Origin of the sequence: Amycolatopsis sp. NPDC051128, assembly GCF_040682715.1 — a bacterium.
Taxonomy (GTDB): domain Bacteria; phylum Actinomycetota; class Actinomycetes; order Mycobacteriales; family Pseudonocardiaceae; genus Amycolatopsis.
Window position 1 is genome coordinate 1 of record NZ_JBFBBN010000029.1, and the last position, 55,627, is coordinate 55,627.

Sequence of the window (55,627 nt, forward strand, 5' to 3'; positions counted from 1 at the left end):
CTGGTGGTCGTCGGATCGCACGGCCGGGGCGGCGCGACCGCGCTCGGCGAGGGACTCTATGTCCCTCAATGGGCCATTCACGGCTGTGGGCGAGCACCTGAAACCGGGCCAATCGGGCAGCTTGGCAGCTCGCTGCCGCAGCTAACTGCCCGGCCTTGCCCCTCGCAGCGGAAACGCTCGGGAAACGCGGGTCCCGGTTGGGTGGCGGCATGATCACCGCCGTTCACCGGAAGACCCGCTCCTGGGCGCTTCCCCTCATCTGCCTCGGCGCCGCCGTCCTCTACGCGTGGAAGATCGGCGACGGCCAGCTCGGCAACACCTACTACTCGGCCGCCGTCAAGTCGATGACCGGTGGCTTCACGAACTTCCTCTTCGGCTCGTTCGACCCCTACGGCGTCGTCACGGTCGACAAACCGCCGATGGCCCTGTGGCCCCAGGCGCTCTCGGCGCTGATCTTCGGCTACCACGGCTGGGCATTGCTCCTGCCCCAGGTCATCGAGGGCGTCGCGGCGGTCTTCCTGCTCCACCGCACGGTGCGACGGTGGGCCGGGGAGAACGTCGCCCTGCTGGCCGCGGTGATCCTGGCGCTCACGCCCATCACGGTGGTCATCAACCGTGGCAACAACCCGGACACGCTGCTCGTGCTGTTCCTGGTCGCCGCCGCGTACGCCCTCACCCGCGCGATCGAAGGACAGCGGACGTGGCTGTGGTGGTGCGCCTTCTTCGTCGGCTGCGGCTTCCTGACCAAGATGCTGCAGGCGTGGATCATCGTGCCCGCACTGGTGCTCGCGTACCTGGCCGGGACGACCGGGCCATGGAAACGCCGTCTGCTGGACGTCCTCGGCGCCGGCGTCGTGCTGGTCGTCTCGTCGTTCTGGTGGATCGCCCTGCACGACTGGTGGCCCGGTGCCAAGCCGTACATGGGCGGCGGCAAGGACGGCACCGCCTGGGACCTCGTCTTCGGCTACAACGGCTTCGGCCGCATCTCCGGCGGCAGCGGGGGCGGCGGCATGATCACCGTGCAGAACGGCGTGACGAGGTCGGGGTCGTTCGGCGGCGACCCCGGGCCGGGCCGGATGTTCAACGACCTCGTCGGCGGGCAGATCTCGTGGCTGCTGCCGCTGTCGCTGCTCGTCCTGGTCGTGGTCGTCGTGTCGAGATCGTGGGGCGACCCGCGGCACCGCGCCGGCTGGGTGCTGTGGGGTGGCTGGCTGCTGGTGACCGCGCTGGTCTTCAGCTTCGCCGGCGGCATCTGGCACCCGTACTACACGACGGCGATGGCGCCCGCCGTCGCCGCGGTCTCCGCCGCGGGTCTCGCGCTGCTGTGGCGGCGCTCTCCGCGCGTCGGGCTACCGGTCGCGATCGCGCTCACCGCGGCCTGGGCGTTCGTGCTGGCTTCACGGGACACCTCGTTCCACGGCTGGACCCGGTGGGCAGTAATCGGCACGGCCGTCGCCGCCATCGCCGGCCTGGTGGCCGGCCGGAGCCGGTCGACGCTCGTGGCCGGGCTCGTGCCGCTGCTGCTCACGCCCGCCGTGTGGTCGTCCGCCGCCGCGCAGAGCACGTCGACGGGCACGCTGCCCGCCGCGGGGCCCGCCCCGGCCGGCCCCGGGCCGACGCCAGGACCGGCGCCGTCACCAGGCGGCCCCCGGCCCCAGCTGGTGCTCGGCGGGGGCGGCGGCGGCGCCAAGCTGTCCGACGAGCAGCGGCGCATCCTCGACTACGCCCGCGAGAACGGGACCGAGATCACGTTGGCGGTGAACAGCGAAGCGGGTTCGGTCGCGCCGTTCATCATCGGCTCGGACGCGACGGTGATCGGCATGGGCGGCTTCAGCGGCCGCGACGACGCGCCCTCGATCGCGCAGCTCGAACGCTGGCTCGCCGAAGGCAAGCTGCGGTTCGTGCTGAGCGGACGGGCCGCTCCGGGCGAGCCCCCGCGGAGCCCCGTCCAGGAGGACCGCCGGCGCTGGATCGAACAGCACTGCGCGATCGTCGACCCCGCCGCGTACGGCGGGCGGTCCGCCCCGGGTGCCGGGCCTGGAGGCGGCCCGGTGCGCCTCGGTACGGCGGACACCCTCTACCGGTGCTAACGCCGAAGAAACACCGGCGCGGCGATCATGGCGGCATGCGGGTCCTGGTGGTGGAGGACGAGCCGATGCTCGCGGACGCGATCGCGGAGTGGCTGCGCGACGAGTCCCATGCCGTCGACCTCGCCCACGACGGCGCCGCGGCGCTGGAGCGGATCGCCGTGCACGACTACGACGTCGTCGTGCTCGACCGGGACCTGCCGGTCGTGCACGGCGACGACGTCTGCCGCGAGCTGGTGGCGTCCGGGGCGGCCACGCGAGTGCTGATGCTGACGGCGGCCGCGGAGGTCATCGACCGCGTCGCCGGGCTGTCCCTCGGCGCCGACGACTACCTGACGAAGCCGTTCGCGTTTCCCGAACTGGCGGCCCGCATCCAGTCGCTGGGGCGGCGCTGCCGCCCGGCCGCGCCGCCGGTGCTGCGGCGCTCCGGGATCACGCTCGACCCGGCGCGGCACGAGGTGTTCCGCGACGGACGATACCTTCCACTGTCCAAAAAGGAGTTCGCCGTGCTCGCCGAGCTGCTGCGGGCCGACGGCGCCACCGTCTCCGCGGAACACCTGCTGGAAAAGGCGTGGGACGAGCACGCGGACCCGTTCACCGGCGCGGTCCGGCTCACCATCCTCAAGCTGCGCCGCAAGCTCGGTGACCCACCGCTGGTGGAGACGGTCACCGGGGTCGGCTACCGGCTCCAGTGAGCCTCCGGCTGCGGCTGACCGTGCTTTACGGCGGCCTGTTCCTGCTGGCGGGCGTGGTACTGCTGGGTGTCACCTACCTGCTGTTCACGCAGCAGGTGGGGCGGCGGGTCACGTTCATCACGGGCACCGTGCCGCCCAGCCTGTTCCCGCTGCCTTCCCCGGAGTCGCTCGACGAGCAGGCGCGGCAGGTGCGCGCGGCGGCCGCGACGTCGCTGCTGACGCAGGGGGCGATCGCGCTCGGCGCCGTGGCCGTGCTGGCGGCCGGGGTCGGCTGGCTGGTCGCGGGCCGCGCGCTCGCGCCGTTGCGCCGGGTCACCGACACCGCGCGCCGGATCGCGGCGGCGGCCGACCCGGGCGGGCACGAGCGCATCGCGCTGCGCGGGCCGGACGACGAGGTGAAGAACCTCGCCGACGCGTTCGACGTGATGGTCGAGCGGCTCGACCGGTCCTTCGACGCGCAGCGCCGTTTCGTCGCGAACGCCTCCCACGAACTGCGCACTCCGCTGACGCTCAACCGGTCCCTGGTCGAGGTGGCGATGCACCGCCGGACGGCGTCCGAGGACGTCCAGCAGCTCGGCGCCAAGCTGCTGCGGATCAACTCGCGGCACGAAAAGCTGATCACCGGGTTGCTGCTGCTGGCCCGGTCGGAGAGCGCGCTGACCGAACGGTGCCCGGTGGACCTGGCGGCGATCGCCGCGCACGTGGTGCCACCGGGCGTACAGGAAGACCTGGGCGAAGCGACGGCACTGGGCGACGCGCTCATGCTGGAGCGGCTGGTGCACAACCTCGTGGAGAACGGCCTCCGCCACAACATCGAGGGCGGCTGGGTCCGGGTGACGACCCGGACGCGGCGTGGCGGAGCCGAGCTGGAGGTGGCCAACAGCGGCCCGGTGATCCCGCCGGCGGAGGTGCCGGCGTTGTTCGACCCGTTCCACCGCCGGGCCCGGGTGGCCGCGGAGGGCGCCGGGCTGGGGTTGTCGATCGTCCGCTCGGTCGCCCACGCGCACGGCGGGGAGGTGACGGCCACGGCCCGGCCCGAAGGCGGTTTGGTGGTGGTCGTGACGCTGCCCGCGGGCTGAGCGTGCGTCATGCCCGGACACCTGGGCAGCGCGACCGCGTCTCGACGGCTTCGGTCAGAACTTCAGATGGGTGTTCTCGCGCTGGACCTCCGGAGTCAGCGCGGGCACCTCGACGACGTGCCGTCCGGCCTGCCGCAGCAGTTCGGTGCCCTGGGCGTCGACGAAGACCGGCGGTTCGCGCCACGCGAACACGACCCGGGGGATCCCCGCGTCGAGGATGAGCTGGGTGCAGGAGCGCGGGTGGGAATGCCGGTGGCTGCACGGTTCCAGCGAGCTGTACATGGTCGCGCCGGCCAGGCGCGGGTCGGCGGCGCACTTGGCGAGCGCGGCTTCTTCGGCGTGGTTCGCCGGGTCGCCCTCGCCGGAATGCCCGGTGGCGACGACCTCGCCGTCGGCGTCGACGATCACGGCCCCGACCCGGAAGGTGTGACTGGGCGGGCATTCGGCGGCGAGCGCGATGGCTTCCTTGAGCCGCTGCACGTCGCGGCCGGTCGGCTCGTCGGCGGCGCGGTATTCGAGGATCGCCATTCCCTGCAGTGCGCGGGCGCCGGTGAGCACCAGCGGGCGCGGGTAAAGCGCGGGCCCGACGAACCGCGGCGCGTCCGGCTGCCCGACGAAGAACGGCGCGATCGCGAGCCGCAGCTCATCGGCGAGACCTTCGGCCAGGAACCGGGTGTGGATCCCGCCGCCGCCCTCGACCAGCAGTTTCCCGATGCCGCGGGCACCTAGGTCGTCGAGGACGTGCCCGAAGCCGGGCGGATCCCCGGCGTCGACGACGGTGGCGACGTGCTTGAGCGCGTCAGCCGCTCCCGGCGGCGCGTAGACGATCTTTTCGGTGTCCCCGACGGTGAAGAACTGCGCGTCCGGATCGAGACCGCGGGTGGTCACGGTGACCTTGACGGGTTGTTCGGGCTTCCCCCGAGCGAGCCGTTGCCGCCGCAGCTCCGGCGACCGGACGAGCAGCCGCGGGTTGTCGGCCCGCACGGTCCCGGCCCCGACGAGGATGGCGTCCGCCTCGGCCCGCAACCGGTCGACGACGGCGAAATCGTCCTCAGTGGACAGCACGAGCCGCTCGGGCGAGGTGTCGTCGAGGTAGCCGTCGAGCGACTGCGCGGCGGAGAGCAGAACGTGCGGCCGGGAGATCACGCGGCACAGTATGCCGTAACGCCGTCGGCGATCCCGGCGTCCTACGACGTATCCCTGTCAAGTCCCACCCCCGGGAGCTGCGGAACATGACCACGCGAGGCTGGTACAAGGAACGGACGCTCACCACGGTCGACACCGTCGGCCGGGAGGTGCCGGTGACGACCGGCCTCACCCGCGACCCGGAAGGCCGCCTGGTCGCGGCGATCGCGATCAGCGACGGGCCGACCGCGATCTACCGCCACTCCGGCGACACCGGCGACCGGACCGAGCTGGTCGCCAATCTCACGGCCACCGCGAAGGAGCTCCGCGGGCTCGCGGACGCCCCGCCCCGGTAGCCGCCGGCTCAGGCAGGCAGGACGGCGTACTGGCGGACGTAGAGGTCCGTGTACGTCACCGGACCCCGGGGGCCGGGCACCTTGTCGAGGTTGATGCCGGTTTCCGGCACCGCCAGGAGCTTGAAGCCGTCGAGGAGCCGGGTCGGGGCGTTCCAGAAGACGCCCGTGCCGGTGTAGCCGTCGAAGAAGGCGTCGGCGGCCGCCTCGTCCTCGGTGGCGATACCCGCCGCCAGGCCCGACGTCCGCTCGTTGGCGATCTCGACGGCGTCGGCGAGCGCGCCGACCTTGGCGACCGTGACGGTCGCTTCCCGGTCGGAGTCCAGCGCCCACTCGTAGCCGATGGGGTGCTCGTGCGGCGCCAGCGACGGCGTGACCCCCCGCTCGGCGAGCGCGTCCTCGATCGCGGGCCAGACCTCGTCGTGGATGCCCTCGTGGATGAGCAGCAGGTTCAGCCGGTTGCAGACGCCCAGCCGGTCGAGGCTGGCGTAGACCAGGTCACGCGCCTTCGTGACGTCCGCCCCGCGATCGACGTACAGGACGCCGCCACCGTCGGCGTGGGCCAGCGTGCGCACGCCGTGCACGGCCGCCTCGGTCGCGAGGGCCCGGGTGCTGTCGCCGCTGCCGCGCAGGATCACCAGCGGCACCAGGTCCGGCAGCCGCACCAGCGCGGACGCCGCCTCGCGCTCCACCCGCGGCACGAGCTGGACGCAGTCCGCGTCGATGCCCGCCTCCGCCAGCGCCGGGGCGACGACGACCTCCCGCAGCCGCTGGGCCGAGCCGAGCGCGGCCGAACCCGTACGCAGCACCCCGCCGTTGCGCGACTTGACCAGCTGCGACGCCACGTCGACGGTCACGTTCGGCCGCGCCTCGTAGTTCGCGCCGATCACGCCGACCGGACGCCGCCGCTCGACCAGCCGCAGCCCACCGTCCAGGGTGGACACCTCGACCGAGCGCTCCTGGTGCGGGGCGCCGGCGAGCAGCCGCAGCTGCTCGGCCATGCCGGCGAGACGTTCGGGGGTGATGGTGAGCCGGTCGAGCAGGCCGGCGCTCATCCCGTCGGCCTTCGCGCGCTCGACGTCGGCCTGGTTCGCCTCCAGGATCTCGTCGCGGTGCGCGAGCAGCCGCTCCGCCATCCCGGTCAGCGCGGCGTCGACCGCCTCCGCACTCGCGGCGGCGAGCGACGGCGCGGCCAGCTTCGCCGCCCGTGCGCACTCCTCGACGGCCTTGGCGACCTCGTCCATCGTTCGGCTCCCTCCGCGCGGACCAGCGAGAGACCCAGTTTGCCGCATGCGCGCGACCGGGTGGCCAGGGGCTCCACCGGCGTCGGCGCCCGGCTCGCCTTCATACGGCGATCGGCTCCAGCAGCCACAGCCCACCGGCGATCAGGCAGCTGACCGTCGCGACGACGAACACCAGCACCCACAGCACCGGCGGCACCGCGGTGAGCCGGCCCAGCTGGTCGGCGTCGGAGTCCCGGGCCTGCCCGCGCCGCCGCTTGACCTGCAGCTCGACCACCGGCCGTACGCCGCCGAACAGCAGGAACCACGTCACGAGGTAGCTGAACGGAGCCTGGACCTCCACCGGCGCGACGAACGCGACCAGCGCGAGCACCGCCGCACTGGCGACGACGGTGAACACCCCGTAGGCGTTGCGCACCATCACCAGCACGCCGAGCAGCAGCAGCGCGATCAGGACGAGGACCGTGCCGACCAGGTCGGCGCCCAGCAGACTGGCGAACAGCAGCCCCAGCACCGACGGCGCCAGGTACCCGGCCATCGCGGTGAACGCCATCCCCGGCCCCTCGGGCTTGCCGCGCGAGACGGTGACGCCCGAGGTGTCCGAGTGCAGCTTGATGCCCTGCAGACGCCGTCCGACCAGCACCGCGGCCAGCGCGTGGCCGGCCTCGTGCACGATCGTCACGACGTTGCGCGCACGCCGCCACGGCGTGCCGCCGATCAGCACGACCAGCAGGGCCACACCGCCGGCGACCAGCGTGATCACCGCGGGGGTCTGGGCCTGTTCGAGCAGCGAACCGGCCGGCGAGGTGTCGGCGGCGGCCGCGTGGAAAGCCGACAGGGTGTCACCGGAACGGCCACCGAGCGCGAGTTGAACGGGCGAGCTCACCCGGACACCTCACCACAGGCGACATCTGGCTACCGTGAGTCCCCACCGCTCGCCGTTGCACGGCTTCCGGTATTGGGTCGTCGCGTTCTCCTTTCCTGGTGTCGTGGGTCTGCGCCGAGTCTCACGGTCGATGAAGCCGCCGCATCGACCACGAGTTCCGATCGCGCGACCTGAGCAGCCGCGACTCGGGGGTCAGTTCATCGCGACTCCCGCATCCGCGCCTCGCCTTCGACGCGGAACAGGAACGACACCCAGCTCCGGAACGGCGCCCACGCTTCCGCGATCTCCGCCAGCTCCGCGACTCCCGCGTCCGGGAGGTGATACGCGTCGCGCATGATCTCGTGGAGGCGGCTTTCGCCGCGGGGGAAGACGTCCGGGTGGCCGGCGCCGCGGATCAGGATCAGCTCCGCGCTGAACCGCCCGATTCCCGGGAGCAGCCGCAGCTGGTTCAGCGCCTCCTCCGCCGGCATCGCCCGCAACGCGGCCGCGTCCAGCATTCCGGCGGCCGCCGCCTCGCCGATGGCCCGCAGGCGTGGCACCTTCGGCCCCGGCAGCCCTGGCAGGTACTCCAGCTTCGCCAGCACCGCGGGTGGCGGGAAGGACGCCAGCACGCTGCCACCGACGTCGACCTCCGTGCCGTGGCGCTCGGTCAGCCGGCGGCGCAGCCGGACCGCCTGGGTCATCCAGATCCGGTGGCTCAGCACCGCCCAGCAAGCCGCCTCGTACGGCGACGCGAACAGCACCGGCCGCAGGCCCGGATGCAGACCCCGCAGCAGCGAAACGACCGGGTCGCGGTCACCGACGCCCGGGAACGCGGTGCCGTCGACGTCCAGCGAGCACATCCGCCGCACCTGCGCCACCACCGCGTCGGCGTGCCCGGCCGGGCCGTGGACCTCGACCGTCACCTCGCCGGGCGATCTCTGTCTCAGCACCGCCCCCACGGGTGTCCACTCGCCGTCGAGCGGGAACGCCACCCGGAGCGCGCCGGGCTCCGCTTCCGGCTGCCCGGCGGGGGCGAAGCCGGTCAGGAACCGGGCCGCCGCGGCCAGGTCGAACTCGCCGCGGACCGCGATCGTGCTGCCTGCCATGGCCATCGTCATCTCGTCCTCCTCGGATCGGGAACCTTGGCCGCGACGCTAGGAAGGAGCACCGACAATTTCGGGACTCGAACGCCCGGACCCGGGTTTGTTCACTCGATCGAGTGGCGGTGCCGCAGGGCGACGGATTGGGCATACTGCCGGTATCCGAACCTCGGGAGGGCCCGTGCCGACCAGCCGAACCACCGCCCTCGCCCGCCTCGGCGCCCTGCTGGAGACGCCCGCGGAGACCGGCGACGGCTTCCTCGACCTGCTGGGCGCCGCGAACCAGGCCGGCCCGCCGACCGGGCTCACCCAGCGCCTGATGCGCACGACCCTGCTCCCGCAGATCTACGAGCGGTACTGGCGCCCCGCGCTCGGCCGCGCGCTCAAGGGCCCGTTCGGCCCCAGCATGGCGGGCGAAGTCCGGCTCGCGACCGAGTTCCTGCGGCCGCGCCCCGGAGACACGGTGCTCGACGTCGCCTGCGGCACCGGCCGGTTCACCCGCGCGTTCGGCGCGGCGGTCGGCCCGGACGGGCTCGCGATCGGCCTCGACGGCGCGCGCACGATGCTGACCAAGGCCGTCGCCGAAGGCGGCCCGGACACCCTCGCCTACCTGCGCGCGGACGCGGTGCGCCTTCCGCTGAAGGAGTCCACTGTGGACGGCGTCTGCTGCTTCGCCGCGCTCCACATGTTCGCCGAGCCGGAAACGGCGCTGGACTCCTTCGCGCGCGTCCTGAAACCCGAGGGCCGGATCGTGCTGCTGACGACCGCCCGCCGCGGCCGGCAGCCCGCGCGGCTGCTCGAGTCGGCCGGCGGGATCGTGAGCGGGCAACGGATGTTCGACCGGGGCGAGATCGCGGCGAGCCTGCGCGCCCGCGGCTTCACGGGGATCACCGAACGGTACGCCGGGGTCACGCAGATCGTGGCGGGCCGGCTGGGCTGAGCGGCGCGGATTGTCGGGGGTGGCGGTTAGCATCGCCCCCATGACCACCGCCGATCCCGTCCCGCCCGACGACAGCTACCTGCATTCCCTGGTCGAGGCCACCGCCGACGCCGTCGCGGCCGCCGAACCGCTGTCCTCCCCGCACCCCGGCGCGGACGAGGCGACCCGGGCCGAAGTGACCGCCGCCGTCGAGCGCGCCTCGCCCGATCTGGTGGCGTTGAGCCAAGATCTGCACGCCCACCCGGAGGAGGGGTTCGCCGAGCACCGCTCGGTCCGCGCCCTCGCGGACCTCCTAAAGCGCCACGGCCACGAAGCGACCGTCGGCGTCGGCGGGCTCGACACAGCGCTGCGCGTGAGCACCCCCGGCACGACGGGCCCGCACATCGCCGTCCTCGCCGAGTACGACGCGCTGCCCGGCCTCGGCCACGCGTGCGGCCACAACATCATCTGCACCACCGCGGCGGGCGGTTTCCTCGGCGCCGCGAAGGTCGCCGAGCGGCTCGGCGGCCGCGTCAGCCTCATCGGCACCCCGGCCGAGGAAGGCGGAGGCGGCAAGGAGATCCTCGCCCGGGCCGGCGTGTTCGACGACGTCGACGCGGCGATCATGCTGCACCCGTTCAGCCACGACATCGCGCTGCACCCGTTCCTCGGCCGCCGTCAGCTGGAGATGGTCTTCCACGGCGTCGGCGCGCACGCGTCGGCCCAGCCGTTCATGGGCCGCAACGCGCTCGACGCCGCCGTCGCCGCCTACCAGGGCGTCTCGGCATTGCGCCAGCAACTCCCGCAGAGCGACCGAGTCCACGGCGTGTTCACCGACGGCGGCGCCCGGCCGAACGTCATCCCGGCCCGCGCCGCGCTGCTGTTCTACCTCCGCTCCCAAAACCCGGAGACACTGCGCGACCTCGCCGCCCGGATGACGTCGATCGCGGAAGGCGCGGCGGCGATGACCGGCTGCGGTGTCGAGCTGATCTGGGATGCTCAGGCCGCCTACCTGCCGATCCGGTTCAACACCGCGCTCGCCGGGCGCTGGTCGGTCAACCAGGCGGGCACCGGCCGCAAGCCGCTCCCGCCGGGCATCGTGCCGGAGTCGCTCACCGGGTCCACCGACCTCGGAAACATCTCGTACCGCGTTCCCGCATTGCATCCGATGCTGGCCGTCTCGGGTCCGACGGTCGCGTTGCACACCAAGGAGTTCGCGGCCGCGGCCGGATCGTCCACCGGGGACGCGGCGGTCCGCGACGGAGCGCTGGGACTGGCCCTGACCGCCGCGGACTACCTCGGCGACGCCGAACTGCGGCAGGCGGTGCACGACGAGTTCGAAGCGGCGGGAGGCGCGCTGGACGTACCTTCCTTCTTCGCCTGATGCCTGAGGAACTCCTGAGATTTCTCAGGAGATTCTTCTCAGCAAAGCCTGAGGTATTTCCACAGGCTGCTCACAAGCACGGGCGCGAATCTTGTCCCATGACCGAGAACGAGAGTCGGCCCGGCCCCGCCTCACCCGGTGGGCACCAGCCGCACCAGAGCACCCAGCAGTACGGGCCGTACGCGCAGTACGGCTACCAGCAGCAGCCGGCGCCGAATCCGCTCTTCGCCCCGCAGCCGCAAGGCCCTCAGATCCCCACGGCGCTGAAGGCCAAGCCGCGCAAGGGCGGCCGCGTCGCGATGATCGTCAGTGCGACCGCACTCGGCGCCGCGCTGGTCGGCGGCGTCGGCGGCGCCGCGATCGTCGGGCTCACCACGACCTCGGCGGACGGCACGACGTCGGTGAGCACGCCGGCCGCGAACGGGCAGCCGGTCTCGAATTCGAACTCGAACCCGGGTGACGTGAGCGCCGTCGCGGCGAAGGTGACGCCGAGCGTCGTCCAGATCAACGTCACCACCGACCAAGGTGAGGCCATCGGCTCCGGCGTCATCCTCACTTCGGACGGCCGGATCCTGACGAACGCGCACGTCGTCGACGGCGCCCAGAACGTCGTGATCACCACGTCCGACGGCAAGAAGTACCAGGCCAGTGTGGTCGGCGCGGACACGAAGGCGGACATCGCGGTGGTGCAGGCGAAGAACGCCGGCGGCTTGACGGCCGCGACCCTGGGCGACTCGAGCAAGCTGGTCGTCGGCCAGGAGGTCGTCGCCATCGGCTCGCCGGGCGGGCTGCAGAACACCGTCACCACCGGCATCGTCAGCGCGCTCAACCGGAACCTGTCCGACATCGGCCAAGGCCGGCAGCAACAGCAGTCGCCCTTCAGCCGCACCTCGAACGAGTCCGAGGATTCGCCCAGCTACACCGCGATCCAGACCGACGCTTCGATCAACCAGGGCAACTCCGGGGGCGCGCTGGTCGACGCCCAGGGCAACGTGATCGGCATCAACTCGGCGCTCTACAGCCCGGCCGCGTCGGCCAACGGCTCGGCGGGCAGCGTCGGGATCGGCTTCGCCATCCCGATCGACGACGCCAAGAAGATCGTCGACCAGATCGTGAACAACTAGGCCCCGGACGGGCCGCTGTCGGGACGGTCCGTCCATTCCCCCCGCTTCCGGGAGCGGGGGCGCACCGCGAAGGCCGTTTCGAGAGTCAATCGGGGGCTCTCGAAACGGCCTTTGTGCTCTCTACAGCTCAGTGCCGGCTACAGCTCGTACGTGAGGGTCAAGGTGTGGTCCTCGCCGTCGATTTCGATGTTCGCCGTGCCGGAGATCCCGGTCAGCTCGCCGGAGCCGGAGCCGGTGAGGATCTTCAGCGTCTGGCCCGTGTCGTCGGCGGAGTGGTGCAGGACGAAGGCGCCCTTGCGCCCGTCGACCGAGACGTCGAAGCGTTCGAAAGCGACGTACGCGCGCGACGTCGCGTTGGACGCCGTCAGCAACTCGACGGTGCTGGTCCCCTCGACCGCCCCGGTGAACGTCTTCGCGATCGCCACCCGGGTGAACTCGGTGCCCGCGGCCTCGTCGGTCGCCTGCGTCTCCCACTTGTCGAGGACGAACGACGCGGTGGCGATGCTGGTCATGGCTGGTTTCCCCTGTCTTCGAAGTACCGTCCGCGCCAGCTTGACAGTCAAACCTGACAGATTACGTCAGGTATTTCTCACCGCGTCACCAGATCCTGTGTCCTGCACCACAGCCGAACCCTGGCGTGGCGCGTGTAACGCGCCGTACGCGCAGGTAACGCCACTCATTTCGCCGTGCCGGGTTAGGGTCACCAGGTGACCGACCGCCTAGTCTGGATCGACTGCGAAATGACGGGGCTCGACCTCGGCAAGGAAGCGTTGATCGAAATCGCCGCCCTCGTCACCGACGCGGAGCTGAACGTGCTCGGCGAAGGAGTCGACATCGTCATCCACGCCGACGAGGAAAAACTCGCCGGGATGCCCGAAGTCGTCCGCGAGATGCACGCCCACTCCGGCCTCACCGAAGAGGTCCGCCGCTCCACCGTGACCCTCGAAGAAGCCGAACAACGCGTCCTCGAGTACATCCGCGAGCACGTCCCCGAATCGGGCACCGCACCGCTCGCCGGCAACTCCATCGCCACCGATCGCGGCTTCATCTCCCGCGACATGCCGGCCCTCGACGCCCACCTGCACTACCGCATGGTCGACGTCTCCTCCGTCAAGGAACTCGTCCGCCGCTGGTACCCCCGCATCTACTACGCCAAGCCGGAGAAAGGCCTCGCCCACCGGGCGCTGGCCGACATCAAGGAATCCATCGGCGAACTCGACTACTACCGGCGCGTCGCCTTCGTCCCCCAACCCGGCCCCACCAGCGACGAAGCCAAAGCCGCCGCCGCTGAAGTGCAGGAACGGCACCAGAGGTAACCCCCTGCGAACCCCGCGAGGGCACCCGCTACGATTACTGCCAACGAGGTGATCGCAAGCGGTTCCCTCGCTGATGGTGGGCGTAGCTCAGCTGGTAGAGCACCTGGTTGTGGTCCAGGAGGTCGCGGGTTCGAAACCCGTCGCTCACCCCATCACCCCGGTTTGGTCGGAGCCTGGCGGCTCCTCCCCAAGCTGGGGTTTCGCCTTTCTGTGGGGCCGAGCCCCCACACCCCCGCCGGGGGCACGCCCCCGGACCCCCATCCGTGTAGTTACGTTTGTTCTCCGGGTGCGGTTTTACCGCCGCCACGGGGATGCCGGCCGGGCCCGGGACGTCGGCGATGCCCGGAGACATCGCGTCGTTGTCGCCCGTGATGCGGGACGGGTCGGCCAGGTTCGCCGCCCAGAACGCCCGCGAGTCGCCGGGGGCCTGCCCGGTGGCCACATAGGACTTGAAGTCCTCGAGGCAGACACCCGTCGACGTCCAGACGTTGACATCGGGTCAATCCCTCGGGGCCACGTCGTGGCAACCCTCACGACCGGACGGCCCAGCCTGCGAGATCTTCGAACCGGATGCACCGTGGTCTGGTGGAACGTTCACGAACCAAGCTCCGGAAGAAACTGCGCTACGAGGACATCACCGTCGTCGACCAGTCCCTGCTCAAGCGCGCGGTGGGGGCAGCCGCGCTGGGCAATGCCATGGAGTGGTTCGACTTCGGCGTCTACGCCTACATCGCCGACACGATCGCCGAGGTGTTCTTCCCCGCCAGCGTGTCGCCCGGGGTACGGCTGATCGGCACGTTCGGCGCGTTCACCGCCGCGTTCCTCATGCGCCCGCTCGGCGGCCTCGTCTTCGGCCCGCTCGGCGACCGCATCGGACGGCAGAAAGTCCTCGCCGTCACCATGATCATGATGGCGATCGGCACGCTCTGCATCGGCCTGATCCCCTCCTACGCCACCATCGGCGTCTGGTCACCGATCCTGCTCGTGGTGGCCCGGATGGTGCAGGGCTTCTCCACCGGCGGCGAGTACGGCGGCGCGACGACGTTCATCGCCGAGTACTCCCCCGACAAACGCCGCGGGTTCATGGGCTCGTGGCTCGAGTTCGGCACGCTGTCCGGGTACGTGCTCGGCGCGTCCGTCGTCACCGGCATGAAGGCCTGGGTGCCCCACGCAACCCTGCTCGACTGGGGCTGGCGGATCCCGTTCCTGGTCGCGGGCCCGCTCGGCGTCATCGGCCTCTACCTGCGGCTCAAGCTCGAAGAGACGCCGGCGTTCCGCAAGCACGCCGAGGAGGCCGAGAAGCGCGGGCGCACCGGCGAGCCGTTCTGGAAGATGTTCACCGAGTACTGGCCCGCGCTGCTCGTCTGCGTCGGCCTGGTGCTCGTGTTCAACGTCACCGACTACATGCTGCTGTCGTACATGCCGACGTACCTGTCCGAGCAGCTGCACCTCGACGCGACCCACGGGCTGTTGCTGATCATCGTCGTCATGGCCGTGATGATGCTCATCATCACAGTCGGCGGCCGGATCACCGACCACGTCGGGCGCAAACCGGTGATGCTGGCCGGCTGCCTCGGGTTCCTCGTGCTGTCCTGGCCGCTGATGCTGCTCGTGCACGACGGCGGCGTCGTCCTCACGTTCCTCGGGCTGATGGGGCTCGGCCTGCTGCTGCTCTGCTTCGAGGTGTCGATGCCCTCGGCGCTGCCCGCGCTGTTCCCCACCGCCATCCGGTACGGCGCGCTGTCCATCGCGTTCAACATCTCGGTGTCGCTCTTCGGCGGCACGACCCCGCTGGTGATGCAGTCGCTGATCTCCGCGACCGGCCACGACTTCTGGCCGGCGTGGTACCTGATGGCGGCCGGCGCGATCGGCGCCGTCGCGGTGTTCTTCAGCCGCGAGACGGCGAACCAGCCACTCTGGGGCTCTGGCCCGTCGGTGTCGACGGAGGCGGAGGCGCGCGAGCTGGTCCGCGACTCCGCGAAGGGCTAGTTGCCGGCCGCGCGCCACTCGTCCCAGGACAGCTGCCAGACGCTCCAGCCGTCGGTGGGCTCGAGCTTCGGGCCACCACTGTTCTGCACGGTGACGATGTCGCCCTTCTTGGACGTGTCCATCAGCCACTTCGAGTTCTCGACGGACAGGTTCAGGCAGCCGTGGCTGACGTTGCGGTGCCCCTGCTGCCGTACCGACCACGGCGCGGAGTGGTAGAAGATGCCGCTGTAGGACAGGCGCACCGCGTAGTCGACGAAGGTGCGATAACCGCCGGGCGCGTCTTCGGGAACGCCGTAGGTGCCCGAGTCCATGGTGTAGCCGGTGTGCTCGCTCATGACGGTGTAGGTCCCGGCGGGCGTGTTGTGGCCGGGCTTGCCCATGGAGGTCGGCATCGTCTTGACCTCCTTGTCGTTGATCGTGACCGTCATCTGGTGGGTGCCGCCGTCGGCGACCGCGACGAGCTTGTCGCCGACGGTGCCGCTGGCACTCTTGTCCTCCCGGCCGTAACTGCCGTTGCCGAGCGGCTTGCCGTAGACGACGGCGTCGACCTTGATCTTGGTGCCGCTCTTCCAGTAGTCCTTCGGCCGCCACGTCACCTGCTTGTCGCCGGACCAGCGGAACGCGCCCTCGGTGGCCGGCTCCGCGGTGACCTTCAGCGCCTTCTCGGCCGCGGCCTTGTCGGCGACGTTGCCGGTGAAGGTGAAGACCAGCGGCATCCCGACCCCGACGGTCTCGCCCTCGGCGAGGTTCACCGACACGCCCAGCTGCCGGGCGGGCTTGACGGTGCTGAAGGTCGACTCCGACGTGACCGGCTTGCCGTCGGTCCCGGTCGCGGTCGCCGACAGCCGGTAGGTCTTGCCGTACCCGAGCGGCTCGGCGGAATCCCACCCGGAGCCATCGGCCCGCGGTTTGCCGGCGACGACCTTGCCATCGGCACCGGTCAGCTTCACCTCACCGACCTTCCCATCGGCAACGGCCACACTCACCGGCTCACCAGGAGCGACGCCGGTGGCGTCCTTCGCCGGGGTGAGCGTGAGCACGGCCGGCTTCGCCGCGGGCCGCTGCGCGACCGACGACGTCGCCGAGGGCGCCGGTTCCTCCGAAGGACTGCCATTGCAGCCGGCCACGGTGAGGCCGATCACCCCCGCGACCACCACCAGCCGCGCCCTCATGCCGGTCGAACGCCTCATGCCACCCGCCTGTTTCGCCGTCGATGTCCGACTACAGTGTGCCCGACCAGCCGGGACGCCGGGGCGACATTGCCGGAACCCGGGTAGGGGACCCCCCTGAAACGGGCCCCGCGAGGCCGTGTTAATGTTTTCCACGTCGCCGAGGGAAACCCCGGCAGACACCAGCGCCATTAGCTCAATTGGCAGAGCAGCTGGCTCTTAACCAGCGGGTTCGGGGTTCGAGTCCCTGATGGCGCACTTCGAAAGTCAAAGCCCACCAACGATTTTACCCGGATTCGCGGGTTTCGCTGGTGGGCTTTGCTCGTGTGTGCAGCCCGGGTGCAGCCGACGTGTCACCCCGGTTCAGTGTCTGACCGTCACCAGCCGTGCTCGTGGTGACCCGCTGCGCTGCCGGGGCACCACCACTTTGTGGATCTTGGCTCCGCGCTGGTACCCGGCGCGCCGGACGAGCGCCGCCGTCGCATCCGCCGCCCGCTGCGCCAGGCAGGGCAGAACGCTGGTGTCGGTGTCCGCGGTGAGCACGATGCTGGAATGCCCGAGCAGGGCCTGCACCACCCGCAGCTCATTACCGGCGGCCAGCGACAGGGTCGCCGCACCATGCCGCAGATCGTGGAACCGGATCGGCGGCAAACCGGCCTCGGCCACCAGGGCCCGGAAGACGCGCGAAACGTAGCTCGGGCTCCACGACCGGCCACCGTCATGGGAGAACACCCAATCCCCGGCCGGATCCTCCCGGGCGAGCCGGCGCAGCAGGGCGGTCGTCCCCCGATCCAACGCGACGGTCCGGCAGCTGGCGTCGGTCTTCGGCAGGCAGACACCGCGGCCATCACGTTCGACCAGCTGCCGCACCACCGACAGCGTCCGGTTCGCCAGGTCGACATCGCACCAGCGCAGACCGACTGCCTCCCCGCGCCGCAACCCCAGCAGGGCGGCCACGTGATAGAGCGGGTACAGCTGGTGATCGCGGACCTGATCGAGGAACGTCGCTGTCTGCTCGGCCGTCCACAGCGCGACCGCAGGACGTTCCCCGGTCCGGTGCCACAGCTCGACCCGGGCCTCGGTCCACACGACCGCCCGTGGGCGACGCCGGATCGCGCCGTTCAGCGCGGCCCGCAGCACCTCGCGAATCCGCTGCACCGTGGTCGGCGACAACGGCCGCGGCCGTACCGCGTTCGCTCGCAACAACGCCGTGAATGCCGCCTGTACCCTCCCGATCCCCGCGCGAACGCTTCCGCCGCGCAAACCCAATACTTGCTGTGACTATGACGCGGCAATCAACTCCGGCAAGCGGTGATGATCGGCCTGACCTGCGCCGCGGTGATCTCGAGGAGTCTTTCCGGCGTCTGTTCGACGAGCACGCCGCGGTCCTACACCGCTATCTGGTCGGGAGGATCGGTGTCGACATTGCCGGTGACCTGCTCAGCGAGACGTTCCTGATCGCATTGCAGCAGCGCGACCGCTACGACGCTGAGCGAGGAAGCGCCCGGTCCTGGCTGTTCGGTATCGCGACGAACCTACTGCGCACGGAGGTCCGCAACGAGGTCGCTGCCCAACGCAGGCAGTTGCGCCTGGCCGCGCACGAGCACAGCAGGCGGGTTGTGCACGGGCATGCCGATCGGGTGGCCGAACGGATCGACGCGCAGACCCGGGTGCAGCACCTTGCCGGGGCGTTGGCGGAACTCTCGCCGAACGATCTGGACGTGCTGCTGCTGACCAGTTGGGCGGAACTGGCGCCCACCGAGATCGGCGAGGCGCTCGGTGTTCCCGCCGGCACCGTGCGCTCCCGCTTGCACCGGATCCGGCGCTTGCTGAAGGCGTCCGCGGCATCCAGCCCCGCGCGCGATGAGGAAGGGGTACAGGCCGATGACTGAGGACAACGTCCACCGCTTGTGGACCGACGAAGAGCTGGACGAAGGGCTGATCTTGATGCGCCCCGGCGAACTCGCCAACCGGCAGCCCTTGGCCGAGGCACGAAACACACTGTTGAACGCAGTGCGCTCACTCGAAGGCAGGGACACCCTGGTGGCCGACACCGACCCAGTGACCGAGCCGACACGAAAGCCAGGGCTCCCCGCCGGACGGCGCTGGTGGCTCAGCGCGGCGGCCGCCGCGGTAGTGGTCGTTGCCGTCGGCGCCACCGTGGCGAGCACCGGCGGAGACCACGGTGCCCCCTCGGCCCAGGCGACGTCGTCGGTGCCGGCGGTGAAATTCGCGTCGGTGCAGCAGGCCCTGGACAAAGCGGCCGACATGATCCATGTCACGGGCGAGGCGCCCATTCCCGCAGGGAAATTCCGGTACACCGAGACCCGCGGCTGGTACATGGTCGCCAGCAAAGAGCGCCAGTTCGCTTTCCTCGCCGAAGAGCTGAAGCAGACCTGGCAGCCGAGCGACTTCGACAGTGAATGGCTGCTCAAGGTCAGTCAGACGGGGAACAAGCAGTGGCTGCTGGGCAACGAGCAAACCCCCACCACCGAGGGCCAGAACATCAACGAAATCCGTAAGTCCGGTGAGTGGCGCGCGCGGGGTGGCCAGTTCCCCGAGATGGCGTTGCTCACCGCCGGCCGGGGCGCCGGCGAATGGGGCGCGCCCACCGAACAGCAGCTGGCCCACTTGCCCCGCGACCCGCAACAGCTCTACGACCTCATGCTCAAAGATCCCTATCTGGTGAACAAGCCCCGCGGCGGAGGTGTGCTGAGACTCGCGGCCGATCTGCTGAAGACCGGTGTCGTACCCGCCGATCTCAAGGAAGCGGTGTACCGCGCGGTAGCCAAGATCCCCGGGCTGAAGATCACCGCGCAGGTGGCGAACCTGGACGGCCGCAAGGGCGTCGCCCTGGGTGTCACACCCCCGGACGGTGGCTATCTCTACGAGATCATCGTCGATTGCGACACCGGCGAGTTCATCGGGGAACGGACGACCCTGCTCATGCCCGGAGGCGAAGGAGGGATCGAAGGCATCAAAGCCAACACCGTGGCCGCCTACAGTTCGGTCCGCACCGCCATCACCGACCAGGCGGGGACCGTTCCAGCGGGAAACTGACCGGCCCAGGAGGCCGGCCAGAGTGGGCTCGGCACTCGCTCGGGGCGGGTGCCGGGCCCACTTTCCGCTCGGTTGCGAACCGGCATCTGCGAGCCCGCACCTCCGATTAAACAGTCAAACTGTCGCAGTTGCGTCGGTGTCGCAGTTGTCGGCGTACTGAGTTGTTGGCTGCTTGGCGTCCTCGTTCGAACATCGCTTGCGGGACGCCCGGTGAGCCGGACGTGGCTAACGTCCCTCATGCCGATGGGCGGCATCCACAGACGCGTACGTCGCGGGCGGTTCCTCGAGAACAGATCCGGCCGCGAGATGTCTGCTGTCCCATCCTGAGCGTGGGTTCCCGCACCATTGGGCTCCCACCGATGTTCCGCCAGGAACTACGGCTACCCCCGCCAACCTCACCCCTGGGAGCTGCGGGAGGACCGAGCCGACAAGCGATAGCCCCCGGGTGTCTGACCGACCAGCCCGGTGAAGGCGTCGATGAAGCTGCTGGGGTTCGACCAGCCCAGCCGGATCGCCGTGTCGGTGACCGAGGCGCCGTCGCCGAGCTCGATCAGCGCCCGTTGGATGCGCAGCAGGGTGCGCCACTGGTGGAAGCTCATCGACAGCTCGCTGCCGAACAGTCGGCTCAGGGTGCGTTCGCTGGCGCCGGTCCGGTGGCCCAGCTCGGCCAGGGTCGCCGGGCTCGCTGGGTCCACGTGAAGCAGGTCGGTGACCGCCTTGAGACGCCGGTCGCTCGGCTCCGGGAGGCTCAGCGGCTCCTGTTCGGCGCGGGCGAGCTCGGCGAGTACGACGTCGATCAGCAGCCGCGCACGGGGGCTCTCCAGCGGCTCGCCCTCGCTCATCAGCGCCAGATAGGCCTCGCGCAGCAACGCGCTCGCCACGAAGACCGACGGCTCGGCCGGCAGCTGTCCGGTCAGTGTCACGGGCAGCGACAGCACCCGGATGTCCGTCTCGCCGTACGCCTTGCTGCTGTGCACCGCGAAGGGCGGCACCCACATGATCCGGCTGGCCGGCGCCACCCAAGTGCCCACCTGGGTCGCTGTGACCAGGGCCCCACGCGCGGCGTAGCGGAGCTGGCCGTGGTCGTGGAAGTGCGCGGCCACGTCGGCGCCATGCGCGAGCGGCGCCGACAACGGCGCATCGTCGGTGCAGAAGCTCGGCTCGCCGCTGGGGTCGGGCACGTGATCGAGGTTACCCGACACTGGCGGGTTATCGGGAGAACCTGGCGCGATACCGGTGGTGAGCCTGGCGCCACAGACGCATCGTGGAGACATGTCACGACAGATCAAGCTCGAGGACGCCGCGCCCGCGTCGTCCTCCCCCACCGCCACACAGACGACCGGCACGATCGCAGTCTTCGGCGCGACGGGGCGACAGGGCGGGGCGGTGGTCGACGCGCTGCTGGACCACAAGGCCACCGTGCGGGCCCTGGTCCGCAACCCGCAATCCGACCGGGCTCAGGCCCTGGCCGCCCGCGGCGTCGAGCTGGCGGCCATCCGGACCGACGACCCGGCGTCGTTGGCCGCCGCGCTGACGGCGGTCGAGGCGTTCTACTTCATGACCCCGGAGGCGAACAACCTCGAAGAGGTCGAGACGGAGATCCGCATCGGCGCCGCGCTCGTCGACGCCGCGGTCGCGGCACGCGTCCCGCACGTCGTGTTCAACTCGGTCTTCGGCGCGGACCGGGAGCGGGGTGTGCCGCACCATGACTCGAAGCACTCGATCGAGGAGCACCTGAGGAAGTCCGGCCTCAGGGCCGCGATGGTTCGCCCGACCCCCTTCATGGAGGAGATGGCACCGCGCCTGGAGCACGGAGAGATCGTGCTGAGGCTGCCGCTGCCGGAGGACGCCGCCCTGAAGATGATCTCGGTCAGGGACGTCGGCCGGGTCGCCGCCGCGCTCCTGCTCGGCACCGCGGAGGCACCCGGCGGAGCCGTCGAGCTCGTCGGCGACGAGCTGACGGGCCCTCAGATCGCCGCGGCGTTCGGCGCGCGCGCCGGGCTCCCGGCACGTTACGAGGCCCTCCCGTTGAGCGTGCTTCCCAGCGACCTCGACAGGGCGATGTTCGGCCAGTTCGCGAAGGCGGCGGAACACCCGTCGGATCTTGCGGTGGTGCGGGCGATCGAGCCGGCCACTCTCGACCTGGCCGAGTGGATCCGATCCACCGGCTGGACCGCGCCCACGAACGTGGCTGGTTCCTGAGCCTGGCGAGCCGGAACCAGTCGAAGTGCCGGTGCGGCCACCGCCGGTCCCGGCCAAGTTGATCTTTCACCTAGAGCGACGAGCACTGGAGCAGAACATGAAGGCGATCACCTACACCGAGTTCGGCGGCCCGGAAGTCCTCCGCCTCGAAGAGGTCGACGAGCCGCACGCCGGACGCGGGCAGGTGCGGCTGAAGGTCGTGGCGGCAGGGGTCAACCCGCTCGACTCCAAGATCCGCAACGGGTGGAGGCCGCAGATCGCGCCGCCGTTCCCGGTGATCCCCGGCGTGGAGGCGGCCGGCGTCGTCGACGAGGTCGGCGAAGGCGTGACCGGCGTCGCGGTGGGTGACGAGGTCCTGGGCTGGACCGTCACCGGCGCGTATGCCGAGCACGCGCTGGCCGTCGACTTCGGCCCGAAGCCCGCAGACCTCGACTGGGACCTCGCCGCGGCACTGCCCGTCGCCGTCGAGACCTCGGTCCGCGTGCTCGACGCCCTCGGCGTCGGGGAAGGCGACACGCTCCTGCTGCACGGAGCCGCAGGTGTGACCGGCGCCGTCGGTGTTCAGCTCGCGGTCGCCCGCGGCGCCACGGTCATCGGCACCGCCTCCCCCGGCAACCACGACTACCTGCGCTCGCTGGGCGCGATCCCGGTCGCCTACGGCGCCGGCCTCGCCGACCGGGTCCGCGAGGCCGCACCGCAGCGCATCGACGCCGTGTACGACGCCGCGGGGGCAGGCGACCTGGAGGTGTCGATCGACCTGCTCGGCGGCACCGACCGGCTCATCACCATCGCAGATACGAAGGCCGCCGAGCTGGGCGTCACCTTCTCCGGCCCCGGCGCCCCGTTCGGTTCCCGCCTCGGCGAGTACGTCCGCCTCGCAGCCGACGGCAAGCTCACGGTGCGCATCGCGCAGAGCCTTCCGCTGGAGGACGCCGCGAAGGCGCAGGAGCTGAGCGCGAGCGGTCACGCCGCCGGGAAGCTCGTCCTGCGGCCGTAGCTCAGCGCCCGGCCGGCTGGGGAGGCACGACGGCAGCCGACGGCTACGGCAAGTGCCTTGAGGATGACCTGGCCCGCGTCATCGCGATCGGCCAGGGTCAGTCCAGGGCGGCGCGGAGCCGGCCTCCCATGGCGGCGATCGCGTCCATGTCACCCGGGATTCCCGGTTCCCATGGCAGCACCAGCCGGTCCTTGGCCTTGTCGATGTACCGCGGAATGACGTGCAGGTGGAAGTGGAACACCGTCTGCCATGCGTCGGCGCCGCAGCAGTTGAGCAGGTTCACCCCGTCGGCACCGAACTCCCCGGCCGCCGCCTTGGCGATCCGCTGCGCGGTCAGGGTGACGGCGGTCAGGTCATCGGCCGGGATCTCGAACAGGTCCTTGCTGTGCCGCTTGGGAACGACCAGCAGGTGACCGTCCGAGGCTGGGTTGATGTCCATGAATGCGTACGTCATGTCGTCCTCGGCCACTTTCGCGCTCGGGATGTCGCCGGCCACGATGCCGCAAAACAGGCACTGATCGCTCATGGCTCCTGATGCTAGCCAAAAGCGCTGAAGTGGCGGTGCATCCGGGCGGGACAGGTTGGCCTGCGGGCGGACCGCATTTCGGTGCTGGTCAGCGGGATCAGGGTCAGTGGTGTCCATAGGGGATGCTCCGTTGTTCACCACACCCCGGCGTCCATTCCGGACGAGTCGTAGCGAACGAGACGAATACCCGACATTCGTGTCGCCGGATCTCGAATCGACATGCAGAGGGTCGGCAGTGTCGGCACCGAGGTGCAGCCCGGACGCCGCCGTCGCGAGCCGACGCCTCCATCCGCGGCAGCTGGACACAGCCAGGCCCCTCGACGCCCCGAGCGGGGCACGATGACCCGTTGCCACCCAAAGCCAACAGGACGGCCGGTCCGGTAGCCGCACTTTCCCCTTCTGTCCAGGCGGTGTTCAGGTGAACTTGACGCGCGACGAGAACACTCAGAGACAATATCTCCGTCCGACTATCGCCCCGATAGGGGTAGCGCCCTCAGAACCTTCTGATTAATCTGATCAACAGCCACATATGGCGCCACCGATGGAGGCGCCAGGGCGGGCTGCACGCACGAACGAACGGTGAATGACAGAACCATGGTCGGAGCAAGTGTGTCGATGGCCACTTTGTCACTCTATGAACACACCGGCAGGCAACTCGACAGACTGTGCGAGGCCATCGGATTCGATAAAATCGACAAGCGGCCACGCGAACTCCTTCGCCAGTTACTCGGCCCCGGCGGCGCGCGCAGTCTCGCCGACCCGCCACTGTTCCCTTCGAATGTGGCCGACGACACAACTCCGGTCGAATTCTCCCTGGCATTTGACACGACCGGCGAATGTGCGATACGCGTGCTCGGAGAGAGCATCGGGACGCCGACACAGCGAGACTTCCTCGACACGGTCGCCGACGAGTACCACCTCGACACCACCCGGCTGGACACCCTGGGCGACCTCTTCCTTCCAGACGGAGAGCGCCAAGGGCCGTTCAGCCTGTGGTACTCGCTGATCTTCCGCGCCGGCCGCGACCCGAAGATCAAGCTCTACCTCAACCCGCAGATCAGTGGACCGGCCATGGCCGCTCCCCTGGTCAGCGAAGGATTCCGCCGACTGCGCATCCCGGGCGCGTTCGCGCCGGTGATCGAGCACGCCCTCCCCCGTCGTGAGCAGGACAGCTTCGCCTTCTTCGCGCTCGACCTCGACCGAGGGCCGCGGTCACGCGTGAAGGTGTACGTGGCGCACGAAGCCGCGGAGTGCTCCGACGTCGAGCGTGCCGCCGAGCTCGTGCCGGGCATCGACCCGCTGCAGATCCGCGAATTCTGCGCGTTCCTCGGCGGCGGAAAAGGGCCCTTTCGTGATCGACCGCTGATCTCGAGCTACTCCTTCATCGAAGGCGACCGAGATCATCCAAGCAATTACAGCCTTTATTTTCCGATTCGCAGTTATGTCCCCGACGATGGCGTCGCACTGGCGCGAGTGCACGCCATTCTGGCTCAATACGACTTCGACGGAGCAAAGCTCGACGAAGCGATCGCCGCGATTTCCGGCCGAAGACTGCGAGACGGCGTCGGCCTGATTCCGCATGTTTCGCTGCGGTTGGGGGAGTTCGGCTCGGGAATCACGGTGTACCTGTCCTCGGAGGCCTATCGGGTCATGCCCGCCCGCCGCCGTCCGGTGCTCGGCATTCCGCTTTGACATACGAGTACCCCGTCCCGGTCGACAAAAGCAGAGGAAAACAGTCATGCGGAATTTTCCGCCCTACCGAGCGCAGGTCGTCGCCGAAATCCCGATCACCACGCGACCGCAGCGGGAGCGAGCGCTCGCCGCAGCGGGCTACAACGCCTTCAACCTGCCCGCGAACATGGTCACCATCGACCTGCTCACCGACTCCGGCACCGGTGCGGTCTCCACCGCCCAGGAGGCGGCCGCGGTCGCGGCGGACCGCTCCTACGCCGGTTCCGACTCGTTCTTCCGCTTCCGGAGCGCCCTTTCCGAGCTGACGCACTACCCGCACATCCTGCCCGTGCATCAGGGCCGCGCAGCTGAACGTGTGCTGTTTTCCAGCGTGCTCTCCCCTGGCAAGCTGTCGCTGAGCAACACCCATTTCGACACCACGCGAGCGAACGTCGAACTGCTCGGCGCCGAGGCGCGTGACCTGCCCTGCGCCGAGTTCGGCGATCTGGACAGCCACGAACCGTTCAAGGGCAACATCGACCTGGCCGCCGTCGAGCAATCGCTGACCGGCCCGGAAGCGGACCGGATCGGCATGGTGCTGATCACCATCACCAACAACGGCGGCGGCGGGCAACCGGTGTCGATGGCCAACCTCACCGCGGCCAGCCGGCTGTGCCGTGCGCACGGAGTGCCGATCTTCCTCGACGCCGCCCGGTTCGCCGAGAACGCCTGGCTGGTGATCCAGCGAGAAAGCGGTTACCAGGACAAGACCCCCCGCGAGGTCGCCGAGGAGGCGTTCGGGCTCGTCGACGGCTGCGTCGCCAGCCTGAAGAAGGACGGCATCTCCCCCATGGGGGCGTTCATCGGACTGAACGACGCCGAGCTCGCGCAGCGGTGCGAGACGAACCTGATCGCGACCGAAGGGTTCCGTACCTACGGCGGCCTCGCCGCGCACGATCTCGACCGCGTCGCCAAGGGCCTTCAGGAAGTCCTCGACCCGAACTACCTCGGCGCCCGGGCCGCCGAGGCCGCGCGCCTGGCCCAGCAGGCCAACGACGCCGGGGTCGACATCGTGCAGCCGCCAGGCATCCACGCGCTCTACCTCAACGCCGGCCGGTTGCTACCGCACCTGCCGGCCGGCAGGTTCCCCGGGCACGCGCTGGCCTGCGAGCTCTACCTGGCGGGCGGGATCCGCTGTGTCGAACTCGGCTCGCTCTACCTCGGGACGCTGGATGAGCACAACGAGCTCGTGACGGCCGCGCCGTTCGAGCTGGTCCGGATCGCGTTGCCCCGCCGCGTCTACACGCAGGGACACTACGACTACGTGGCGGAGGTGCTCGCCGACATCGCGAAGGACCCGGGACGCGTGCCCGGCTACCGGATCGTCGACGCGCCCGCGACGCTGCGGCACTTCAACCTCCGGATGGCACCGGCCTGAGTCCGGCGTGTCCCGCCACACAGGACACGCCGGAATCCGGCGTCAGACCCGCGCGGGCACCGCCATCATCGCGTGCTTGACCAACCGGATCAGCGCGAGCTTGCTCGAGTCGCGGTCACGGGCGTCGCACATGACGATGGGCACCCGGTCCGGGACGACCAGGGCCTCCCGGATCTCGTCGGCGGTGTAGCGCGGCGCATTGTCGAAGCAGTTCACCGCGACGACGAACGGGATTTTGCGCCGCTCGAAGAAATCGATGGCGGCGAAGCTGGTCTCCAGGCGCCGGGTGTCGACCAGCACGATCGTCCCGATCGCGCCTCGCGCCAGGTCGTCCCACATGAACCAGAAGCGCGCCTGGCCCGGCGTGCCGAACAGGTACAGCACGTGCCGCGGCGAGATGGTGATCCGGCCGAAGTCCAGCGCGACCGTGGTCGTCGTCTTCCGCTCCACCCCGGACAGGTCGTCGATCCCGGCGCTGGCCTCGGTGAGCACCTCTTCGGTGGTCAGCGGCGGGATCTCGCTGACCGACCCGACCATGGTGGTCTTCCCGGCGCCGAAGCCGCCCGCGACGATGATCTTGACCGGCGTGGGGACCATGTCCACCCCGGTGTCGTCAGTACTTGATGAGGCCATCGAGAACCGCCTGGAGTGTTTCGAGGTCCGGCGACTGCGCCGGGTGGTGGGCAGGGGAGCGCGTGATGACGAGGCCGCGTTCGATCAGGTCGCCGACGAGCACGCGCACGACCCCCAGCGGGATCTTCACGTAGACCGCGATCTCGGCGATGGACACCGGACGGCGGCACAGCTGGACGATCGCCAGGTGCTCCGGGCCCAGCCCGGCCGGTTCCTGCTCCGACCGCAGGGTCATCACCTGGGTGGACAGGTCGAGCCGCGCGGTGTCGGCCGGTGTCCGGCCGCTGGTGATCGTGTACGGCCGGACCAGCGGCCCGGCGGCTTCGTCGTACCAGCCGTCGTCGGAGTTCATGTGGCCTCCCGAAGGACGTTGGCCGCTTCACGCGGCGCGGACGCCATGTAGTCGCCGACCCGCTTGACCAGCCGGCTCATCTCGTACGCGATCATCTCGACGTCGACGCTGTCCGCGGCCAGCACGGCGAGGCAGGCGCCCTGGCCGGCCGCGGAGACGAACAGATAGCCGCGCTCCATCTCGATCATGTTCTGCAGCACCGGGCCGCGGTTGAACTGCTTGCTGACCCCCTTGGCGAGGCTCTGCAGGCTGGAGGCGATGGCCGACAGCTGGTCCGAGTCGTCCTTGCCCATACCGGCCGACTTGCCGATCAGCAGCCCGTCGGCGGACAGCACGATGGCGTTCTGCGCGCCGACCACGCGGCTCACCACGTCGTCGAGCAGCCAGTTGAGATCGGGTTTGGGGTTCCCGTACTCGTTCATGCTCCTGAGACCTTGACTTTCCTGTGAGGACTTGACCTGTGTGCTGTCGCGGGCTTAGGCATCGTCGGGTCCGCCGCGCCCCCGGCGGGTGCCCTTGTGGAACGCCGCGAGCGTGCGCGCGGTGCCTTCGCCCGGCGCGACGACGTCGTTCTGGCTGTCGTCAGGTTCGGTTTCGAGCTGGGCGACGAGGTTCCGCTGGGGCTCGCGCCGGGGCAGCCGCGGTCGGTCGTCGGTCGGCCGCACGTCCATCTCCCGTTCGGCGGCGGGCGCCGGGTCCGGCGCCGCCGCCGGCACGGAGGGCAGGGCATCGGGCGAGGTGAGCGCGCGTGCCGGGTACGGCCTCGGCTTGGTGTCTCGCTTCATCGGGATCTGGCCGGTGAACGAGCTGGGCGTGTCCATGGCACGAAGCGGGCTTTCTGCTGCCTGCGGCGCGGGGCCGCCCACCGGGGCGAGGACCGCGGTGTCCTCGACCGACGTGGATCCGGTGATTTCGGCCTGGCCGGCGTCCTTGCCGGCCAGGTGCTGGGTGGGGATGAGCACGGTGGCGCGGAGGCCGCCGTAGCGGGACGGGTCGAAGGTGACGGTGATGCCGAGCCGGTCGGCCAGGCGCGCGACCACGAACAGGCCGAGGCTGGAGTCGGCCCGCAGGGCCATCGCGTCGAACTCGGGCGCCTCGGCCATCATCGCGTTGGCCCACTCGCGAACGCCGTCCTTCATGCCGAGCCCCTGGTCCGACACGTCGACGACGACCCCGCGCGCGACCATGCGGCTGGTCACCTCGACCGGCGAGCCGGGCGGCGAGAACGACGTCGCGTTGTCGACCAGCTCGGCGACGAGGTGGATCGTGTCGGCCACCGCGGCGCCCACGATCGCGACGTCGGCCACCTGCTCGACCTGGACCCGCGCGTACTGCTCGGTCTCCGAGACGGCCGCGCGCAGCACTTCCATCAGCGGGACCGGCTTGCGCCAGCGGCGGCCGGGCTGCTTCCCGCCGAGGATGATCAGGTTCTCGGTGGTGCGGCGGGCGCGGGCGGCGAGGTGGTCGAGCTGGAACAGCGACGCCAGCTGCGTCGAGTCGTCCTCGCGGGCTTCCATCTCGTCGAGGATCTGCAGCTGCTGGTGGACCAGGACCTGGTTGCGGTGCGCGATGCCGAGGAACACGTTGTGCACGCCGCTGCGGGCCTTGGCCTCGCTGGCCGCCGCGTTGACCGCGGTCAGCTGCGCGACGTTGAACGCCTCGGCCACCTGGCCGATCTCGTCCCGGCCGTGGTCGAGCTGCGGGAGCTCTTCGGCCAGGTCGACGGATTCGCCGTTCTTCAGCCGCTCGACGATGTTCGGCAGCCGGTTGCGGGCGAGGTCGAGCGAGTCGTTGCGCAGCCGCGCGAGGCGCGTCATCAGCGCGCGGTCGACGAGCGAACGCGACACCCGCACCGCCACGATGATCGCCGCCAGTGACGCGAGCAGCGCGAGGATGCTGCCGATGATCGCGTTGCGCAGCTGGACGTCACCGGAGTCGATCGCGGCCGCCGAAACCTTGTCCGCCTGGGTGATTGTCAAGTCGGTGAGGCTTCTGGAGACCTGGCCGGTCGCGTTCTGCCAGTCCGCCGCGTTGACCGGCAGGCCTGCCTGCTCGCCGCGCGACCATGGGCCGTGCTTCACCAGCGCGTCCTCCTGGTTCGACAGCTGATGCCAAGCAGCGCTGTCGACCAGCTTCTGGTAACGGTCCCGGACTTCGGGCTCGAGGAAAGGCGCGATCTGAGTCAGCTGCGTCTTGTAGAAGCCGGACAGCTGGGTGAACTGTGCGAAGTCGTCGGGCGCGAACGTCCCGGCCGCGAACGCCGTCGATACCAGCGAAGTCTCACGCGACATCATGTCGCCGGCGCGGAACACCGACGTGGCCGAGATGGCGCCCGGCACGGCGGTGGCGTCCGGCACGATGCGGGCCTGCGTGTCGAACAGGTTCGACGCCGTCTCGAACATCCCGTTGTAGTAGCTGTTGACCTGCGCGGGGTCGATGCTGCGGAAGCTGACCTGCGAGCGCAGCACCGGCAGCTGCTCGAACTGGGACTTCAGCGCGTTGACCTTGGTCGCGATCTCGTCGGGCGCATTGGAGATCGTCGAGGCGAACGCGTCCTTCAGCGTACCGAGCTTGTCATCGGTGACCTTCTGCTGTTCCTGCAATCGCGACGGGCTGAGCGCCGGGTCGTCCAGGTACTGCAGGGCCAGCTGACGCTCCTGCTGAAGTGAAGCCAGTGCGGTGACGGCCGGGATCGACACCTCTCGCACGGACGCGGCGACCAGCCGCACGTAAAGGCCGTTGAAGACAAAGTACGAAGCGACTGCGGTCCACAGGACCAGCAGCGTCACACTGGGAATCAGAACGGTCCTGGTCAGCCTTTTGCGGATCGACTTGTCGTATGGTTTGCCCGACTCGTCCTGAGTGTCTTTGCTCTGCACGGCGGTTCACAAGCTCCTGGGTAACAGTGGGCGAAGAGTCGGGACACGGCCGAGGAACGACACGACGGGGGGACAGAACGGCAGCCGACACGACTCCTCGGTTCACCCTTCGTGGTTGCCACGGATCACATCAGGGTCCGTTTTTTATCATGAACGACGAGGCGGCGGTGATCATGATCCGGGCAGCCGACAGCCGCCCACCTCACGGCGGGGACAGATAACCCTCGGTGACGGCTCGATTACCCGCGTTTGCAGTGGTACGGGCTCCGGGCGAAGACTGCGACGTGGTCGCGTGGGCTAAATGGGTGAAACTCAAACTGCCGCGTAACGTCGCATGCCCGGCGCGTCCGCATGGAAGTCGGAGCGGGCGATAGAAATGCCCGTCAGCGGCGCCGCGGCGGCCGCGTCCGATGTCGGGGGCCTCAGGCTTCACAAATACCTGGAAGATGTGGGGCGTCATGATCCGTCCCCCCGGGGTTCGATCCTCGCGGCTCGCGCTTCGGCGATTTCGGACACGCCCCACCGCACCAACTGTCGGCGCTGATCAAATAGCCGCTGCGGGATGCGTAGCAAGCACAGTCGCCGTCGATGCGCCGTCGCGCAGGCACTGAGCCGGTTCAGGAGTCGTTTGATCGATCAGACGCGCCCTCTCGCTTCGCAGCGCGTGGTCGCGGAGTCTGTTGCTCCGCTGCCCGCAGCCCGAGTTTGCTCGGCCGCGACGCCGAGGCGAGAAGCACGTAACCCGCGCCGGCGCCCAGCAGCGCCACCCGCACGACCATCTGCAGCCGCGTGAAGACCCCCTCGAACTCGCCCAACATGCTCGCCAGCCAGGTAGCCAGCACCAGGACCAGGCCGATGACGGCGATCCTGTGCCAGCCTGGCGGCCACCACAGCACCAGGCTGGCGGCGCCGACCACGAAAACGGCGTTCAGCAGCAGAGGGAGCACAACGTTGCCGGGGACGACGGCGTAGGCCAGCACGAGCGCGCCGAACGCGCTCACAGACATCGCGCCAAGCCACGACTGCCATTGCACAGGAGCGATCCGGCGCAGCGGCGGCCCGGCCAGCAAGAAGGCGACACCCGAGACCGCGTGCATGATCCGGAACACCAGCGGCCCTGCCAGCAGCGCGTCCACCGGGTCCCGCACCGGCGACACACCCGTCGGCACCACGAACTCGAGCAGCCAGCCCGAGTACGTGATCAGACCAGCCCCGACCAGGAGGATCGTCGCGATCCGAGCTGTGCGCACAGCAGCAGCCTAATACTCCCGCCGCACTGACACAGCAGCCGCAGGTGATCATGCCGTCTGAAACTCTCGTCGAAGCCGGGCTCGCTGGTTGAACCGGCGGGCACGGGTCGGGTGACGTCGCCGCCACGAGGCGCCGTGCAGGTGATGGGCTTGAGCAGGCCGCCCGCTCACCCTTCTCTCACGGCAGCCGTAGCCATGACCATCGTGAGCAGACTGCCTGCATGATCAACAGGGGTTCGCGACGGACCTCATCAGTCAAGATCACAACGGTGCTGCAGCTGTACAAAGCTGACGATTGGTTCAGGAGCGGATTGCGGGCAGACGGTTGATCAAGGCGTTGCGCCAGCACATTGGCCGACCAACCGTGAGGGCCGACCTCACCTGCGGCGGCCAATGAGTCCAAAGCAACCAAAGCCTCCGTCGGCGGCGAAGTCAGGGACCTCGCCGAGCATGCCGTGAGAGCGGCCGGCCGCTACTTGGACACCCGTGGGCTATCTGCGAACACGGTCAGGGCCTGCCGGAGCCAATGCGCCGCGTACGTACAGTGGATTGTCTCCAGCGCGGCGAGGCACCCCAACGCATTTGCGGACTACACCGGCGCCGAGGCGGCGGTTGCTGCTTGGCGCACGCGTCTGATGCGCACGGGAACTGCCCGGCGACGATCCAGCAGGCCCTCCGCGCAGTGACGCTGCTGCATGAACAGGGGGGTGGAGCTGCGCCAGCCCGCAGCAACAAGAGGAGGTGGACGGCGCGTCTCTCAGCATGGATCGCGAACTGCGACCAGCCGGGCCCCTGGTGGTGCAGCAAACGCGCGAGTCCATCTTGGAGAGGTGGAGGTCGAAGACCGCTGACCACCGAGGGAATCAGTTGTCGCCTGCCACCGCTGTGGGATCACCCGCTGCCAGTCGTGGGACCACCAACAGCAGCGCAGAAGTGAACAGGTTCTCGCGCTGCCGATTGGCGAACGCGGTGTCCTCGAACGACCGATAAGCGGCAGAAGCGGATATGCAGTTGCCGAACGCCACCGCCGCTTGGATCCTCTGCGGATGAGTTTCTCTTCGGTCCACATCCGGTACGGCACGACAGACGACGCGGAAGCTGTGTGCGATCTCGCGGGTCAGCTGGCGCAGTCGTTCACGTTCTCGAAAGCCCGGTTCCACGACAGCTACGCAGCAGTGCTGTCGACCGATGACGCCTGTCTCCTGGTCGCTGCCGACAGCGATGGCGTACTCGGCTATCTGCTGGGATTCAATCACCGTACGTTCTACGCGAATGGTCCGGTGGCCTGGGTTGAGGAGATCCTGGTACGCGCACAGGCGCGGGGCCGCGGCATCGGCCGTGCTCTGATGCAGGCGTTGGAACGTTGGGCGGCACAGCGGAACTGCGCCCTTTCCGCCCTGGCGACCCGACGCGCGGCGCCGTTCTACCTGGCTTTGGGGTATGAGGAATCGGCGACCTACCTTCGCAAGGTGCTGCCGACGCGAGAACTGCCCTGACCGTTCGGCTTCGACCAACGGCATCTGGTCGGCTGCCACGCGTTCGAGCCGGAGCGGGACCGATGCCGACCAGGCTCGCCGCCCCTCCTGCGCAGCAACCAACCCATCCCGGAAACGCGACTCGATCGCTTCTGCCGATGCGCGCTCGTCGGCAGGACAGTACGTTGGGTGTCAGGTTGTAGATGCCATGCGTGAGTTCGGCCCAGGGCACAGAACAGCAACGGCATCGCTTGTCCCGCGCCGGAAACCGCCGAATCAACCGAACATTGCACATCATGGGCATCGTCCAGCTCCGCAATCCCACCGACGGCCGCGTCTATTTCGACTCAAAAAAGGTGGCGGGCAAGACCTCGATGGAAGCGATGCGCGCCCTCGAACGACGCCTGTCGAACGTCGTCTACGCACGCATGCTCGCCGATCAGAAACGACGCGAGGCGGCCGGCCCGGGAGGGCACTCGGGGACGACTCTCAATCCAGCGTGACCGGCCTGACCCCGGACACCGGCCCTTCGGACAAGCCACAACCCGAACCTGCCACCGCTCAGCCTACGCCCGTCGCCACCGCCCCTTGACATAACGGGGAGCCATGAGCGGACGTTGGTGTGGGGTCGATGTGGTCAGGGTGCGGCGCCGGCAAGACATTCGGGATGTGGCGCTACCGGGCTGACGGCCGTAGCGGTGAGTTCGACCCGCTGCCCGCTGTGCGGGAGGCTTGCTGGAGCATCCGGCTGAGGCCGTCGAGGATGAGGTCGAGTCCGAACTCGAACTCGTCGGCGAAGGCGAACCCGGTCTTTGCCAGTTCGGTGACCACCTCGGCGAGGTAGGGGTAGTCCTCGAGTCCCGACGGCTTCCGGTCGACGACGGCTTTTTGCCGCCGCGCGGCTTCCGCCGGGATGTCGCCGGCGAGGGTCTTCTCCTGGAGGGCGAACCCGTAGACGTAGGCGTCCATCAGGTTGTACGCGTGCACGGCCATGCGGAAGGGAAAGCCCGCGTCACGGCGGAGGCACCGCATCATGGCGTTGTGGTGGTGCAGATTCGCCGGGCCTGGGGTACCTGTCTCCATCCGGCCGACCGCCCACGGATGACGGAGCAAAGCCAGCCGCATCGATGCCGCGCGGCGGTGCATGGCGGTCCGCCAGTCGACGTCGACGGGGACCTCGACCTCGGCGAAGACCAGGTCGACCATGCCGTCGAGGAGCTCGCGCTTGTCCGCCACGTGCTTGTAGAGCGCCATGGGCACGACGCCGAGCCGGTCCGCCAGCCTGCGCATGGTCAGCGCCTCGAAGCCGCCTTCATCCGCCAGTTCGACGGCGGCGCGCAGCACCTTGGCCCGGTTGAGCCGCTCCCGGCCTCCGGCCGCGGCGGTGTCCTGCATCGGGGTCCTCCAGCTCCTGAACGGGGGTCCGGTCTTGACAGGTGTACATCGTACGCCTAGCTTGGGCTCAGTAGAGGTGTACGTTGTACACCTCGGTCGAATCCCTCTCGGAGGAGCAAGGCATGAGTGCCACGCCAGGACCCGGCAAGACGACGCAGTTCTCCATGGCGCCCGGCGAACGGGGCCTTTCGCGGGCCGCCGGAATCGCTGCCGCGATCGCGGGGGCACTGTTCATCGCGGTCCAGGTCGGCCACCCGGCCATGGACGTCTCGCTGGTCACCACCACCGACTGGGCCGTGCGCGGCACGGCGAAGGCGCTCATGGCCGCGCTGGCGCTCGCCGGCATCACCGGCATGTACCTGCGTCAAGTCCGGCAGACGGGAATTCTCGGCTTCCTTGGCTACGTCTTGTTCGCCGCCGGCTACCTGCTGATGTTCAGCATCGAGGTGGTCGCCGCCGCCGTTCTGCCCGCGCTGGCACCCACGGCGCCCGGCTATGTCGCCGACGTCCTCGCCGTCGCCTTCGGCGGCACCGCAACCCATGACATCGGCGGCATGCAGACCGTCATCGCGGTCAGCTCCGTCGGTTATCTCGCGGGTGGATGCCTGTTCGGCATCGCGTTGTTCCGGGCGCGCGTCCTCGCCCGGTGGGCGTCGGCGCTGCTTGCCGCGGGCACCGTCGCCACGGTCGCGCTCGCGGTGCTCCCGGAGTCGTTCAACCGGCCGTTGGCCGTTCCGACCGGAGTAGCGTTGATCGGCTTGGGCATCTCGCTGTGGCGGGTCCGACCAGCCACGGGCAGCGACAACTCGGCGCCTCCCACTGTGGAACACGCCGCCGCGCGATGATCGTCGACGTCGGCGCCATCCGCACTGCGTGGCGGGGATGAGGCCGGATCCCGGCCCCATGACTCACGCTCGTCGGCAGTACCGGACATGCGGCCGCTCGTGGCAAACGACAATCAGTCGAGTCGTCGTTCTGGTCGGGAAAGATGCCGTACCGCCTGCGCCACACCTACGCCGTCCGGCTGCGCAAGGAACGGCTCGGGCTGCGCTCGGTCAAAGCTGCATCTCGATACTTCGCACGCAAGCGCCGGTGATCGCCACGCCGGCAGCACGGGGCCATGGACCTGGCGCGCCACCCTCGCCCCGCCGGAATCCGGTCGGCGTCCGCCGTGGTCACCGGCGAACCGCGCTCTCAAGGCGCGGGCACGGCACCGATCTGCTGCATCACGCCGAGGAGGTCGGGCTGACCCCGCTCCTTGATGATCTTTCCGTCTGCCAGGTAGTAGAAGTTCATAGCCTGGACCAAGATCTTCTTCCCGCTGGCCGGGATTCCGAAGAACTCACCCTGGTGCGTCCCGCGCATGGTGAACCGGGCGGCCACCGTGCCGCCCTCGGTGACGGTCTCTTCCAGAGTCCACCGGACATCCGGGAAGCCCGCGCGCATCATCGCGATCAGCTCCAGGTAGCCCTCGGGCCCCCGCAGCGGTTCCGGGTGGCTTGGCGCGTGAAACTCGGCATCCGGGGCGATGACCTCGCGGGCAAGATCCTCGTCAGCCGAGTTGATGAACTCGACGAAGCGACTCATCACGGATTCGGTGGATTGCGGCGACATGTCCGTCCGCCTCTCTTCTTGCACTTCCTCGCCACGAGCGAGCGGAGGGCCCACTGTACATCGATTCGATGCACACCTCGAATCGATGTACAGTGGGACCATGGAGCCATGCTTGACCTAGCGATACTGGGCTTCCTGGCCGAGCGGCCTTTGCCCGGACATGAACTGCGCCGCCGCGTCTCGGAGCTGATGGGCTACACCCGGCCGATGAGCGACGGTAGCCTGTACCCGGCGATCAAGCGTCTTGCCGCGGCGGGCCTGCTGGAGCGGCGCGCGGACCCCGCGGGAGGTGCGGCCCGCTACATACTGAACATCACCGCCGCCGGACGCGCCGACCTGCTCAAGCGGCTTCGCACGCCGGCTGACCACGAGATCAGCGACTTCACGCGGTTCTTCACGGTCTTGGCGTTCCTGTCCCTCCTGCCGGACGTCGAGGAACAGCACGCGGTGCTGCGACGGCGATTGGAGTTTCTGGAGGCACCGGCGAGCTTCTTCTACGAGGGCGACCGGCCGCTGCGCGCCAAGGACATGGCCGATCCCTACCGGCGCGGCATGCTGCTGACCGCCCGTGCCATCAACCGCGCCGAACGCACTTGGTTGCACCAGGTTCTGGACGGTGACCAGCCGGCCGCCACGCGCGCCGAGGCCGATCCCCCTACGCACGAAAACCCGTCAGCTGATCAACCCCGAAGGTAGCCGCCCATGCTTGCGTCCTGGTACGACCGCCAAGGCCCCGCCGCCGACGTGCTGCGTGTCGGCGAACTGCCCGACCCCACCCCCGGCCCAGGCGAGGTCCGCGTTCGCGTCACCGTCTCCGGGGTCAATCCCGGCGACACGAAGAAGCGGCGCGGATGGCTCGGCTCGTCGATGCCCTTCCCACGGGTGATCCCGCACAGCGACGCCGCCGGGGTGGTCGACGCCGTGGGCGAGGGGGTGGACGAGCGCCGCGTCGGACGGCGGGTGTGGACGTACGGCGCCCAGTCGTACCGGCCCTTCGGCACGGCCGCCCAGTACACCGTCGTGCCCGCCGGTCTTGCGGTCCCGCTGCCCGGCCACCTCAGCGACGAGCTCGGCGCAGCCCTGGGCATCCCTGGCATCACCGCCCACCGCGCCGTGTTCGCCGACGGCCCGGTGGAGGGCAAGCTCGTGCTGGTGCACGGCGTCCTGGGCGGGGTCGGCTCCCTGGCCGCTCAGCTCGCTTGCTGGGGCGGGGCGAGGGTGCTCGGCACGGTCCGGCGCAGCGCGGACCTCGCACAGGTCGACCCGGCCGTCGTGTCCCAAGCCGTGGCGCTGGACCAGCAGGACCCGGCGGCGGCCATCCGCGCGTACGCTCCCGAGGGCGTGCACCGGGTCGTCGAGGTCTCCCTGTCCGACAACGCCGACTTGGACAATGCCGTCGTCGCGAACGGCGCGGTCATCGCCGCCTACGCGACAAGGGCGGACAGGACCGAGATTCCCTTCTGGAACTTGCTGTTCAACAACGTCGTCCTGCGCCTGGTCGGCAGCGATGACTTCCCCGAAGAGGCGAAACGCCAGGCAGCGCGCGATCTGACCGCCGCGGCCGCCGCGGGCGCCCTGACCGTCGAGGTCGGCGACCGCTACGAGCTGGCGGACATCGCCAAGGCCCACGACCGCGTCGACACCGGCAGCCGCGGCCGTGTCCTGATCGCCCTCCCCCAATGACCCCACCCCGTCGTCGCCACGGCCCGCGGGCGCGCCCCTGATCAGCCGAGCGGGGCCCAGGGGCGCGACGTTCTCCCCGAACCGGCGACCTGAGGGGGAGGGAACCCGTCCTGGCGGGGGAAGTACCGCAGCGCCCGGGACGTCAGGGTTGCCGGTATGGATACCACTGATCTCGGCCCTTCCACGAGGATGCGGCTTCCGGCGACGGCAGCCGCCGGGGCGAGCTTCGCGTTGAGCGTGCTGGGTGTGTACTGGCTGGTGTGGGACGTACCGAATCCGCTGGACCGTCCCGACCGGAAATTCAGCTCGGCCCTGTCGGCCTACCCGGACGGCTTGGCCAACGGAATCTTCGCCGGCTGCGCCGTCATCGCACTGGCCGGAGCGCTGTGGCTGCTGGCAAGCCGCCGGGCGACGGCCGCGGTGGCCGGTGCGTCGATCGTCGCGTTGTTGGTGCTCATGGACGGCTCCGGCCTGATCCTCGCCGGCTGCCTCCCGGCCATCGTGATCGGTTCGGTCCTAGGGTTCGACGAGGTGAATCTGTCGGTCCTGCTGTCCCCGGGCCTGGCGCTGCAGGTGACCCTCCTGTTCACCGTGGCCGCGTTCGGAACGGTCGTCGCCCGGCGGCTGCGCCTCAGGCTCGGCGACGCCGGACGGACCCCTACGTCGGCCGATCGGGCGCAGCGGCTTGCCCGGGCGAAGGCGCGGACCCGGTTCTGGACGAAGATCGCGATGGAGGCACCAGCGCTCTACGCGCTCACCCGCGTGCTGATGTTCTTTTGCGTGCCGGGGTTCGACATGTTCGGCTTCGGCGAACCGATCCTGTGGGCGGGTCTGGGGCTGGCCGTGTCGGCCGCCGCGGGCGCCTGGCTGACCAGTGGACTGATCCGGCCCTGGGGCGAAACATTCCCCCGTTGGATTCCCGTCTTGCGCGGCAGGCGCGTTCCCATCCGGCTGGCGGTGGTGCCGGGCCTGGTGGTCGCGGTGATGGTGGCGACCACCTCCAAGGGCCTCTTGCTGACGTTCGCCACGGGTGACCCGGTCCTCGCCGCGGTGACCGATTGGCCGCTGGTCGTGCTGCCGATGCTGCTGTGGCCCTTGTGGGCCTTCGCCTTGGCGATGGCCGCGGCCGGGTACGGCATCCGCCGACGGCTGACCGAGGCGGAACCGACAGCGGTCAGCCACAGCAGTGGCCCGGAATCGCTGACATGACGCCGGTGGACCGCTTTCCGAAGCCCCCTTCGTAGGGCAGGGTCTCGGCAAAAGTCGCTTCCTGCCGCGTCCGGGCAGCCTCTCCCTCGGCTTGGTGTCGCGAATGACCAAGGCCGGGCAGTTAGCTGCGGCAGCGAGCTGTCAAAGCTGCCCGATTGGCCCGGTTACAGGTGCTCGCGAACGGCCGTGAATGGCACATTGAGGGACATAGAGTCCCTCAATGGGCCATTCACGGCCGTTCCGTTGACCGCTTGCGCGGCAGAGGAATCCTTAACTACCCGGCCTTGCCCGAATGAGTCATTCGGGACCAAGAAGCCCCTCGCGGCCACCCCCTCGGCAAGAGACTTTGCCGGAACCCTGCCTTCGCAGGGGAGGGCCATGGCTGAGCTTGCCCAAGGTTAATACGGTTCCGTATAGTACGGGATCGTGAAGAACGGATCCGTACTACTTGAGTTGCAGCGCGCCACCCATGCGACACTCCAGCTGCTCACGACGGAACTCGTCGACCTCGACCTGACCGCGTCGGAGATCAACGCGCTGGGCAACCTGGCGGACGGTATCGGCCGGACGGTGTCCGAACTGGGGGCCGCCGTGGGGACCCGGCCCGCGACGTTGACCGGCATCCTCGACCGCCTGGAACGCCGCGGCCTGATCACCCGCGGCGCCCGGCCGGGCGACCGCCGTGCGGTGCTCATCGAACTCACGGCGGAGGGGAAGCAGACCGCCGCACTGATCCGCCGTACCCTCGGCAAGCTGGAGAAACGCGCTCTCGCCGGCCTTTCGGCGGATGCCGTCCACGGGGCTCGCGCAGTACTGCGGGCCTTGACGGAGGCGGGCCGATGAGTCTCGCCGACGACGTGTTCGACGCCTTGATGGCCGAAGTCATGGCCCATGCGGACCGGTTCGGCCATCGCCAGCACATCCACCTGACCTGGCTTGCGGTGCGCCGATACGGTACCGGCACCGCGACCGCGATGATCAGCAGCGGCATCCAACGGACGGCGCGATATGCCGGCGCGCCGCAGAAGTACAACGCGACAGTCAGCCGGGCCTGGGTCGAACTCGTCGGCTACCACGTTGCCTCCAGCGACGAAGACGACTTCGCCGCCTTCGCGGATCGTTACCCCGCGCTGTTGGACAAACGTCTACTCGCTCATCACTACCGAGCATCGACGCTGGCGACGGCCGAGGCGAGGTCCGGCTGGGTAGCGCCCGACCTCAAGCCGTTGCCGGGCACCGACGAAGCTGTCGCCTAGCCGGCTCACGACGTCCGCAGCGCGTCGCGCAGTGTCCTGGCGACGTGCGCCATCAGCGCCTCCGCGCCGGGCTGCACGGCGGCGGGCACGCGGGACTCGGTGAGGGCGGCGACGACGAACGCCTGCCCGTCGGCGTGTTCGACCACGCCCACCTCGTGCCGCAGGTTGAGCAGGGTGCCGGTCTTGGACGACCACCGCGACGAGTCGGACATGAAGTCCGGTGCCAGCCGGTGCCGGACGATGTTGTCGCCCATCAGCTCGCGCACCCGGGCCGCGACGGTCGGTTCGATGGTCGTCGGCCGCCACAGGGAGTGCAGCAGGTCCGCGAACGCGCGGGCGGACCCGGCGTTCGCGCGGCTGACGTCGAGCTGGGGCACGGGGTGGCCGTGGCCCGCCGTCCCGGCGGTGATGGCCAGGGAGTGGGCGAGGTGGGCCTCGGCCCGCGGGAACCGCTCGGCCGGGGTGTCGACCAGGTCCGCCATGAGGTGGCGGACGGCGATGCCGTCGTGGCCGAGCCGCCGCAGCTCGGCGGTGACCGCGGCGGGCGGGGTGAGCGCGAACAGGGCGTCGGCCGCGACGTTGTCGCTCATCGAAGTGCTGAGGTAGAGCAAATCCTCCAGAGCGATCATGGCGGGGTGGCGGAACTTGCTCAGGCCGATCGGGCCGGGGATCGTGCTGCGGCCGGGCGACACGGAAATCGGCGTGGCCGGGTCCAGCTCGCCGCGCCCCACGCGTTCCAGGGTGGCGACCGCGAGCGGCACCTTCACCAGTGACGCGGCCGGGTACTCGACGTCGGCGTCGATGCCCACCTCGTCGCCGGTGTCGAGGTCGCGGACGAGGAACGAGCCACGCAGGCCGGCTTCGTGGAGGGCCTGCCGGGCGTCGCCGAGCACCTTGGTCATGCCCATCGCGGTTCCCCGTCCGGCACGCCGAGGCAGCGCCCGAGCAGCGCGGGCGGCAGCGACCGGACGCGCCTGCTGTCGTCCCGGGACCGGGCCGTGACGTCGTAGCCGCGCGCCGCGGCCAGCTCGCCGACCGGCCGCCAGTGCAGCCCGAGTTCGTCGGCCTGGCCGCGCGAGCTGAGCAGCAGGTCGGTCGAGGTCAGCACCTCGGCCGTCGCCGCGACCAGCGAGCTCGTCACGACGACCTGGGCGGGTTGCAGCCCCACGGCGTGCCCGAGCCGCCGGATGCGGTCCCCGACGTGGGGCACGTCGTCCTCGGCTTGGATCAGCACTCGGCGTCGGCGGGTGTCCCGCTCGGCGCGGCCCGCGCGCAGCGTCTCCACGTAGATCGCCGACGCGTCGCCGGGATCGGCGTGGCCGGCGAGACCCAACGGCACCCGCCACGCGCCGTCGTCAGGTGGCACGGCGATGACGGCCGCACGCACCTCCTGCGTGCGGGCGAGTTCGGCGCGCCGGTCCGGTCCGGCCGGGCGCGGATCGAGGTTCAGCTCGTGCGCCCTGGCCTCGGCGACGAGCCGGGCGAGCGGGCGGGCACCGCAGACCTCCGGCACCGCCAGCCGGAAGGGATGCTGCCTGGCCTGTTCGGCGTCGTGCTCCATCGCCTCGGCCAGTTCGACGAGCCGCCGCGCCGACGGCAGCATCTCCTGGCCGAACGGGGTCAGCGCGACGCTCCGCGAGGACCGGATGAGGAGCTGGGCGCCGAAGTGTCGCTCCAAGGCCGCGATGCGCCGGCTCGCGACGGACTGGGGAATGCGGGCCGCCGCCGCGCCGACCGTGAAGCTGCCGCGCCCGCTCACGGCGACGAAGGCCCGGCAAGCCGCTATGACGTCCATGTGACCACCGTATATGCCGAACCAGCATCAATGCGGCGGTTTCCGTCTTGGACGGCATTCGATCTTCCTGCGACGCTGGGTGCCACCGGTAACCGATCATCGGAGGGACGATGTCCACGGCTCCTCGCCGCACTCTGCTCAAGGCGTTCGCGCTGCTGCCGCTGGCGGGGTGCGCCGCCACGGCGCCCGCCGCCACGGCGCCGAACACCAGCACGTCACCCGCGTCCACCCGGCCGCCCGAGCTGAACGACCACCTGCTCGACCTCGAGCGGAAGTTCGACGCACGCCTGGGTGTCTACGCCGTCGCCACCGGCTCCGGGACGACCATCACCCATCGGGCGGACGAGCGGTTCGCGTTCTGCTCGGCGTTCAAGGGGCTGGCGACGGCGGCCGTCCTGTTCCGCAACCCCATGGCGCACCTGGACACCGTCGTCACCTACACCGAAGCCGATCTGATGAAGAGCTCCGCCGTCACCCGGAAGCACGTGGCCACCGGCATGACGATCCGCGACCTGTGCGACGCGGCGGTCCGCTTCAGCGACGGCACCGCGGGCAACCTGCTGCTCCGCGACCTCGGCGGCCCGGCCGGGCTGACGGCGTACCTGCGCGGCCTCGGCGACTACGTCACCCGGATGGACCGGATCGAGCCCGTCATCACGGAGGCCACGCCCGGCGACCCGCGTGACACGACCACACCGCGGGCGATCGGCACGGACTACCAGCAACTCGTGCTGGGGAACGTCCTGCCGGCCGACAAGCGCGACTTCCTCCGCGACCTGATGGAGCGCACTGTCGCCGGGGCCAAGCGAATCCGGGCCGGCATACCGCAGGGGTGGCGCGTGGCGAACAAGACTGGCACCGGGGAGTACGGCACGCTCAACGACATCGGCGTCGTGTGGCCCCCGAACTCCGCACCGCTGGCCGTCTCGATCATGTCGAGCAAGTCCACCACCGACGCGAAGTACGACGAAGCCCTCATCGCCGAGGCCGCCGCCTACGTCGTGGACACCCTCACCTGACCACAAAGGAGGGTGAGGAGGCGGAAGAGCTGAACAGAGGACCTGGTCGCACGCGCGCCCTCGGCCGCAGTTGAGCCGTACCAGGACTGGCAGCGCTGTGAGAACAGCCACCGTGTCGGGAACCAGCCGCTGTGGGTACGCCTAACGGAACGCAGGGCGAAGGGAGGTACGAGTGTCCGAGGGGTGGGGACGGCTGGTGTCCGCAGTGGTCGTCGCGGCGTTGGCGTTCGGGGTTTTCCTCGTCGCCGAGCACCTCTTCCGCCGGGTGGTCCGGCGGCTGGGGCGGCGTTCCGCGATCCTGGCCGCGTTGACCGTGCACGCCCACCGGCCGCTTCTGTGGTTCGCCGCGGTGGTCGCGTTGCGCAGCGCCTGCACCTTCGGCCTCCCGGACGGGCCGTGGCGGGAGCCGGTGAGCCACGGGCTGGGGCTGGCGTTGATCGGGGTCGGGGCGTGGCTCGTCGCCGGGACCCTGACGTCCATCGAGCAGGCCGCGTTGTCGCGGCTGCGGGTCGACGTCCCGGACAACCGGCACGCCCGCCGGCTGCAGACGCAGGTCACCCTGGTCCGCAGGATCACCATCGCCGGCGTCGCGCTGATCGCGTTCGGGGCGATGTTGATGACCTTCCCGATGGCGCGGGCCGCGGGCACCAGCTTGCTCGCCTCGGCCGGGGTCGTCGGCGCGGTGGCCGCGCTGGCCGCCCAATCCTTGCTCGGCAACGTGTTCGCCGGGATGCAGATCGCGTTCAGCGACGCGATCCGGCTCGACGACGTCGTGATCGTGGAGAACGAGTGGGGCCGCATCGAGGACATCACGTTGACCTACCTGGTGATCCACCTGTGGGACGACCGCCGGCTCGTGATGCCCACTTCGTACTTCATGTCCCAGCCGTTCGAAAACTGGACCCGCCGGGAAGCGGCGCTTCTCGGCACGGTGGAGCTGGATCTGGACTGGTCGGTGCCGGTGGAGGAAATGCGCGAGGAACTGCGCCGGATCCTGGGTGACACCGACCTCTGGGACGGCCGGGTCAGCGTGCTGCAGGTGACCGACGCGCTGAACACCCTGATCCGGGTGCGTGCGCTGGTGAGCGCGGCCGACGCGCCGACGTTGTTCGACCTGCGCTGCCTGGTGCGCGAACAGCTCGTGCGGTGGGTCCGCCGGGCACATCCGTACGCGTTGCCCCGCCTGCGCACGGAACAACTGCACGCGCCCCCGGTCCCGAAGTCCGCGGACCACGCCCCCGGCCAGGACGCCCGCCTCTTCGGCGACAGCGTCGACGGCCGGACCCGGGAACGCACCTTCAACGGCCGGTGACGGATCCGAGAAACACGCCCTAGTCCCGGCTGTCACCATTCCAGGACAGCGACACCCGTCTGCTCACTTGAGGATCGGCCGGCGTGTCGGCATCCTGGTTCCATGCCGCTTCCCTGTCACTGCGCACATTCGGCAAGAACGGGCTCACCCTCGCCGCCGCCACCGTGACCGCCTTCGCAAGCCTGGCGGTGACGGGGCCGTCCACGAGCGCCGCCACCCCGCTCGCCGACTGCACTGCGATGCTGAATCCCCAGTACTGGAGCTGGACAGCGCAGTGCACGGCACCCCACACCGTCTCGGTCCGGACGGATCGCCGGTGGTACTGGCTCGGCTACCCGGGCGTCACCTACGACACGTCGACGACCTTCAGCCGTCAGGTCGTCCCAGGAACCCCTTGGAACGAACGAGTCTTCTCCCTCCCGGAGCAGATCACCACCCAGCTCTGCATGACCGCCTACCAGGACTCGACGCTGCCGATCGCACCCCGCACCTGTTATTTCCGGGCGTAGCGGGCCGGGTCGGCGCCCGCCGAGGCAGAACGCCTGTCTTCGTTGCGCGGCAGGAAAAGACGGCCGGCCGACGGGTTCGGAGATACCACGTCGGCCGGCCGCCTCGCCACGTTCGGTTCGTTATTCGCCGGGAGGCGGGCCGGGAGGGCCTGCCGGCGCCTTGCGGGGCATCAGGGCGACGATCGGGATACTGAGGGCAGTGACGGCCAGGACGACGATCAAGGTGATTTCCATCGCCTCGGCCATTCCGGACGTCGCGGCCCCGAAGAAGACCGACGTGACCGCGGCCGAACCGATCGCCGAAGCGAGTTGCTGGATCGAGCTCAGCGAGCCGCTGGCGCTGCCGGCTTCTTCGGGCTTCGCGTCGCCGAGAGCGACGGTCGGGATCGTGGCGAAGCTGAAGCCGATACCGACGCCGACGACGAACAACGCCGGGGCCAGTGCCCAAAGGCTGACGTCCGTCCCGTAGCCCTCGACGAGGGCCAAGACCCACCCGCAACCGACGAGGGCGAGGGTCAGGCCGATGAAGACGAGCCGACGCCCGAGTTTCGCGACCAGACCACCCATGGCGGTGAACCCGGCGGCGATGAGCCCCAGGGTGAGCGGCACCAGGCCGAGCGAAGTGTCGCGCGCATTGGCGTGCAGCCCTGCCTGCAGGAACAGCGACAGCACGAAGATCAGGCCGGTGCCGGCGGCGAAGGCGACCAGGCCGACGAGCATGCCGGACGTGAAGCCCCGGTTCTTCATCAGCGAAGGCATGATGAGCGGGTCGGCCGCGGTGCGCTGGCGGTAGGCGAAGGCGACGAAGAACAGGACGCCGACGACGAGCGAGACGATGGCGATCGCTCCCCAGCCGTTGGTCGAACCCTCGATCAGGCCGTACAGCAGCCCGAGCATGGTCACCGAAAGCAGACCGGAGCCCCAGCCGTCGACGACGGTGGACCGGTCGCCCTCGTCGCGCGGCAGCACCTTGACGGCCACGATCAGCCCGATGACGCCGAGGACGAGGTTCAGCAGGAAGATCGGGCGCCAGGTGAGACCGAAGATGTCGGCGCTGATGATGAATCCGGCCAGAACCGGGCCGGCCACACTGGAAATACCGAGAACCGGGCCGAACAGACCGAACGCCTTGCCGAGCATTTCACGATCGAAATTCTTCGTCATGATGGCCATTCCCTGCGGAATGAGCAGTGCTCCGAACGCTCCTTGAGCGACGCGGGCCACGATGAGCAAAGCCGGGTCAGGCGAGAACCCGGCGACGGCCGAGGCCAGGGTGAACCCGGCTACGCCGATCAGGAAGAGCTTGCGCTGGCCGAACTTGTCACCCAGCCGTCCGCCGACCACGAGCAGGACACCCATGGCGAGCATGTATGCCGGTCCCAGCCACTTGATCAGGCTCTCCCCGCCGCCGAGCTCGGCGGCGATGGTGGGAGCGGCGATGTTCGTGACTGTTGCATCGATCACGTCGAGAGCGTCGGCAAGCAGCACCACCCCCAGGATCGCCCACATCGAGCGACTGGAGCGGTGTGTGGTGACCGCACCCGGCTCCTTCACGGTAGTCATGAGCAACGTCCTTCTCGGCTCCGTCGGGGCGCCCCTTTTGGGCGACCTCTCATCCCTGCTACGAACACCCCTGGCCCGATCCGACACCGCATTCGGAACAATTTCCGGAACGTCAGGTGTGAGTCCTCGAGCAGGGCAGGTGTTCATCGTTCCGAAGAGGGCCGGGCACTGCACCTTCGAAAGTGCGGAAAGTCCACGCACCGCGCTCACCGGACAGCAGGGTGTAGCCGAATCCGGCAAAAGCGGTGGGATTCCCGGCTACCTCAGCTGATCGCGGCGGCGGGTCAGATAGGCGGTCTCGGCGGTGTTGCCCGCCAGGTCGATGGCCCGGTCGTAGGCCGCGCGCGCCTGCTGGTCCTGGCCGGTCCGGCGCAGGAGTTCGGCGCGGGTGGCGTGGTAGGCGTGGTAGCCGGCCAGCGTGTTCTCGAGCCGGTTGACGACCGCCAGTGCCACGTTCGGGCCGTCGAGCTCCGCGACCGCGATCGCCCGGTTGAGGGCGACCATCGGCGAAGGGTCGACGCGGGCGAGCTGGTCGTAGAGGGCGACGACCTGCGTCCAGTCGGTGTCGCGGACGTCGCGGACGGAGGTGTGCACGGCGTTGATCGCGGCGAGGATCTGGTAGCGACCCGGAGCGACCCCGGCGGCGGCCGCGGCGAGCCGCTCGCGCACCAGCCGATGCCCCTCGTCGATCAGCGTCGCGTCCCACGCCCCACGGTCCTGCTCGGCCAGGGGAACCAGTTCACCGCCGGCCGAGACCCGGGCCGGGCGGCGCGCCTCGATGAGCAGCATCAGCGCCAGCAGCCCGGCCACTTCGCCGTCGTCCGGCAGGAGGACACGGATCAGGCGGGTGAGCCGGATCGCCTCGGCGGTCAGCTCGTGGCGCACCGGGCCGGTGTCGGGGCCGGTCGCCAGGTAGCCCTCGTTGAACACGAGGAACAGGACGGCGAGCACGCCGGAGACGCGGGCCGGGAGGTCCTCGGCGGACGGCACCCGGTAGGGAATGCGAGCCGCCTTGATCTTCGCCTTCGCGCGGGTGATGCGCTGCCCCATGGCGCTTTCGGCCACCAGGAAGGCCCGGGCGATCTCGGGCATGGTCAGGCCGCCGACCATGCGCAACGTCAGCGCCAGGCGGGCTTCCATCGCCAGCGCCGGGTGACAGCAGGTGAAGATCAGCCGGAGCCGGTCGTCGTCGATGGCGCCGGGCGGCTCGGGCGGGCTGTCGTCGAGCACCATCCGAGCCTCCTGCTGCTTGCCGTCGCGCTTCTCCTCACGCCGGAGCCGGTCGATGGCCTTGCGGTTGGCGGTGGTGGTCAGCCAGCCGCCGGGGTTGGGGGGCACGCCGTCGGCCGGCCACCGCTCGACGGCGGTCGCGAAGGCCTCGGCGGCCGCCTCCTCGGCGATGTCGAGGTCACCGAAGCGCCTGGTCAGGGCGGCGACCACGCGGGCCCATTCCTCGCGGTGGGCCCGGGTGACGGCCTCGCGGACGTCGGCCACGCTCACTCCGCCAGGAATGGCCGCACCTCGACCTTCCGGTTGCAGGCCTTCGACCCCTCGGCGGCGAGCTCGAGCGCGACATCGAGGTCGGGTGCCTCGATGATCCAGAAGCCGGCGAGGTACTCCTTCGACTCCAGGAACGGACCGTCGGTGATCACGGCTTCCTTGCCCCGGTTGTCGATGACGGTGGCGTTGACCGGTGCCCCGAGCCCACCGGCGAAGACCCAGTTCCCGTCGGCCTGGAGCCGATCGTTGAACACGTCGATCGCAGCCTGCTCGTCCAGGTCGGCAAGGCCGGTCTCGTCGTGGACCACGGAAAGCAGGTACTGCATCCGAAGCAACTCCTCTGGGGTCAGGACAGCGTGGTGAAGGTCGAGCGCGAAATCCGGACCGGGCCAGAATGCCACTGCCGGGCGCCGGGCCGGGTGCCGGGCCGGTAGCTCAGCGCGCCTTGTTCGCGCAGGCGATGCAGATCCGTGTCGCCGGGAGAGCGACGAGACGGCCTTCCGCGATCGGCCCGCCGCAGCGTTCGCACACCTCGTAGACGCCCGCGCGCACCCGCTCGGCGGCGCGGCCGAGATCCGCGAGGTCGTCCTGGGCCTGCCGCAGCAGCGCCTGCACCTGCGCCCGCTCGAACGCGATCGTGGCGCCTTCCGGGTCGTGCTCGTCGTCGTTGCTGGTGAACTCCGACGCTGCCACGATCCCGTCCCGCTGCCGCGCGAGCGCCCCGGCCAGGCTCGCGGTCTCGGCCCGGGCCCGCGCGATCAGCTCCATCGCGGCACGGTCGTCCATGCGCGAAGTCTCTCACCACCCGCGCCGGGGCGGGGCCACACGGTTCAGGGCAGGCCGACGAACGGTGCCGGTGGCGCTGGGCACCACCGGCACGAGGCCATCACCTCGCCATCGCGAAACCGGGGTGCGGCGGCTGGTTGTAGGCGGTGTTCTGCCAGGCGACGGCTTCGCGGTACTGCCGGTCCTGCATCAGCGAAACGTGCGAGATGCTGGTGGAGTCCGTGGTCGAGAAGATCCGCAGCGCCCGGTTGTCCGAGGTCGCCCAGATGACCTCCTCGCGCCAGTCGCCGAACAGGTCCGCCTGCAACGCCGGCGTGTTCTTGGTGCCGTTGTTCGCGTGCACGCCCGACGCGGTCAGCAGCCGGGTGTCCCCGCCGGTGCCGTACTTGTCGATGTGGGTGGCGTCCAGCAGCTCGCGCTGGGCGTCGCCGTCCCAGTAGATGACGAAGTTCGTCGAGGACGGCTTGCGCCCGATGTTCTGGCCGCTGGTGTTCAGCAGCCCGGACACCGCGGACGACCACGACTCGGCGCCGGGGCTGCCGGCGTAGATGTCGTCCGAGACCCCGCGTCCGTTGTCGCAGTTGCAGGAGGCGTTCTGCCAGATGATCTGCCCGGTCTTCGCGTCGGCCATCCAGGCGGCCGGCTTGGACTTGTCTTCGTCCACTTTGAACTCTTCCAGGCCCGGGCGGCTCGGGATCAGGTCGCCGACGTGCATGGCGTCGCCGTGACCGTTGCGCGTGTTCCACAGCGGCCGGCCGGTGTCGTCGATGGCCATGGCGCCGAAGACGATCTCGTCCCGGCCGTCACCGTCCGCGTCCGCGATCGCCAGCTGGTGGTTGCCCTGTCCGGCGTACTGCGAGCCGGCCGAGTTCGAGTCGAACTTCCACCGCTCGGTCAGCGCGCCGTTCCGGAAGTCCCAGGCCGCGATCACCGTCCGCGTGTAGTAGCCACGGCTCATGATCAGGCTCGGCCGCGACCCGTCCAGGTACGCCGTCCCGGCCAGGAACCGGTCCACCCGGTTGCCGTAGTTGTCACCCCACGAAGACACCGTGCCGCGCGGCGGGTCGTAGTTCACCGTGGACATCGCCGCCCCGGTCTGCCCGTTGAACATGGTCAGGAACTCCGGGCCGGACAGGACGTAGCCGCTCGAGTTGCGGTAGTCCGCGCTCGCACTGCCGATGACCTGGCCGGTGCCCGACCGGGTGCCGTCCGCGGTCTTCATCGCGACCTCGGCCTTGCCGTCGCCGTCGTAGTCGAAGACCTGGAACTGCGTGTAGTGCGCGCCCGCGCGGATGTTGCGCCCCAGGTCGATCCGCCACAGCCGGGTGCCGTCCAGCTTGTAGGCGTCGACGTAGGCGTCACCGGTGTAGCCGGACTGCGAATTGTCCTTGGCGTTGCTCGGATCCCACTTCAGCACGATCTCGTACTGGCCGTCACCGTCCAGGTCGCCGGCACTGGCGTCGTTCGCGCTGTAGGTGTAGCTCTCACCGGACGGGGTCGTCCCGCCCGGCGGGAGCTGGATCGGGATGTCCCGGGTACTCGCGGCGGCTCCCTGGACGCTGTCGAGCGTCAGCGAATCCTCCGCGGCGAAAGCGGACATCCTCTCCACACCGCCGACCACCGCGCGCACGGTGTACCGGGCACCCGCCGGCGCACCCACGTCCAGGAAGCCGGTCGGCCCGCTGAGCGGAGCCGACGTCACCTTGGCGCCGTCGCGGTAGACGGTGAACGTCACCCCGGCCGGATCGTCGGCGAGCAACCGCCAGCCGACCCGGTTGCCCTGTGCGGTGTGGACGCTGACCACCCCGCGGTCGAGTTTGTCGATCTGGGGGCCGCTCGCCCGCGGAACGGCTGTCGCTCCCGCCGGGCCCGCGTGCGCCACGGTGGTCACCGCGGCCGCGAAGGCCACCGCGAACGCCACGGCTCGCGACTTCGTGCTGATCGGCATGGTCCGCCTCGTTTCTGTTCGGGGGGAAGGTTCAGCGCAGGAAGCTCACCAGTGACAGGTTCAGCTCGCGGATGCTCTGCACGACGAGGTTCGACATCTGGGTCGCGCCGTAGGTCGAGAAGTGCGTGTTGTCGGTGACGCCGTCGCTCGCCTGGGTGAGGTAGATCTTCTGCGACGCCGACGGGCCGAGGGACTCCACCAGGGTCCTGCTCTTGGCCGTCAGGTCGATCACCGGCACGTTCGCGCTCTTGCCGAGCGCCCGGATCACCGCGGGCAGGTCCACGCCGACGCCGTTGACGTGCAACGCGGTCGAGGTCAGCTTGGTGCCGTTGAACAGCCGCCGCACCGGCGGGGTCACCAGCACCGGGATGCCGCCGCGCTCGCGCGCCCCGTCGACCAGCTTGGTGAGGTTGTCGCGGAACGCCGTCGCCGACGTCTGCTTGTCGTTGTGCCCGAACTGGATGAACACCAGGTCCTTGCTCTTGATCAGCGGCTTCATCCTCGGGAAGAGCGCGCTGTTGGCCAGGAAGCTCCCCGAGCTTTCGCCGGAGTCCGCGTAGTTCGCGACCACCGCGCCGCCGCGCACACTCGCGGGCAGGATCTGGCCCCAGCCGGTGTAGGGCGCCACCGGCTGGTCGCAGACGGTCGAGTCGCCCGCCAGGTACGCCACCAGCGGGGCGTTGGCCGCGGTGACGGTCAGCGAGCTGATCGCGGGCGCGCTGCCGCCGAAGGTGATGTCCAGGCCCGCGGTGCCGGTGCCGCCCTGGCCGGTGGGCTGGCCCTCCGGGTTGCGCACGTTGACCGTGACGGTGGTGGGAACGATCTGGCCCGCACCGGTCGAGACGGGTGCCAGGATCTGCCGGCGTGCTTCTGCCGACATCGACGTGCTCGCCGCTTTCGAGGAGCTGCCGAGCCCGACGGCGACGTCGTAGTTGCCCGGGGAGACGTCGAAGTGGCACTTGATCGGCGCGGTGCCCGTGCACTGTGCGGGCACCCGCGCGGCGGCCGATGCCGCCGGAACGGGAACCAGTGCGGCGGCGGCCACCGCGGCCATGAGGAGCGCGGTGCGTAGGTGCGGCATGAGTCCTCCTGTTCGATGATCTCCGAACTGGGAGCGCTCCCACCTCGGGTCGCACTCCGGCCTGGCGAATCACTCCGGTCCACCCGGTCAAGAAAGCGCTTACTTGAGCTCCGCGTCGCCGCGGCCCGGTGCCGGCCGGTGGGCCCGGTCAGGGGCTCCACCGGATGTTCGGGTGGAGCCGGCCGGTGCGGTCGAAGACGGCCTGGTTCTCCCAGCCGTTGCCGGAATGGGCGATGTCGGCCGGGTCCCAGCCGTTGCCGGGTACCGCGTACCACGTCGGTTCCCAGTAGAAGACGCCGATCGCGCCGGCGCCGCGGGCGGTGTTCTGCACCGCGGTGAAGTTCGCCGCCTGCCCGGCCGGGGTGGCCGGATACCCCGAGCACGGCTGCGATGCCGAGATGACGTTCGGCGTGCCGTCGTGGTTCGCCGTGGTGTAGGGGTACGCGGTTTCGGCGAGGACGACCGGCTTGCCGTAGCGGGACCGCATGTCGGAGACCACCCCGGCCATGTTCGCCATCGTGCCGTGCCAGTAGCAGTAGTAGGACAGGCCGGTGATGTCCCACTGGACGCCCTTCGCCCGGATGCCGTCGTAGAACCAGCGCGCATGCGCGTCGCTGTCGGCGTCGGCGGTGTGGATGATCACCTGGGTGGCGCCGTTGCACGCCTTGGTGGCGTTGTAGCCCGCCTTGAGCAGCAGGCCGAGGTTCGTGAAGTTGTTGTCGACGACTTTGCCGTCGTTCCACAGCATACCGACGTTGATCTCGTTGCCGATCTGCACGCTGTCGGGTGCCGTCCCCTGGGCCTTCAGCGCGGAGCAGACGTCGTAGGTGTAGTCGTAGACGTCGGTCTGGAGCGCGCCGATGCCGTGCGAAGCCCAGGCGGCGGGCTTGGTCTGCGTCCCGGGGTCGGCCCACGTGTCGGAGTAGTGGAAGTCGACCAGCAGCTTGAGGCCCTTGGCCTTCACCGTCTGCGCGTACCGCAGGATCTTGGCCTTGTTGTTGTATCCACTGCGCGGGTTGTTCCAGACGCGCAGGCGCACGTAGTTCACGCCGGCGCCCTTGAGGATGTCCAGCGGGTCCCCCGCGACGCCGTTCGCGTCGGAGTACTTCGCGCCGAGATCGAGCGCGCGTTGCGCGGTCGAGACGTCCGCGCCCAGCACGGTGAGCGTGTTCGCCGCCGAAGCGGCGGGTGCGGGGAGCACCGCGGAAAGGGTGACCGCCGCCAGGAACACGGCGGCCTTCGCGGTGCGGCCGGTGCGGTACACGGTCATTCGATCTCCCTTGATCGACGACGTGACAATCCGGGACAAGGGGTGCGGTGAACGCACCCGATCAGCTACGCACGACTGTAAACGCATGGAACCGCACCGGTGGGAAATTTTCAAGGTTGTTCGACAATTTCCCGTGAACGTGCACAGCCCAGCAAGATCCGCACCCCGGCCCTCAGGCCTCACGGGCCCGGCAAAGTCTCTTGACGACGGGTGGCCGGCGTCAGGCCGATTCGCGGACCACGAGCTCGGTCGGCAGGATCACCGTGGCCGGACCTTCCCCACCGATCTGGGCCAGCAGCCGACCCACCATCGTCTCACTGATCCGGTCCCACGGCTGCCGCATCGTGGTCAACGGCGGCCGCGCCGCGGATGCGACCGGAGAATCATCGAACCCACCGACAGCGACGTCGGCGGGCACCCGGCGACCCGTCCGCCCGATCGCGGTCAACGCACCATCGGCCATCAGATCCGAGGCGACGAACACCGCGTCCAGATCCGGGACCCGGGCAAGCAGCCGCTGCATACCCGCCTCCCCGCTCGCCCAGCTGTAGTCCCCCACCTCGACCAGCCGCTCATCGGGCGCGACGCCGTGCTCGGCCAGCACCTCACGATAACCGGCCAGCCGTTCCACCCCACCCGGCGAATCCTGCGGCCCCGCGATCGTCGCGATCCGCTCCCGCCCGGACTCCAGCAGGTACCGCACCATCTCCTTGGCACCTTCCCGGTCATCCGCGGCCACGTAGGACACCTTGCCACGCTGACCCAACGGCTTACCGCAGCACACGAACGGCAGCCCCGCCCGCCGCAGATGCCCGACCATCGGACTGCCACGATGAGAAGAAATCAGCAGCACCCCATCCACATGATGCGCCGACAAAAACGGCGTGATCCGACGACGCTCTGCCTCCGTGCCCGCCGTGATCACCACCAACGGGATATCGTGCGCCGCCAGCGCCTGAGTACAACCCCGCAACAGAGTGGTGAAGTTGGGATCCTCGAAAAACCGGTCCTGCGTTTCCGACAACAGGAACGCCACCGACCCCGCCCGCTGAGTCACCAAACTCCGCGCCGCCCGGTTCACCACATACCCCAGCTTGCGGATCGCCGCGTCGACCGCCTCCCGCGACGCCGGACTCACGTTGTGCCCACCCTGCAACACCCGCGAAACCGTGCCACGCGAAACACCCGCGTGCGCGGCCACGTCGTGGATGGTCGGCGGACGCTTGGCCTGCACCCGCCGTCGCCTGTGCGGCGTCGTCTCCGTCATCGACCCCTCATCCGCTGCTCGTGGTCACAACTTTACGGCTCCGGACAGAGGGTCGACGCGCCAGTGGCGGTGCGGGCCCGGGAACAACACGATCAGGGGGATGTTCGAAACGTCGAAAGTTCTTTTCTATCAGTCTCCCGCCAGTTACAGTTTCGGTGACTGGGAGCGCTCCCAGTCGTCCCTTCTGCGACGACGCTGCGAGGACTCATGAGATCGACGAAGCCGGTACGCGCCACAAACGGGCGCGAGGCCCATTCGATGTTCCCAGACGCGCACCCCGAACGGCTGCCCCGGAACACGGCCCGTGGGCGAGGCAAGACGGTCGCCGGTGGTCTGCTCGCCGCGACGGTCCTCGCGAGTGCCACCGCTCTCGCCGCGGGCGGCAGCGCGAGCGCCGCCTCCTCGCCGTTCTACGTCGACCCCGACACGGCCGCGGCCAAGTGGTTCGCCGCCAACCTCAGCGACCCCCGGCAGCCGATGATCCGGGACCGCATCGCCAACACGCCGCAGGGAAGGTGGTTCACCACCACCAACACCGGCACCGTGCGGGGCGAGGTCGATGCCTACGTCAGCGCCGCCGCGGCCGCGGGCAAGATCCCGATCATGGTCGTCTACGACATCCCGAACCGCGACTGCGGCGGGGCCAGTGCCGGCGGTGCCCCGTCCCACGAGGCCTACCGGGCGTGGATCGACCAGGTGTCCGCCGGCATCGCGGGCCGCCCGGCGGCGATCGTGCTCGAGCCCGACGTGCTCCCGCTGATGACGAACTGCCAGTCGGCCGACCAGCAGAACCAGACCAAGGCGTCGATCGCCTACGCCGGCAAGAAGCTGAAGTCCGGGTCGGCGCAGACGAAGGTGTACTTCGACATCGGTCACTCCGCGTGGCTGTCGCCCGGCGACGCCGCGGCGCGGCTGCGTGCCGCCGACATCTCCAACAGCGCCGACGGCATCTCCACCAACGTCTCCAACTACCGGGCGACCGGCGACGAGGTGGGCTTCGCCAAGGCGGTGCTGAACTCGCTGGGCGACTCGCGGCTCCGCGCGGTAATCGACACGAGCCGCAACGGCAACGGACCGCTCGGCAGCGAGTGGTGCGACCCGGCGGGCCGTGGCATCGGCACGGCCAGCACCGACGCCACGGGTGACGGGCAGATCGCCGCGTTCCTCTGGGTCAAGCCGCCGGGCGAGGCGGACGGCTGCATCGCCCCGGCGGGCCAGTTCGTCCCGCAACGGGCCTACGACCTGGCGGCCGCCGGTGTCTGGGTTCCGCCGACCACCCCTACCACGAATCCGACCGTCACCACGGCCCCGAGCACGCCGTTCCCCACGACCTCGACCACCCCGACGAGCACCGGCTCCTGCACGGTGACGCAGAAGGTGGGCAACGCGTGGCAGGGCGGCTACACCGCCGAGGTCGTCATCAAGAACCAGGGGACGCCCACCAACGGCTGGAAGCTCACGTTCTCCGCGCCGGGCGTCACGGTCAGC

At 69.8% G+C, this 55,627-nt stretch carries 54 protein-coding genes and 2 tRNA genes (1 of these 56 cut by a window edge); 29 read left to right on the forward strand and 27 right to left on the reverse strand.

Annotated elements, in window-relative coordinates; translation table 11 throughout:
• Positions 1-209 precede the first annotated feature (209 nt).
• The 3 genes from AB0M82_RS26635 to AB0M82_RS26645 are packed head-to-tail and all read left to right on the forward strand — an operon-like array spanning position 210 to position 3,861.
• The gene (locus AB0M82_RS26635) at positions 210-2,090 is read left to right on the forward strand and encodes a glycosyltransferase family 39 protein (RefSeq protein ID WP_364727089.1); all 1,881 of its coding nucleotides are present in this window, start codon (positions 210-212) and stop codon (positions 2,088-2,090) included.
• A 35-nt stretch (positions 2,091-2,125) separates the two neighbouring features.
• Positions 2,126-2,782, forward strand: coding sequence for a response regulator transcription factor (locus AB0M82_RS26640; protein WP_364727092.1), 657 nt, complete (start codon positions 2,126-2,128; stop codon positions 2,780-2,782).
• A complete protein-coding gene (locus AB0M82_RS26645; protein WP_364727094.1) occupies positions 2,779-3,861 on the forward strand; it encodes an ATP-binding protein in 1,083 nt (360 codons plus the stop codon). Before AB0M82_RS26640 ends, AB0M82_RS26645 begins: the two co-directional genes overlap by 4 nt.
• 54 nt (positions 3,862-3,915) lie before the next feature.
• Here the strand turns inward: AB0M82_RS26645 and AB0M82_RS26650 are convergent, their stop codons facing one another.
• Complete coding sequence (locus AB0M82_RS26650; RefSeq protein WP_364727097.1) at positions 3,916-5,007, reverse strand: dihydrofolate reductase family protein; 1,092 nt, start codon at positions 5,005-5,007, stop codon at positions 3,916-3,918.
• A gap of 86 nt (positions 5,008-5,093) precedes the next feature.
• On the opposite strand from AB0M82_RS26650, the gene AB0M82_RS26655 reads away from it, so the two are divergent.
• On the forward strand, positions 5,094-5,342 hold the full coding sequence (locus AB0M82_RS26655) for a hypothetical protein (protein ID WP_364727100.1): 249 nt from the start codon (positions 5,094-5,096) through the stop codon (positions 5,340-5,342).
• An 8-nt stretch (positions 5,343-5,350) separates the two neighbouring features.
• Here the strand turns inward: AB0M82_RS26655 and AB0M82_RS26660 are convergent, their stop codons facing one another.
• From AB0M82_RS26660 to AB0M82_RS26670, 3 genes are all read right to left on the reverse strand, one after another.
• The gene (locus AB0M82_RS26660; protein ID WP_364727103.1) at positions 5,351-6,583 is read right to left on the reverse strand and encodes an aldehyde dehydrogenase family protein; all 1,233 of its coding nucleotides are present in this window, start codon (positions 6,581-6,583) and stop codon (positions 5,351-5,353) included.
• A gap of 100 nt (positions 6,584-6,683) precedes the next feature.
• On the reverse strand, positions 6,684-7,466 hold the full coding sequence (locus AB0M82_RS26665) for a M50 family metallopeptidase (RefSeq protein WP_364727105.1): 783 nt from the start codon (positions 7,464-7,466) through the stop codon (positions 6,684-6,686).
• A gap of 197 nt (positions 7,467-7,663) precedes the next feature.
• Positions 7,664-8,560 carry a DNA-3-methyladenine glycosylase 2 family protein gene (locus AB0M82_RS26670; protein WP_364727358.1) on the reverse strand — a complete coding sequence of 299 codons (897 nt, stop codon included), beginning with the start codon at positions 8,558-8,560 and terminating at the stop codon, positions 7,664-7,666.
• Positions 8,561-8,729: 169 nt separating this feature from the next.
• Here AB0M82_RS26670 and AB0M82_RS26675 point away from each other — a divergent pair, with 169 nt between their 5' ends.
• The 3 genes from AB0M82_RS26675 (at position 8,730) to AB0M82_RS26685 (ending at position 11,975) form a co-directional block, all read left to right on the forward strand.
• The gene (locus AB0M82_RS26675) at positions 8,730-9,488 is read left to right on the forward strand and encodes a methyltransferase domain-containing protein (protein WP_364727108.1); all 759 of its coding nucleotides are present in this window, start codon (positions 8,730-8,732) and stop codon (positions 9,486-9,488) included.
• A 40-nt stretch (positions 9,489-9,528) separates the two neighbouring features.
• Complete coding sequence (locus AB0M82_RS26680) at positions 9,529-10,851, forward strand: M20 family metallopeptidase (RefSeq protein ID WP_364727110.1); 1,323 nt, start codon at positions 9,529-9,531, stop codon at positions 10,849-10,851.
• Positions 10,852-10,949: 98 nt separating this feature from the next.
• Complete coding sequence (locus AB0M82_RS26685; RefSeq protein WP_364727112.1) at positions 10,950-11,975, forward strand: trypsin-like peptidase domain-containing protein; 1,026 nt, start codon at positions 10,950-10,952, stop codon at positions 11,973-11,975.
• Between the two features lie 137 nt (positions 11,976-12,112).
• Here the strand turns inward: AB0M82_RS26685 and AB0M82_RS26690 are convergent, their stop codons facing one another.
• The gene (locus tag AB0M82_RS26690) at positions 12,113-12,487 is read right to left on the reverse strand and encodes a DUF3224 domain-containing protein (protein WP_364727114.1); all 375 of its coding nucleotides are present in this window, start codon (positions 12,485-12,487) and stop codon (positions 12,113-12,115) included.
• A 195-nt stretch (positions 12,488-12,682) separates the two neighbouring features.
• Here AB0M82_RS26690 and orn point away from each other — a divergent pair, with 195 nt between their 5' ends.
• The 3 genes from orn to proP all read left to right on the forward strand — a co-directional run bounded on the left by orn (position 12,683) and on the right by proP (position 15,280).
• Entirely contained in the window at positions 12,683-13,291 is a 609-nt protein-coding gene (gene orn / locus AB0M82_RS26695; protein WP_364727116.1) for an oligoribonuclease, read from the forward strand.
• 76 nt (positions 13,292-13,367) lie between these two features.
• Positions 13,368-13,443: transfer RNA gene (locus AB0M82_RS26700), tRNA-His, on the forward strand.
• 418 nt (positions 13,444-13,861) lie between these two features.
• Positions 13,862-15,280, forward strand: a complete 1,419-nt coding sequence (proP, locus tag AB0M82_RS26705) for a glycine betaine/L-proline transporter ProP (RefSeq protein WP_364727118.1) — start codon at positions 13,862-13,864, stop codon at positions 15,278-15,280.
• Here proP and AB0M82_RS26710 read toward each other — a convergent pair.
• Positions 15,277-16,470 (reverse strand): Ig-like domain-containing protein, encoded by a 1,194-nt coding sequence (locus AB0M82_RS26710; protein WP_364727120.1) that lies wholly within the window; start codon positions 16,468-16,470, stop codon positions 15,277-15,279. The genes proP and AB0M82_RS26710 overlap by 4 nt on opposite strands.
• Positions 16,471-16,634: 164 nt before the next feature.
• Between AB0M82_RS26710 and AB0M82_RS26715 the strand changes: the two genes are divergently transcribed.
• Positions 16,635-16,707, forward strand: a tRNA-Lys gene (locus tag AB0M82_RS26715).
• Positions 16,708-16,812: 105 nt separating this feature from the next.
• Here AB0M82_RS26715 and AB0M82_RS26720 read toward each other — a convergent pair.
• The gene (locus AB0M82_RS26720; protein ID WP_364727123.1) at positions 16,813-17,622 is read right to left on the reverse strand and encodes a site-specific integrase; all 810 of its coding nucleotides are present in this window, start codon (positions 17,620-17,622) and stop codon (positions 16,813-16,815) included.
• 110 nt (positions 17,623-17,732) lie between these two features.
• On the opposite strand from AB0M82_RS26720, the gene AB0M82_RS26725 reads away from it, so the two are divergent.
• Complete coding sequence (locus AB0M82_RS26725) at positions 17,733-18,341, forward strand: RNA polymerase sigma factor (RefSeq protein WP_364727126.1); 609 nt, start codon at positions 17,733-17,735, stop codon at positions 18,339-18,341.
• Positions 18,334-19,509, forward strand: coding sequence for a CU044_5270 family protein (locus tag AB0M82_RS26730; RefSeq protein WP_364727129.1), 1,176 nt, complete (start codon positions 18,334-18,336; stop codon positions 19,507-19,509). Before AB0M82_RS26725 ends, AB0M82_RS26730 begins: the two co-directional genes overlap by 8 nt.
• Before the next feature lie 395 nt (positions 19,510-19,904).
• On the opposite strand, the gene AB0M82_RS26735 is transcribed toward AB0M82_RS26730, so the two are convergent.
• Positions 19,905-20,690, reverse strand: a complete 786-nt coding sequence (locus AB0M82_RS26735; protein WP_364727131.1) for a helix-turn-helix transcriptional regulator — start codon at positions 20,688-20,690, stop codon at positions 19,905-19,907.
• Between the two features lie 91 nt (positions 20,691-20,781).
• Between AB0M82_RS26735 and AB0M82_RS26740 the strand changes: the two genes are divergently transcribed.
• Both AB0M82_RS26740 and AB0M82_RS26745 read left to right on the forward strand, forming a co-directional pair.
• Entirely contained in the window at positions 20,782-21,711 is a 930-nt protein-coding gene (locus tag AB0M82_RS26740) for an NmrA/HSCARG family protein (RefSeq protein WP_364727134.1), read from the forward strand.
• A gap of 97 nt (positions 21,712-21,808) precedes the next feature.
• Complete coding sequence (locus tag AB0M82_RS26745) at positions 21,809-22,708, forward strand: NADP-dependent oxidoreductase (protein WP_364727137.1); 900 nt, start codon at positions 21,809-21,811, stop codon at positions 22,706-22,708.
• A 97-nt stretch (positions 22,709-22,805) separates the two neighbouring features.
• On the opposite strand, the gene AB0M82_RS26750 is transcribed toward AB0M82_RS26745, so the two are convergent.
• A complete protein-coding gene (locus tag AB0M82_RS26750; protein WP_364727140.1) occupies positions 22,806-23,351 on the reverse strand; it encodes an HIT family protein in 546 nt (181 codons plus the stop codon).
• Between the two features lie 462 nt (positions 23,352-23,813).
• Between AB0M82_RS26750 and AB0M82_RS26755 the strand changes: the two genes are divergently transcribed.
• Together AB0M82_RS26755 and AB0M82_RS26760 are read left to right on the forward strand one after the other, a co-directional pair.
• Entirely contained in the window at positions 23,814-24,926 is a 1,113-nt protein-coding gene (locus tag AB0M82_RS26755; RefSeq protein WP_364727143.1) for a tryptophan dimethylallyltransferase family protein, read from the forward strand.
• 46 nt (positions 24,927-24,972) lie between these two features.
• A complete protein-coding gene (locus AB0M82_RS26760; protein WP_364727145.1) occupies positions 24,973-26,343 on the forward strand; it encodes a tryptophanase in 1,371 nt (456 codons plus the stop codon).
• Between the two features lie 42 nt (positions 26,344-26,385).
• Here AB0M82_RS26760 and AB0M82_RS26765 read toward each other — a convergent pair whose 3' ends face one another.
• The 6 genes from AB0M82_RS26765 to AB0M82_RS26790 all read right to left on the reverse strand — a co-directional run bounded on the left by AB0M82_RS26765 (position 26,386) and on the right by AB0M82_RS26790 (position 32,482).
• On the reverse strand, positions 26,386-26,940 hold the full coding sequence (locus AB0M82_RS26765) for an ATP/GTP-binding protein (RefSeq protein ID WP_364727148.1): 555 nt from the start codon (positions 26,938-26,940) through the stop codon (positions 26,386-26,388).
• A 16-nt stretch (positions 26,941-26,956) separates the two neighbouring features.
• Positions 26,957-27,328, reverse strand: coding sequence for a DUF742 domain-containing protein (locus AB0M82_RS26770; protein ID WP_364727151.1), 372 nt, complete (start codon positions 27,326-27,328; stop codon positions 26,957-26,959).
• Complete coding sequence (locus AB0M82_RS26775) at positions 27,325-27,750, reverse strand: roadblock/LC7 domain-containing protein (RefSeq protein WP_364727153.1); 426 nt, start codon at positions 27,748-27,750, stop codon at positions 27,325-27,327. The genes AB0M82_RS26770 and AB0M82_RS26775 overlap by 4 nt, the downstream gene beginning before the upstream one ends.
• Before the next feature lie 54 nt (positions 27,751-27,804).
• Positions 27,805-30,207 (reverse strand): ATP-binding protein, encoded by a 2,403-nt coding sequence (locus AB0M82_RS26780; protein ID WP_364727155.1) that lies wholly within the window; start codon positions 30,205-30,207, stop codon positions 27,805-27,807.
• Between the two features lie 617 nt (positions 30,208-30,824).
• Positions 30,825-31,457 carry a hypothetical protein gene (locus AB0M82_RS26785; RefSeq protein ID WP_364727158.1) on the reverse strand — a complete coding sequence of 211 codons (633 nt, stop codon included), beginning with the start codon at positions 31,455-31,457 and terminating at the stop codon, positions 30,825-30,827.
• Positions 31,458-32,320: 863 nt separating this feature from the next.
• A complete protein-coding gene (locus AB0M82_RS26790) occupies positions 32,321-32,482 on the reverse strand; it encodes a hypothetical protein (protein WP_364727159.1) in 162 nt (53 codons plus the stop codon).
• 21 nt (positions 32,483-32,503) lie between these two features.
• Here AB0M82_RS26790 and AB0M82_RS26795 point away from each other — a divergent pair, with 21 nt between their 5' ends.
• Both AB0M82_RS26795 and AB0M82_RS26800 read left to right on the forward strand, forming a co-directional pair.
• Positions 32,504-32,953 carry a GNAT family N-acetyltransferase gene (locus AB0M82_RS26795; RefSeq protein WP_364727161.1) on the forward strand — a complete coding sequence of 150 codons (450 nt, stop codon included), beginning with the start codon at positions 32,504-32,506 and terminating at the stop codon, positions 32,951-32,953.
• A 275-nt stretch (positions 32,954-33,228) separates the two neighbouring features.
• Complete coding sequence (locus AB0M82_RS26800; RefSeq protein WP_364727164.1) at positions 33,229-33,435, forward strand: hypothetical protein; 207 nt, start codon at positions 33,229-33,231, stop codon at positions 33,433-33,435.
• 172 nt (positions 33,436-33,607) lie between these two features.
• Here AB0M82_RS26800 and AB0M82_RS26805 read toward each other — a convergent pair whose 3' ends face one another.
• Complete coding sequence (locus tag AB0M82_RS26805) at positions 33,608-34,327, reverse strand: TetR/AcrR family transcriptional regulator C-terminal domain-containing protein (RefSeq protein WP_364727166.1); 720 nt, start codon at positions 34,325-34,327, stop codon at positions 33,608-33,610.
• 122 nt (positions 34,328-34,449) lie between these two features.
• On the opposite strand from AB0M82_RS26805, the gene AB0M82_RS26810 reads away from it, so the two are divergent.
• Complete coding sequence (locus tag AB0M82_RS26810; RefSeq protein ID WP_364727169.1) at positions 34,450-35,172, forward strand: hypothetical protein; 723 nt, start codon at positions 34,450-34,452, stop codon at positions 35,170-35,172.
• A 349-nt stretch (positions 35,173-35,521) separates the two neighbouring features.
• On the opposite strand, the gene AB0M82_RS26815 is transcribed toward AB0M82_RS26810, so the two are convergent.
• Positions 35,522-35,941 carry an ester cyclase gene (locus AB0M82_RS26815; protein WP_364727172.1) on the reverse strand — a complete coding sequence of 140 codons (420 nt, stop codon included), beginning with the start codon at positions 35,939-35,941 and terminating at the stop codon, positions 35,522-35,524.
• Between the two features lie 108 nt (positions 35,942-36,049).
• Between AB0M82_RS26815 and AB0M82_RS26820 the strand changes: the two genes are divergently transcribed.
• The 5 genes from AB0M82_RS26820 to AB0M82_RS26840 all read left to right on the forward strand — a co-directional run bounded on the left by AB0M82_RS26820 (position 36,050) and on the right by AB0M82_RS26840 (position 40,089).
• Positions 36,050-36,637 carry a PadR family transcriptional regulator gene (locus tag AB0M82_RS26820; RefSeq protein WP_364727174.1) on the forward strand — a complete coding sequence of 196 codons (588 nt, stop codon included), beginning with the start codon at positions 36,050-36,052 and terminating at the stop codon, positions 36,635-36,637.
• A 6-nt stretch (positions 36,638-36,643) separates the two neighbouring features.
• A complete protein-coding gene (locus AB0M82_RS26825; protein ID WP_364727177.1) occupies positions 36,644-37,624 on the forward strand; it encodes an NADPH:quinone reductase in 981 nt (326 codons plus the stop codon).
• A 156-nt stretch (positions 37,625-37,780) separates the two neighbouring features.
• Complete coding sequence (locus AB0M82_RS26830; protein WP_364727179.1) at positions 37,781-38,833, forward strand: hypothetical protein; 1,053 nt, start codon at positions 37,781-37,783, stop codon at positions 38,831-38,833.
• A 426-nt stretch (positions 38,834-39,259) separates the two neighbouring features.
• Positions 39,260-39,676: a MarR family transcriptional regulator gene (locus tag AB0M82_RS26835; protein ID WP_364727181.1), complete on the forward strand. Its 417-nt coding sequence runs from the start codon at positions 39,260-39,262 to the stop codon at positions 39,674-39,676.
• The gene (locus AB0M82_RS26840) at positions 39,673-40,089 is read left to right on the forward strand and encodes a hypothetical protein (protein WP_364727184.1); all 417 of its coding nucleotides are present in this window, start codon (positions 39,673-39,675) and stop codon (positions 40,087-40,089) included. The genes AB0M82_RS26835 and AB0M82_RS26840 overlap by 4 nt, the downstream gene beginning before the upstream one ends.
• Positions 40,090-40,094: 5 nt before the next feature.
• Here AB0M82_RS26840 and AB0M82_RS26845 read toward each other — a convergent pair whose 3' ends face one another.
• Both AB0M82_RS26845 and AB0M82_RS26850 read right to left on the reverse strand, forming a co-directional pair.
• Positions 40,095-40,991, reverse strand: coding sequence for a serine hydrolase (locus AB0M82_RS26845; RefSeq protein WP_364727360.1), 897 nt, complete (start codon positions 40,989-40,991; stop codon positions 40,095-40,097).
• Positions 40,988-41,884, reverse strand: a complete 897-nt coding sequence (locus tag AB0M82_RS26850; protein WP_364727187.1) for a LysR family transcriptional regulator — start codon at positions 41,882-41,884, stop codon at positions 40,988-40,990. Before AB0M82_RS26850 ends, AB0M82_RS26845 begins: the two co-directional genes overlap by 4 nt.
• A gap of 110 nt (positions 41,885-41,994) precedes the next feature.
• Here AB0M82_RS26850 and bla point away from each other — a divergent pair, with 110 nt between their 5' ends.
• The 3 genes from bla (at position 41,995) to AB0M82_RS26865 (ending at position 44,724) form a co-directional block, all read left to right on the forward strand.
• A complete protein-coding gene (gene bla / locus AB0M82_RS26855) occupies positions 41,995-42,903 on the forward strand; it encodes a class A beta-lactamase (protein ID WP_364727190.1) in 909 nt (302 codons plus the stop codon).
• A 172-nt stretch (positions 42,904-43,075) separates the two neighbouring features.
• Positions 43,076-44,215 carry a mechanosensitive ion channel domain-containing protein gene (locus AB0M82_RS26860; RefSeq protein ID WP_364727193.1) on the forward strand — a complete coding sequence of 380 codons (1,140 nt, stop codon included), beginning with the start codon at positions 43,076-43,078 and terminating at the stop codon, positions 44,213-44,215.
• Positions 44,216-44,298: 83 nt separating this feature from the next.
• Positions 44,299-44,724 carry a hypothetical protein gene (locus tag AB0M82_RS26865; protein WP_364727196.1) on the forward strand — a complete coding sequence of 142 codons (426 nt, stop codon included), beginning with the start codon at positions 44,299-44,301 and terminating at the stop codon, positions 44,722-44,724.
• A gap of 120 nt (positions 44,725-44,844) precedes the next feature.
• Here AB0M82_RS26865 and AB0M82_RS26870 read toward each other — a convergent pair whose 3' ends face one another.
• The 8 genes from AB0M82_RS26870 to AB0M82_RS26905 form a co-directional block, all read right to left on the reverse strand.
• Complete coding sequence (locus AB0M82_RS26870) at positions 44,845-46,497, reverse strand: MFS transporter (protein WP_364727199.1); 1,653 nt, start codon at positions 46,495-46,497, stop codon at positions 44,845-44,847.
• A gap of 48 nt (positions 46,498-46,545) precedes the next feature.
• The gene (locus AB0M82_RS26875) at positions 46,546-47,781 is read right to left on the reverse strand and encodes a DUF6596 domain-containing protein (protein WP_364727202.1); all 1,236 of its coding nucleotides are present in this window, start codon (positions 47,779-47,781) and stop codon (positions 46,546-46,548) included.
• Between the two features lie 2 nt (positions 47,782-47,783).
• Entirely contained in the window at positions 47,784-48,113 is a 330-nt protein-coding gene (locus AB0M82_RS26880) for a YciI family protein (RefSeq protein ID WP_364727205.1), read from the reverse strand.
• 109 nt (positions 48,114-48,222) lie between these two features.
• The gene (locus AB0M82_RS26885) at positions 48,223-48,573 is read right to left on the reverse strand and encodes a TraR/DksA C4-type zinc finger protein (RefSeq protein ID WP_364727207.1); all 351 of its coding nucleotides are present in this window, start codon (positions 48,571-48,573) and stop codon (positions 48,223-48,225) included.
• A 100-nt stretch (positions 48,574-48,673) separates the two neighbouring features.
• On the reverse strand, positions 48,674-50,521 hold the full coding sequence (locus AB0M82_RS26890) for a rhamnogalacturonan lyase (protein WP_364727210.1): 1,848 nt from the start codon (positions 50,519-50,521) through the stop codon (positions 48,674-48,676).
• A gap of 31 nt (positions 50,522-50,552) precedes the next feature.
• A complete protein-coding gene (locus AB0M82_RS26895) occupies positions 50,553-51,602 on the reverse strand; it encodes a rhamnogalacturonan acetylesterase (protein WP_364727212.1) in 1,050 nt (349 codons plus the stop codon).
• A gap of 148 nt (positions 51,603-51,750) precedes the next feature.
• Positions 51,751-52,872: a glycosyl hydrolase 53 family protein gene (locus tag AB0M82_RS26900; RefSeq protein WP_364727214.1), complete on the reverse strand. Its 1,122-nt coding sequence runs from the start codon at positions 52,870-52,872 to the stop codon at positions 51,751-51,753.
• Positions 52,873-53,092: 220 nt separating this feature from the next.
• Positions 53,093-54,139 (reverse strand): LacI family DNA-binding transcriptional regulator, encoded by a 1,047-nt coding sequence (locus AB0M82_RS26905; protein ID WP_364727217.1) that lies wholly within the window; start codon positions 54,137-54,139, stop codon positions 53,093-53,095.
• A 258-nt stretch (positions 54,140-54,397) separates the two neighbouring features.
• Here AB0M82_RS26905 and AB0M82_RS26910 point away from each other — a divergent pair, with 258 nt between their 5' ends.
• Positions 54,398-55,627, forward strand: partial view of a glycoside hydrolase family 6 protein gene (locus tag AB0M82_RS26910; RefSeq protein ID WP_364727219.1) — the 5' portion only. It continues 174 nt past the right edge of the window; the window shows 1,230 of its 1,404 coding nt (coding positions 1-1,230); it begins with the start codon at positions 54,398-54,400; the stop codon falls past the right edge of the window.

Bases quoted from the DNA above. Each gene is read 5' to 3' on its own strand.
- AB0M82_RS26685 (WP_364727112.1), top strand. From the start codon at position 10,950: ATGACCGAGAACGAGAGTCGGCCCGGCCCCGCCTCACCCGGTGGGCAC.
- AB0M82_RS26885 (WP_364727207.1), bottom strand. From the start codon at position 48,573: ATGGACGACCGTGCCGCGATGGAGCTGATCGCGCGGGCCCGGGCCGAG.
- AB0M82_RS26850 (WP_364727187.1), bottom strand. From the start codon at position 41,884: ATGGACGTCATAGCGGCTTGCCGGGCCTTCGTCGCCGTGAGCGGGCGC.
- bla (WP_364727190.1), top strand. From the start codon at position 41,995: ATGTCCACGGCTCCTCGCCGCACTCTGCTCAAGGCGTTCGCGCTGCTG.
- AB0M82_RS26710 (WP_364727120.1), bottom strand. From the start codon at position 16,470: ATGAGGCGTTCGACCGGCATGAGGGCGCGGCTGGTGGTGGTCGCGGGG.
- AB0M82_RS26750 (WP_364727140.1), bottom strand. From the start codon at position 23,351: ATGGACACCACTGACCCTGATCCCGCTGACCAGCACCGAAATGCGGTC.
- AB0M82_RS26740 (WP_364727134.1), top strand. From the start codon at position 20,782: ATGTCACGACAGATCAAGCTCGAGGACGCCGCGCCCGCGTCGTCCTCC.
- AB0M82_RS26845 (WP_364727360.1), bottom strand. From the start codon at position 40,991: ATGACCAAGGTGCTCGGCGACGCCCGGCAGGCCCTCCACGAAGCCGGC.
- AB0M82_RS26795 (WP_364727161.1), top strand. From the start codon at position 32,504: ATGAGTTTCTCTTCGGTCCACATCCGGTACGGCACGACAGACGACGCG.
- AB0M82_RS26745 (WP_364727137.1), top strand. From the start codon at position 21,809: ATGAAGGCGATCACCTACACCGAGTTCGGCGGCCCGGAAGTCCTCCGC.
- AB0M82_RS26765 (WP_364727148.1), bottom strand. From the start codon at position 26,940: ATGGTCCCCACGCCGGTCAAGATCATCGTCGCGGGCGGCTTCGGCGCC.
- AB0M82_RS26680 (WP_364727110.1), top strand. From the start codon at position 9,529: ATGACCACCGCCGATCCCGTCCCGCCCGACGACAGCTACCTGCATTCC.
- AB0M82_RS26635 (WP_364727089.1), top strand. From the start codon at position 210: ATGATCACCGCCGTTCACCGGAAGACCCGCTCCTGGGCGCTTCCCCTC.
- AB0M82_RS26895 (WP_364727212.1), bottom strand. From the start codon at position 51,602: ATGCCGCACCTACGCACCGCGCTCCTCATGGCCGCGGTGGCCGCCGCC.
- AB0M82_RS26890 (WP_364727210.1), bottom strand. From the start codon at position 50,521: ATGCCGATCAGCACGAAGTCGCGAGCCGTGGCGTTCGCGGTGGCCTTC.
- AB0M82_RS26820 (WP_364727174.1), top strand. From the start codon at position 36,050: ATGCTTGACCTAGCGATACTGGGCTTCCTGGCCGAGCGGCCTTTGCCC.
- AB0M82_RS26760 (WP_364727145.1), top strand. From the start codon at position 24,973: ATGCGGAATTTTCCGCCCTACCGAGCGCAGGTCGTCGCCGAAATCCCG.
- AB0M82_RS26660 (WP_364727103.1), bottom strand. From the start codon at position 6,583: ATGGACGAGGTCGCCAAGGCCGTCGAGGAGTGCGCACGGGCGGCGAAG.
- AB0M82_RS26880 (WP_364727205.1), bottom strand. From the start codon at position 48,113: ATGCAGTACCTGCTTTCCGTGGTCCACGACGAGACCGGCCTTGCCGAC.
- proP (WP_364727118.1), top strand. From the start codon at position 13,862: ATGCACCGTGGTCTGGTGGAACGTTCACGAACCAAGCTCCGGAAGAAA.
- AB0M82_RS26805 (WP_364727166.1), bottom strand. From the start codon at position 34,327: ATGCAGGACACCGCCGCGGCCGGAGGCCGGGAGCGGCTCAACCGGGCC.
- AB0M82_RS26815 (WP_364727172.1), bottom strand. From the start codon at position 35,941: ATGTCGCCGCAATCCACCGAATCCGTGATGAGTCGCTTCGTCGAGTTC.
- AB0M82_RS26840 (WP_364727184.1), top strand. From the start codon at position 39,673: ATGAGTCTCGCCGACGACGTGTTCGACGCCTTGATGGCCGAAGTCATG.
- AB0M82_RS26825 (WP_364727177.1), top strand. From the start codon at position 36,644: ATGCTTGCGTCCTGGTACGACCGCCAAGGCCCCGCCGCCGACGTGCTG.
- AB0M82_RS26730 (WP_364727129.1), top strand. From the start codon at position 18,334: ATGACTGAGGACAACGTCCACCGCTTGTGGACCGACGAAGAGCTGGAC.
- AB0M82_RS26905 (WP_364727217.1), bottom strand. From the start codon at position 54,139: ATGACGGAGACGACGCCGCACAGGCGACGGCGGGTGCAGGCCAAGCGT.
- AB0M82_RS26770 (WP_364727151.1), bottom strand. From the start codon at position 27,328: ATGAACTCCGACGACGGCTGGTACGACGAAGCCGCCGGGCCGCTGGTC.
- AB0M82_RS26690 (WP_364727114.1), bottom strand. From the start codon at position 12,487: ATGACCAGCATCGCCACCGCGTCGTTCGTCCTCGACAAGTGGGAGACG.
- AB0M82_RS26725 (WP_364727126.1), top strand. From the start codon at position 17,733: ATGACGCGGCAATCAACTCCGGCAAGCGGTGATGATCGGCCTGACCTG.
- AB0M82_RS26900 (WP_364727214.1), bottom strand. From the start codon at position 52,872: ATGACCGTGTACCGCACCGGCCGCACCGCGAAGGCCGCCGTGTTCCTG.
- AB0M82_RS26810 (WP_364727169.1), top strand. From the start codon at position 34,450: ATGAGTGCCACGCCAGGACCCGGCAAGACGACGCAGTTCTCCATGGCG.
- AB0M82_RS26830 (WP_364727179.1), top strand. From the start codon at position 37,781: ATGGATACCACTGATCTCGGCCCTTCCACGAGGATGCGGCTTCCGGCG.
- AB0M82_RS26670 (WP_364727358.1), bottom strand. From the start codon at position 8,560: ATGGCCATGGCAGGCAGCACGATCGCGGTCCGCGGCGAGTTCGACCTG.
- AB0M82_RS26655 (WP_364727100.1), top strand. From the start codon at position 5,094: ATGACCACGCGAGGCTGGTACAAGGAACGGACGCTCACCACGGTCGAC.
- AB0M82_RS26640 (WP_364727092.1), top strand. From the start codon at position 2,126: ATGCGGGTCCTGGTGGTGGAGGACGAGCCGATGCTCGCGGACGCGATC.
- AB0M82_RS26800 (WP_364727164.1), top strand. From the start codon at position 33,229: ATGGGCATCGTCCAGCTCCGCAATCCCACCGACGGCCGCGTCTATTTC.
- AB0M82_RS26775 (WP_364727153.1), bottom strand. From the start codon at position 27,750: ATGAACGAGTACGGGAACCCCAAACCCGATCTCAACTGGCTGCTCGAC.